Annotated in this window: 55 protein-coding genes (1 of these 55 running past the window's edge); 29 read left to right on the forward strand and 26 right to left on the reverse strand. The window is 64.6% G+C overall.

Going from position 1 to position 55,781, the window contains the following annotated elements; translation table 11 throughout:
- Positions 1-205: 205 nt before the first annotated feature.
- Positions 206-1,036, reverse strand: coding sequence for an inositol oxygenase family protein (locus AC1D1Y_RS18950; protein WP_477683690.1), 831 nt, complete (start codon positions 1,034-1,036; stop codon positions 206-208).
- Between the two features lie 114 nt (positions 1,037-1,150).
- Between AC1D1Y_RS18950 and AC1D1Y_RS18955 the strand changes: the two genes are divergently transcribed.
- Entirely contained in the window at positions 1,151-1,969 is an 819-nt protein-coding gene (locus AC1D1Y_RS18955) for an alpha/beta hydrolase (RefSeq protein ID WP_477683691.1), read from the forward strand.
- A 22-nt stretch (positions 1,970-1,991) separates the two neighbouring features.
- Here the strand turns inward: AC1D1Y_RS18955 and AC1D1Y_RS18960 are convergent, their stop codons facing one another.
- The 10 genes from AC1D1Y_RS18960 to dnaA all read right to left on the reverse strand — a co-directional run bounded on the left by AC1D1Y_RS18960 (position 1,992) and on the right by dnaA (position 11,672).
- Positions 1,992-2,216: a hypothetical protein gene (locus tag AC1D1Y_RS18960; protein ID WP_477655980.1), complete on the reverse strand. Its 225-nt coding sequence runs from the start codon at positions 2,214-2,216 to the stop codon at positions 1,992-1,994.
- Between the two features lie 138 nt (positions 2,217-2,354).
- The gene (locus tag AC1D1Y_RS18965; RefSeq protein WP_477655979.1) at positions 2,355-3,125 is read right to left on the reverse strand and encodes an alpha/beta fold hydrolase; all 771 of its coding nucleotides are present in this window, start codon (positions 3,123-3,125) and stop codon (positions 2,355-2,357) included.
- 55 nt (positions 3,126-3,180) lie between these two features.
- The gene (locus AC1D1Y_RS18970; RefSeq protein WP_477655984.1) at positions 3,181-3,468 is read right to left on the reverse strand and encodes a hypothetical protein; all 288 of its coding nucleotides are present in this window, start codon (positions 3,466-3,468) and stop codon (positions 3,181-3,183) included.
- 40 nt (positions 3,469-3,508) lie between these two features.
- Entirely contained in the window at positions 3,509-4,309 is an 801-nt protein-coding gene (locus tag AC1D1Y_RS18975) for an SDR family NAD(P)-dependent oxidoreductase (protein ID WP_477655978.1), read from the reverse strand.
- Between the two features lie 160 nt (positions 4,310-4,469).
- Positions 4,470-4,886, reverse strand: a complete 417-nt coding sequence (locus AC1D1Y_RS18980) for a VOC family protein (protein ID WP_477655977.1) — start codon at positions 4,884-4,886, stop codon at positions 4,470-4,472.
- A gap of 107 nt (positions 4,887-4,993) precedes the next feature.
- Positions 4,994-5,620 (reverse strand): 3'-5' exonuclease, encoded by a 627-nt coding sequence (locus AC1D1Y_RS18985; RefSeq protein ID WP_477683692.1) that lies wholly within the window; start codon positions 5,618-5,620, stop codon positions 4,994-4,996.
- Between the two features lie 135 nt (positions 5,621-5,755).
- Positions 5,756-6,034: a DUF3297 family protein gene (locus tag AC1D1Y_RS18990; protein ID WP_477683693.1), complete on the reverse strand. Its 279-nt coding sequence runs from the start codon at positions 6,032-6,034 to the stop codon at positions 5,756-5,758.
- Positions 6,035-6,066: 32 nt separating this feature from the next.
- Positions 6,067-8,694 (reverse strand): DNA topoisomerase (ATP-hydrolyzing) subunit B, encoded by a 2,628-nt coding sequence (gyrB, locus tag AC1D1Y_RS18995; protein WP_477683694.1) that lies wholly within the window; start codon positions 8,692-8,694, stop codon positions 6,067-6,069.
- Between the two features lie 148 nt (positions 8,695-8,842).
- Positions 8,843-9,949, reverse strand: a complete 1,107-nt coding sequence (gene dnaN, locus AC1D1Y_RS19000; RefSeq protein ID WP_477655973.1) for a DNA polymerase III subunit beta — start codon at positions 9,947-9,949, stop codon at positions 8,843-8,845.
- 328 nt (positions 9,950-10,277) lie between these two features.
- Positions 10,278-11,672, reverse strand: coding sequence for a chromosomal replication initiator protein DnaA (gene dnaA, locus AC1D1Y_RS19005; RefSeq protein ID WP_477683695.1), 1,395 nt, complete (start codon positions 11,670-11,672; stop codon positions 10,278-10,280).
- Between the two features lie 446 nt (positions 11,673-12,118).
- Between dnaA and rpmH the strand changes: the two genes are divergently transcribed.
- The 7 genes from rpmH (at position 12,119) to AC1D1Y_RS19040 (ending at position 18,011) form a co-directional block, all read left to right on the forward strand.
- Positions 12,119-12,253 (forward strand): 50S ribosomal protein L34, encoded by a 135-nt coding sequence (gene rpmH / locus AC1D1Y_RS19010; protein ID WP_007862708.1) that lies wholly within the window; start codon positions 12,119-12,121, stop codon positions 12,251-12,253.
- A gap of 53 nt (positions 12,254-12,306) precedes the next feature.
- Positions 12,307-12,726 (forward strand): ribonuclease P protein component, encoded by a 420-nt coding sequence (locus tag AC1D1Y_RS19015; protein WP_477683696.1) that lies wholly within the window; start codon positions 12,307-12,309, stop codon positions 12,724-12,726.
- Positions 12,727-12,752: 26 nt separating this feature from the next.
- A complete protein-coding gene (gene yidD, locus AC1D1Y_RS19020) occupies positions 12,753-13,061 on the forward strand; it encodes a membrane protein insertion efficiency factor YidD (RefSeq protein ID WP_477683749.1) in 309 nt (102 codons plus the stop codon).
- A complete protein-coding gene (gene yidC / locus AC1D1Y_RS19025; protein WP_477683697.1) occupies positions 13,058-14,773 on the forward strand; it encodes a membrane protein insertase YidC in 1,716 nt (571 codons plus the stop codon). Before yidD ends, yidC begins: the two co-directional genes overlap by 4 nt.
- A gap of 128 nt (positions 14,774-14,901) precedes the next feature.
- Entirely contained in the window at positions 14,902-16,314 is a 1,413-nt protein-coding gene (mnmE, locus tag AC1D1Y_RS19030; protein WP_477683698.1) for a tRNA uridine-5-carboxymethylaminomethyl(34) synthesis GTPase MnmE, read from the forward strand.
- Between the two features lie 176 nt (positions 16,315-16,490).
- Entirely contained in the window at positions 16,491-16,982 is a 492-nt protein-coding gene (locus AC1D1Y_RS19035) for a Crp/Fnr family transcriptional regulator (RefSeq protein ID WP_007862691.1), read from the forward strand.
- A 264-nt stretch (positions 16,983-17,246) separates the two neighbouring features.
- Positions 17,247-18,011, forward strand: coding sequence for a hypothetical protein (locus AC1D1Y_RS19040; protein WP_477683699.1), 765 nt, complete (start codon positions 17,247-17,249; stop codon positions 18,009-18,011).
- A 35-nt stretch (positions 18,012-18,046) separates the two neighbouring features.
- Here AC1D1Y_RS19040 and AC1D1Y_RS19045 read toward each other — a convergent pair whose 3' ends face one another.
- The gene (locus AC1D1Y_RS19045) at positions 18,047-18,619 is read right to left on the reverse strand and encodes an adenine phosphoribosyltransferase (protein WP_477655966.1); all 573 of its coding nucleotides are present in this window, start codon (positions 18,617-18,619) and stop codon (positions 18,047-18,049) included.
- A 57-nt stretch (positions 18,620-18,676) separates the two neighbouring features.
- The gene (locus AC1D1Y_RS19050; protein ID WP_477683700.1) at positions 18,677-20,698 is read right to left on the reverse strand and encodes a monovalent cation:proton antiporter family protein; all 2,022 of its coding nucleotides are present in this window, start codon (positions 20,696-20,698) and stop codon (positions 18,677-18,679) included.
- 65 nt (positions 20,699-20,763) lie between these two features.
- Here AC1D1Y_RS19050 and AC1D1Y_RS19055 point away from each other — a divergent pair, with 65 nt between their 5' ends.
- From AC1D1Y_RS19055 to AC1D1Y_RS19070, 4 genes are all read left to right on the forward strand, one after another.
- Positions 20,764-21,756 (forward strand): KpsF/GutQ family sugar-phosphate isomerase, encoded by a 993-nt coding sequence (locus AC1D1Y_RS19055; protein WP_477683701.1) that lies wholly within the window; start codon positions 20,764-20,766, stop codon positions 21,754-21,756.
- Positions 21,757-21,789: 33 nt separating this feature from the next.
- On the forward strand, positions 21,790-22,392 hold the full coding sequence (locus AC1D1Y_RS19060; RefSeq protein WP_477683702.1) for a KdsC family phosphatase: 603 nt from the start codon (positions 21,790-21,792) through the stop codon (positions 22,390-22,392).
- 89 nt (positions 22,393-22,481) lie between these two features.
- Complete coding sequence (lptC, locus tag AC1D1Y_RS19065) at positions 22,482-23,144, forward strand: LPS export ABC transporter periplasmic protein LptC (protein ID WP_477683750.1); 663 nt, start codon at positions 22,482-22,484, stop codon at positions 23,142-23,144.
- A gap of 25 nt (positions 23,145-23,169) precedes the next feature.
- Positions 23,170-23,946, forward strand: a complete 777-nt coding sequence (locus AC1D1Y_RS19070; protein WP_477683703.1) for an SDR family oxidoreductase — start codon at positions 23,170-23,172, stop codon at positions 23,944-23,946.
- 102 nt (positions 23,947-24,048) lie between these two features.
- Here AC1D1Y_RS19070 and AC1D1Y_RS19075 read toward each other — a convergent pair whose 3' ends face one another.
- The 4 genes from AC1D1Y_RS19075 to AC1D1Y_RS19090 all read right to left on the reverse strand — a co-directional run bounded on the left by AC1D1Y_RS19075 (position 24,049) and on the right by AC1D1Y_RS19090 (position 27,225).
- Positions 24,049-24,504: an RNA recognition motif domain-containing protein gene (locus AC1D1Y_RS19075; protein WP_477683704.1), complete on the reverse strand. Its 456-nt coding sequence runs from the start codon at positions 24,502-24,504 to the stop codon at positions 24,049-24,051.
- 662 nt (positions 24,505-25,166) lie between these two features.
- Positions 25,167-25,403 (reverse strand): zf-HC2 domain-containing protein, encoded by a 237-nt coding sequence (locus AC1D1Y_RS19080; protein ID WP_477683705.1) that lies wholly within the window; start codon positions 25,401-25,403, stop codon positions 25,167-25,169.
- A 19-nt stretch (positions 25,404-25,422) separates the two neighbouring features.
- Positions 25,423-25,989 carry a sigma-70 family RNA polymerase sigma factor gene (locus AC1D1Y_RS19085; protein ID WP_477683706.1) on the reverse strand — a complete coding sequence of 189 codons (567 nt, stop codon included), beginning with the start codon at positions 25,987-25,989 and terminating at the stop codon, positions 25,423-25,425.
- A 33-nt stretch (positions 25,990-26,022) separates the two neighbouring features.
- Entirely contained in the window at positions 26,023-27,225 is a 1,203-nt protein-coding gene (locus tag AC1D1Y_RS19090; RefSeq protein WP_477683707.1) for an ammonium transporter, read from the reverse strand.
- A 614-nt stretch (positions 27,226-27,839) separates the two neighbouring features.
- Between AC1D1Y_RS19090 and AC1D1Y_RS19095 the strand changes: the two genes are divergently transcribed.
- From AC1D1Y_RS19095 to otnI, 10 genes are all read left to right on the forward strand, one after another.
- Entirely contained in the window at positions 27,840-28,397 is a 558-nt protein-coding gene (locus AC1D1Y_RS19095) for a TMEM165/GDT1 family protein (protein ID WP_477683708.1), read from the forward strand.
- A gap of 136 nt (positions 28,398-28,533) precedes the next feature.
- Entirely contained in the window at positions 28,534-29,694 is a 1,161-nt protein-coding gene (gene metX / locus AC1D1Y_RS19100; protein ID WP_477683709.1) for a homoserine O-succinyltransferase MetX, read from the forward strand.
- Positions 29,691-30,299: a methionine biosynthesis protein MetW gene (metW, locus tag AC1D1Y_RS19105; protein WP_477683710.1), complete on the forward strand. Its 609-nt coding sequence runs from the start codon at positions 29,691-29,693 to the stop codon at positions 30,297-30,299. The genes metX and metW overlap by 4 nt, the downstream gene beginning before the upstream one ends.
- 231 nt (positions 30,300-30,530) lie before the next feature.
- The gene (locus tag AC1D1Y_RS19110) at positions 30,531-31,475 is read left to right on the forward strand and encodes a chromate resistance protein ChrB domain-containing protein (protein ID WP_477683711.1); all 945 of its coding nucleotides are present in this window, start codon (positions 30,531-30,533) and stop codon (positions 31,473-31,475) included.
- Positions 31,472-32,821: a chromate efflux transporter gene (gene chrA, locus AC1D1Y_RS19115; RefSeq protein WP_477683712.1), complete on the forward strand. Its 1,350-nt coding sequence runs from the start codon at positions 31,472-31,474 to the stop codon at positions 32,819-32,821. The genes AC1D1Y_RS19110 and chrA overlap by 4 nt, the downstream gene beginning before the upstream one ends.
- A gap of 10 nt (positions 32,822-32,831) precedes the next feature.
- Entirely contained in the window at positions 32,832-33,740 is a 909-nt protein-coding gene (locus tag AC1D1Y_RS19120) for a Fe-Mn family superoxide dismutase (RefSeq protein WP_477683713.1), read from the forward strand.
- Positions 33,741-33,750: 10 nt separating this feature from the next.
- Complete coding sequence (locus AC1D1Y_RS19125) at positions 33,751-34,677, forward strand: amidohydrolase family protein (RefSeq protein WP_477683714.1); 927 nt, start codon at positions 33,751-33,753, stop codon at positions 34,675-34,677.
- 18 nt (positions 34,678-34,695) lie between these two features.
- Positions 34,696-35,733 (forward strand): Cj0069 family protein, encoded by a 1,038-nt coding sequence (locus tag AC1D1Y_RS19130; RefSeq protein WP_477683715.1) that lies wholly within the window; start codon positions 34,696-34,698, stop codon positions 35,731-35,733.
- Between the two features lie 55 nt (positions 35,734-35,788).
- Positions 35,789-37,666, forward strand: a complete 1,878-nt coding sequence (locus tag AC1D1Y_RS19135) for a SulP family inorganic anion transporter (RefSeq protein ID WP_477683716.1) — start codon at positions 35,789-35,791, stop codon at positions 37,664-37,666.
- 6 nt (positions 37,667-37,672) lie between these two features.
- Positions 37,673-38,506 (forward strand): 2-oxo-tetronate isomerase, encoded by an 834-nt coding sequence (otnI, locus tag AC1D1Y_RS19140; protein ID WP_477683717.1) that lies wholly within the window; start codon positions 37,673-37,675, stop codon positions 38,504-38,506.
- A 15-nt stretch (positions 38,507-38,521) separates the two neighbouring features.
- On the opposite strand, the gene alkB is transcribed toward otnI, so the two are convergent.
- The 4 genes from alkB to AC1D1Y_RS19160 all read right to left on the reverse strand — a co-directional run bounded on the left by alkB (position 38,522) and on the right by AC1D1Y_RS19160 (position 42,886).
- Positions 38,522-39,175, reverse strand: a complete 654-nt coding sequence (gene alkB, locus AC1D1Y_RS19145; protein WP_477683718.1) for a DNA oxidative demethylase AlkB — start codon at positions 39,173-39,175, stop codon at positions 38,522-38,524.
- Between the two features lie 30 nt (positions 39,176-39,205).
- On the reverse strand, positions 39,206-39,931 hold the full coding sequence (locus AC1D1Y_RS19150) for a 2OG-Fe(II) oxygenase (RefSeq protein ID WP_477683719.1): 726 nt from the start codon (positions 39,929-39,931) through the stop codon (positions 39,206-39,208).
- 89 nt (positions 39,932-40,020) lie between these two features.
- Positions 40,021-40,452 (reverse strand): Cu(I)-responsive transcriptional regulator, encoded by a 432-nt coding sequence (gene cueR / locus AC1D1Y_RS19155; protein ID WP_477683720.1) that lies wholly within the window; start codon positions 40,450-40,452, stop codon positions 40,021-40,023.
- Entirely contained in the window at positions 40,445-42,886 is a 2,442-nt protein-coding gene (locus AC1D1Y_RS19160) for a heavy metal translocating P-type ATPase (RefSeq protein ID WP_477683721.1), read from the reverse strand. Before AC1D1Y_RS19160 ends, cueR begins: the two co-directional genes overlap by 8 nt.
- Before the next feature lie 157 nt (positions 42,887-43,043).
- Here AC1D1Y_RS19160 and AC1D1Y_RS19165 point away from each other — a divergent pair, with 157 nt between their 5' ends.
- Both AC1D1Y_RS19165 and asd read left to right on the forward strand, forming a co-directional pair.
- Entirely contained in the window at positions 43,044-43,232 is a 189-nt protein-coding gene (locus tag AC1D1Y_RS19165) for a heavy-metal-associated domain-containing protein (RefSeq protein ID WP_477665218.1), read from the forward strand.
- 74 nt (positions 43,233-43,306) lie between these two features.
- Complete coding sequence (asd, locus tag AC1D1Y_RS19170; RefSeq protein WP_477683722.1) at positions 43,307-44,071, forward strand: archaetidylserine decarboxylase; 765 nt, start codon at positions 43,307-43,309, stop codon at positions 44,069-44,071.
- Here asd and AC1D1Y_RS19175 read toward each other — a convergent pair.
- Positions 44,068-44,919 carry a DUF72 domain-containing protein gene (locus AC1D1Y_RS19175; RefSeq protein ID WP_477683723.1) on the reverse strand — a complete coding sequence of 284 codons (852 nt, stop codon included), beginning with the start codon at positions 44,917-44,919 and terminating at the stop codon, positions 44,068-44,070. The genes asd and AC1D1Y_RS19175 overlap by 4 nt on opposite strands.
- A 236-nt stretch (positions 44,920-45,155) precedes the next feature.
- Here AC1D1Y_RS19175 and AC1D1Y_RS19180 point away from each other — a divergent pair, with 236 nt between their 5' ends.
- A complete protein-coding gene (locus tag AC1D1Y_RS19180) occupies positions 45,156-46,631 on the forward strand; it encodes a M20 family metallopeptidase (protein WP_477683724.1) in 1,476 nt (491 codons plus the stop codon).
- 76 nt (positions 46,632-46,707) lie between these two features.
- Positions 46,708-47,622, forward strand: coding sequence for a lysophospholipase (locus AC1D1Y_RS19185; RefSeq protein ID WP_477683725.1), 915 nt, complete (start codon positions 46,708-46,710; stop codon positions 47,620-47,622).
- Between the two features lie 35 nt (positions 47,623-47,657).
- Here the strand turns inward: AC1D1Y_RS19185 and AC1D1Y_RS19190 are convergent, their stop codons facing one another.
- From AC1D1Y_RS19190 to AC1D1Y_RS19205, 4 genes are read right to left on the reverse strand one after another with little or no spacing between them, the layout of a single operon-like run.
- Positions 47,658-48,134, reverse strand: coding sequence for a YidB family protein (locus AC1D1Y_RS19190; protein WP_477683726.1), 477 nt, complete (start codon positions 48,132-48,134; stop codon positions 47,658-47,660).
- 42 nt (positions 48,135-48,176) lie between these two features.
- Positions 48,177-49,346 (reverse strand): MFS transporter, encoded by a 1,170-nt coding sequence (locus AC1D1Y_RS19195; RefSeq protein WP_477683727.1) that lies wholly within the window; start codon positions 49,344-49,346, stop codon positions 48,177-48,179.
- The gene (locus AC1D1Y_RS19200) at positions 49,343-50,098 is read right to left on the reverse strand and encodes a 16S rRNA (uracil(1498)-N(3))-methyltransferase (protein WP_477683728.1); all 756 of its coding nucleotides are present in this window, start codon (positions 50,096-50,098) and stop codon (positions 49,343-49,345) included. The genes AC1D1Y_RS19195 and AC1D1Y_RS19200 overlap by 4 nt, the downstream gene beginning before the upstream one ends.
- A gap of 48 nt (positions 50,099-50,146) precedes the next feature.
- Positions 50,147-51,253 (reverse strand): aminoglycoside phosphotransferase family protein, encoded by a 1,107-nt coding sequence (locus tag AC1D1Y_RS19205; RefSeq protein WP_477683729.1) that lies wholly within the window; start codon positions 51,251-51,253, stop codon positions 50,147-50,149.
- A 105-nt stretch (positions 51,254-51,358) separates the two neighbouring features.
- Here AC1D1Y_RS19205 and AC1D1Y_RS19210 point away from each other — a divergent pair, with 105 nt between their 5' ends.
- From AC1D1Y_RS19210 to rsmA, 3 genes are all read left to right on the forward strand, one after another.
- Complete coding sequence (locus AC1D1Y_RS19210) at positions 51,359-53,821, forward strand: LPS-assembly protein LptD (RefSeq protein ID WP_477683730.1); 2,463 nt, start codon at positions 51,359-51,361, stop codon at positions 53,819-53,821.
- Entirely contained in the window at positions 53,814-55,226 is a 1,413-nt protein-coding gene (locus tag AC1D1Y_RS19215; RefSeq protein ID WP_477683731.1) for a peptidylprolyl isomerase, read from the forward strand. The genes AC1D1Y_RS19210 and AC1D1Y_RS19215 overlap by 8 nt, the downstream gene beginning before the upstream one ends.
- A 194-nt stretch (positions 55,227-55,420) precedes the next feature.
- A protein-coding gene (rsmA, locus tag AC1D1Y_RS19220; RefSeq protein ID WP_477683732.1) for a 16S rRNA (adenine(1518)-N(6)/adenine(1519)-N(6))-dimethyltransferase RsmA crosses the window boundary here: on the forward strand, positions 55,421-55,781 show its beginning. 404 nt of this gene lie beyond the right edge of the window; only the first 361 of its 765 coding nucleotides appear in the window; it begins with the start codon at positions 55,421-55,423; its stop codon lies beyond the right edge, outside the window.

The raw sequence follows: 55,781 nt of genomic DNA on the forward strand, positions 1-55,781 counted from the left end.
GTCTGAGCGAAGCGCAGCGTAGCGAGTTTAGCGAGACCCCGCCGTAGTCGAGCACCGCAGGTTGCCCGTAGCGAAGCGTAGGGACCCAGACTGCGGGTCGCCTTTCTTTTGCTTACTTTTCTTTGGCGAAGCAAAGAAAAGTGAGTCGCCGCCGGGCGAYCCCGGCCAGCAAWACTCAGCAGAGGGCACCCCCGCTGGAAGCAAACTACAACTTCAGCTGAGCAGGCAAATATTTAGCCATGAGCTCGTCGTAATAAGGCTTCAACTCCGCCAGAACCGGCGGCCGCTCATTCTTCGAATAAAGGTCATAAGGATTGAATCTCTGCACCCACGGCAGGTGCGCCACATCCTGGGCATCGGCCAAATGCCCATACCCCCCTTCCCTATGCCACGCATAAAACGAGTGATACCGGATCATGTACAGCGCAGGCAGCGGCAAATAAGGTTTCATCAGCTGGTACAAGTACTCGTCATGCCCCCATGACATGTGCACAGCATCCAGCCCGCAGCCGGGCGTGTAGATACCGTTCTCGCTGTTGTAGCGCGCATCCGCGCTGTCGGGATTCAGCGCGAAGTACTCCGGGTAGACGACGCGCTCCGAGAAGCGGCACCCCACCGGAAAGGTATCCCCCACCACCGCCCACTGCGGTTCGCCGAACAGGCACAACACCTTGCCCAGGTCGTGGATAAAGCCCGTCAGCACAAACCAGTCCGGATGGCCGTCGGCGCGTATCGCTTCGGCCGTTTGCAGCAGGTGGCTGATCTGCGGCAGCTCGATGTCGGGGTCCGACTCGTCGACCAGGGTGTTGAGGAATTCCAGCGCGGCCCAGGGTGTCATCTCGCGCTGCGTGAAGCCCAGCCACTGCGCCTTTTTGGCCAGTACAAAGTCCAGCGTCTGGTGCTGGTGGTTGTTGCGATAGAAAGTGCGCACCCYGTCGAGGCCGGGCTGGGCGTAGTCGCGGTAGGCGGCCCGTTCGGGCTCGCCGGCCAGCAGGGCGGCTTGTACGGAAGGGCTGGCGGCGCTGGGTTGGGGCATGGCGGCGTTCATATATGAGTCATTGTAGGAAGCGCCGCCACTGCGTGCAAACCCGGCTCACGGGCCGGGCCGCCGCGGCTATATTGGCGGCAACCCCTGCCCCGGAAAGCGCCCATGCCACGCAGACACCTCTTACGCGCCCTCGCCGCCGGCCTGCTGCTGACCCTGGCTGGCCAGTCCGCTTTTGCGCAAAGCGCGGCAGCGCCCCGCGTCGTCGACATTCCCACGCGTCCCGGCGTCACCCAGCGGTTTGTCTACATCGCCCCCTCGGGCCCGCCCAAGGCCTCTGTCATCCTGATGGCCGGCGGCCATGGCGGCCTGCAGATTACCGACGGCGGCGGCTTCGCCGGGGGCGGCGGCAACTTCCTGGTGCGCACGCGCCAGCAGTTCGCCGATGCCGGCCTGGCCGTCGCCGTCATCGACGCGCCCTCCGACAAACAGTCGCCGCCCTACCTGAGCGGCAACCGGCAAAAGCCGGAACACAGTGCCGACGTGCTGGCCCTCATTGCCTGGCTGAAACAGCAATCACCCGTGCCTGTATGGCTGGTCGGCACCAGCCGCGGCACCCAGTCGGCCGCCTACATCGCCACCGAGGCCGCACCGGCCCAGGGCGGCCCCGACGGCTTGGTGCTGACCTCCACCATCCTGGTCGACCCCAAGGGCCGCGCCGTGCCCCAAATGCCGCTCGAAAAACTCGCCATCCCCGTGCTCGTGGTCCACCATGAAAGCGACGGCTGCAAGGTCTGCCTTTTCAGCGACATGCCGATGTTGATGGAGAAGCTCGCCAAAACCCCGAAGGCCGAACTCATCCGCGTAAGCGGCGGCCAGAGCCGCGGTGACCCCTGCGAGGCCATGGCCTACCACGGCTTTAACGGACTGGAGGCCGACGTGGTCGGCAAGATCAGCCGCTGGGTGATTGCGGCCAAGCCTTGAACCTTTGAGGCGGTGAGGCCGCTCAGGCCTGTTCGGGCTTGTCCAGCGCCGTGTCCTTGGGGCTGCTGCCCATGGCCGCATGGTTCAGCGACAGGCTCACACCCGCCCGCTTTTCGGCCTTCTGCGCCGTGTCCATCGCATCCGGGTCCGGCGCCACACCCCAGGCCATGGCCGTGGTCAGCACCACCAGCGAGGGGATGGCGCGCAGGTAGCGCGGTCGGAACAGAAAGTCGGCAATCTTCTTCATGGCAGGCACTCCATCATCAGCAACAACAAATCAACAAGGGTTTGATGCTGCGCCGCCCGGCTTAGGGCTGTGCGTCCGCCGTGTTGCGGTTTGTAAGGAATTGCCTCAGCGCCAGGTAAAGATGCGCCCCGGAAGCCCTCATTCCAGGAAGCGGTTCACGCTCGCCATCACCAGCTCCGCCTGGTCCTTGTGCGCCTCATGGCCCGCGAAGGGGATGTTCAGCAGCTTCGCACCCCGCACCTGCTCCACCAGCTCGAACACGCTGGCGCGCGAGACCAGGGGGTCTTCATCGCCGCGAACCGCCAGCAAGGGGCAGCGTATCCGCCTGACGCTGTCGCCGGGGTAGCCGTTGCCGCTGTCGTCCAGCCACATCGGCACGACGGCATTGACCAGCGCCTTGAAGTCGGGCTGCGGGTTGAGCGCCTGGTACAGCGCCACCGTCTCGGGGAATTTTTTCGTCCAGCTTTCCGCCGTGACGCCGGCCAGCAGCTTGCGCACCGGGTCGTCGGGCTTGAGCATCTTGTCGGTGCCTATGGCCACCAGCCGGTCGATACGCGCATCCGCCTGCGCGGCCATGCGCAAGGCCGTGATGCCGCCGTCGCTGAAACCCAGCACGCTGTAGCGCTCAACGCCCAGGTGCCGCAGCACGCCGGCGGCGTCAAGCGCCAGCCGCTGGTAGCTCATCGCCGCCGTCCCCAATGTCGATTTGCCGTGGCCGCGGCTGTCCAGGCCTATCACCCTGAAGCGCTTTGCCAGCCGCGGCAGCACGTCGTTGAAATCCCGCAGCGTGCCCAGCCCTCCGTGCAGGAACAGCAGCGGCGGGTCCGCGCTGTCGCCATGGACCTCAAAGTAGATCTTCGCGCTGTCCAGCGCCAGGTGGTCGCCGCTGTGGTGATTGAAATTTTCCACGGTCACTTCTGTTCAGGGCTGTTCAGGATGGCTGTCCCAAACGTGTCCCCACCCCTCAGCGCCCCGTCGTACCCCGGCGCGACTGCAGCTGGTTGCTGCCGCCCACATGCGACTCCCGGTCGCTGCGGCTGTTGGCCGTGCGCTGGCCCTCGTTCTTCTGTGTGGGTTTTTGTTCGCCCATCTGGTTGAAGTCGTTTTCCACCTTGCCGCCGTGGCCTGATGAGGCCTTGGGGTCCGTGCCGGTGCCGGTGTTGGTGTCTTCCTGCTCAATGGTCGGGTCGGCAGCGGTGCCGGTGATGCCCACGCTGCGCTGGATGTTCGGTTTGCCGGGTTTGTTCGCCATGGTGTGTGTCTCCTTGTGAAGGGGTTTAAAAAAAAGGGGTTCAGGCGTGTTCAACCGGTGTCGCCGTGCCCGGCTCGGCGATCTTGCGGTGCTGCTCGGCTGAGACTTGCGAGGGCGTGACCTTGGCCATCGCCACCTCCAGCTTGTTCTTCAGGCCCGCCACCACGTCGGCCTCGCCGTCCATCATCGCCTTGAAGCCGATCTTCGCGACCTCGGCCGGGTCCATCTTGCTGTCCGTCGCGACCTTGGTGTCCAGCATGCCGGCGCGGGCAAAGAACGCCGTGTCCGTCGGGCCCGGCATCAAACAGCTCACCGTGATGCCGGTGTCCTTGAGCTCATTGCGCAGCGCCGCCGCGAACGAATCGATAAAGGCCTTGCTGCCGTTGTAGACCGCCTGGAAGCTGCCCGGCGTGAAGCCCGCGATCGAACCCGTCAGCAGGATGCGGCCCCGGCGCTGCAGGCGCATGGCCTGCCCCACCTTTTGCACCAAATAAATCGTGCCTGAGATATTGGTGTTGACCACATGCAGCACCTCGGCAAAATCCTGGTCCAGGAAGCCGTGGCCCAGGCCGTGCCCGGCATTGGCCAGCAGCGCATCCACCGTGCGGCCCCGCACGGCCGCCAGCAAGGCCTCCAGGCCCTCGCGCGTGGCCAGGTCAACCTGCACCGCGTCCACCTGCGCGCCCAGTGCACGAAAGTCCAGCACGGCGGCATCCAGCGGCTGGTCCGCCGCGATCACCAGGTCAAAGCCCTCCTGGGCCGCGCGCTGGGCCAGGTGGTAGCCAATGCCCGAAGAAGCGCCCGTGACAATCGCCAGCGGGCGAAGCGAAGAAGATTCCATGATGGAGGCCTCCAGAAGAAAAAGAAAAGGGTTGAACACACGCCGGCGATGCAAAGCCGGCCCATATCAACCCATTCTGGAAACCCCTAAAACCCGCCGGTGTCAGACAGCGCCCCGTACCCCCGCGCGACAAGGCGAGGCCTGGCGCTTAATCGGTCTGTCAGCCCGCAGCGGACATGTCCGAGAACTGCGCCTCGATCTTGTGCCCATCCAGGTCACGCACAAAACAGCCGTAATACTGCGGCCCATACATCGGCCGCGGCCCCGGCGCGCCATCCCCCTGCCCGCCCAGTTCCAGCGCCTTGGCATAAAAGGCATCGACCTGGGCCCTGGACACGGCCAGGAAGCCAAAGTGCGAGCCATTGCCCACATGCGCCTTGCCCCCGTCATGCGGCACACCCACCCAGAACTCCGGATAAGCGCGCCCGAACGCCACGGCTCCAGGGTGCTCCATGATCACCTTGATCCCCAGCGCGCCCAGCACGGCCGTGTAGAAGGCCTTGGCGCGCTCGTAATCGTTGGTGCCTATGGAGACGTGGGAGATGATGCTTTCGGGGAGGGTGGGGGTGTTGGGCATGGGCTTTGTCCTTGTTGGTTGGGAGGGAAAAGCTTAGCTTCGCAACCTGGGCATTGCAATTCAAAGACCCTCAAGCTCACAAGCCATCGCAAGCGCGGACAGCCTTCTCACGCGTCCGCATACTTAGACATCAACGCCGGCACAGCCGGCTTGGCACACCGCTGCAACGCCAGCAACAAACCATGATCAGGTTTGGCCACCCGGTGCCGGCTGCGCAAGTCATCCTGAATCTTCCCCAACAAGGAAGCTGCCATCTCCGCATCGGCCATGGCCCTGTGGGCGCGGCCGGCTTTGGGCAGGTGGTGGTAGTCGATCAGCACGCCGAGCTTATGGCTGGGCGCCTGGGGGTACAGCCTTCGGGCGACCAGCATGGTGCAGGCAAAGGGCTGGTTTGCGGTCTTCTCGCCTGCCAAGCCCAGCTCGGCTTCCCAGAAGCGGCGGTCAAAGGAGGCGTTGTGGGCCACCATGGGGGCGTTAGCGACAAAGCGGCTGGCTTCCCTCATCACGGTATCGGCCGAGGGTGCGGCGACGACCATGGCGTTGCTGATGCCGGTCAGGCTTTCGATAAAGGACGGGATGTAGCGCCCCGCGTTCATGAGGCTCTGGAAGCTGTCGACCACCTTGCCGCTGGCCTGGTCCACCAGCACGATGGCGACTTCGGTGGCGCGGTCACCCATGGCGGGCGAGAGGCCTGTGGTTTCGAAGTCGATGACGGCGATGCAGTTGCTGCTCACGGCTTTTTGTTGTTTTTGTTGCTCATGCAAAGAAAAACACCATGAAATGGACTCTTGTGGGAGTTCTGCTTCATGGTGTTCATCAAGGTCCGATCAGCGAATGCACCGAGCGGGCCAAGCCTGTTGTTCGCTTACTTATTTGTAAAACGACTCGACCTTGCCTTTGAGCTTGATCATGAACGGGTTGCCCTTGCGGTCGACCTTGTTGCCGACAGGGACCTTGATCCAGCCTTCGCTGATGCAGTATTCGGCGACGTCGAAGCGTTCTTTGTCGTTAAAGCGTATGCCGACGTCGTGCTCGAAGATGGCCTTGACGAAATGCGGGCTGCGCTCGTCGGTGGAGAGGTGGTCGGGCAGCGCCGGGCGTTCGGTGGATGCTGCTGTTGCCGTGGTTGCTGTGGTTTCTTCGGTCATGGGTATCAAAAGACTGGTTGGCGTTCGTTGGCTTAAACGTCGATATTGGCGGCGCGCAGAGCGTTCTGTTCAATGAACTCGCGGCGGGGCTCGACCTCGTCGCCCATCAGCATGGTGAAGACGCGGTCGGCTTCGATGGCGTCGTCGATCTGCACGCGCAGCAGGCGGCGCACGGTCGGGTCCATCGTCGTCTCCCATAGCTGGGCGGGGTTCATCTCGCCCAGGCCTTTGTAGCGCTGCCGTGCCGTGGCGTTTTCGGCCTGGCCGATGAGCCATGCCATGGCCTGGCGGAAATCGCTGATCTTTTCTTCCTTCTGGCGTTCGCCTTCGCCGCGCATGACTTTCGCGCCTTCGCTGCTGATCAGGCCGCGGAAGGTGGCGGCGGCTTCGGCCAGGGTGGCGTAGTCGGCGCCGTGCACAAAGTCTTGTGTCAGCACGCTGCTCTTCACGTTGCCGTGGTGGCGGCGGCTGATGCGCAGGATGGGCTTGTCGTTGCGGGTGTCGAACTCGCCGGCCACTTCGGCGGGGGTGCCGGTGGTGTTGAGTTCGCGCAGCTTGGCCTGCAGGGCGACGGCCGACACTTCAGCGTCGGCCACGGTGTCGAGGTTGAGGCTCACGCCGTCGGCGATCGCGCGCAAGGCTTCCGCATCCATAAAGCCGCGCAGGCGGGCAATCACGGATTCAGCCAGCTGGTGTTTGCGGGCCAGTTCGGCCAGGGTGTCGCCGGTGAGCGTGGATTTTTCGTCGGGGCCGGTCTGCACGCTGGCGTCCTTGAGGGCGATGCGCAGCAGGAAGCCGTCGAGGGCGGCCGTGTCCTTGAGGTACTGCTCTTCCTTGCCGGCCTTGACCTTGTACAGGGGCGGCTGGGCGATGTAGATGTGGCCGCGCTCGACGAGCTCGGGCATCTGGCGGTAGAAGAAGGTCAGCAGCAGGGTGCGGATGTGGGCGCCGTCAACGTCGGCGTCGGTCATGATGATGATGCGGTGGTAGCGCAGCTTGGCGACGTTGAAGTCGTCGGTGCCGGCCGTACCGCCGACGCCGCCGGCCTTGCCGATGCCGGTGCCCAGGGCGGTGATCAGCGTCAGGATTTCATTGCTGGTCAGCAGCTTTTCATAGCGGGCTTTTTCGACGTTGAGGATCTTGCCGCGCAGGGGCAGGATGGCCTGGAACTTCCGGTCGCGGCCCTGCTTGGCGGAGCCGCCGGCGGAGTCACCCTCGACCAGGTAGATCTCGCACATGGCGGGGTCTTTTTCCTGGCAGTCGGCGAGCTTGCCGGGCAGGCCCATGCCGTCGAGCACGCCTTTGCGGCGCGTCATGTCGCGGGCCTTGCGGGCGGCTTCGCGGGCACGGGCGGCTTCGATGATCTTGCCGACGATGATCTTGGCGTCGTTGGGGCGTTCCTGCAGGTAGTCGTGCAGCAGGCGGCTGACGATGTCTTCGACCGGGCCGCGCACCTCGCTGGAGACCAGCTTGTCTTTGGTCTGGCTGCTGAACTTGGGCTCGGGCACCTTGACGCTGAGCACGCAGCACAGGCCTTCGCGCATGTCGTCGCCGGTGACTTCAACCTTGGCTTTTTTGGCCAGCTCGCTGTCGTCGATGTATTTGTTGATGACGCGGGTCATGGCCGCGCGCAGGCCGGTCAGGTGGGTGCCGCCGTCGCGCTGGGGAATGTTGTTGGTGAAGCAGAGGACCTGTTCGCTATAGCCGCTGTTCCACTGCATGGCGACTTCGACGCCGATGTTGGTGCCCTGGTCGCTCTGGCGGTCGCCCATGGCCGCGAAGACGTTGGGGTTCAGGACGGTCTTGCCTTTGTTGATGAAATCCACAAAACCGCGCACGCCGCCGGCGCCGGAGAAGTCGTCTTCCTTGCCGGTGCGCTCGTCTTTCAGGCGAATGCGCACGCCGTTGTTCAGGAAGCTCAGCTCGCGCAGGCGCTTGCTCAAGATTTCGTAGTGGAAATCGTTGTTCTCTTTGAAGATTTCGGTGTCGGGCAGGAAGTGGACTTCGGTGCCGCGCTTGTCGGTGGCGTCCATGACCTTCATGGGCGACACATCGACGCCGTCGACCTGTTCAATGATGCGGTTCTGCACGAAGCCGCGCGAAAACTCCATCACGTGGACCTTGCCGTCGCGGCGGATCGTCAGGCGCAGCATCTTGCTGAGCGCGTTGACGCAGCTCACGCCCACGCCGTGCAGGCCGCCGGAGACCTTGTAGCTGTTCTGGTTGAACTTGCCGCCGGCGTGCAGCTCGGTCAGGGCGATTTCAGCGGCCGAGCGTTTGGGCTCGTGCTTGTCGTCCATCTTGATGCCGGTGGGGATGCCGCGGCCGTTGTCGGTGACGCTGACGGAGTTGTCGGTGTGGATGGTGACGACGATGTCGTCGCAGTGGCCGGCCAGGGCTTCATCGATGGAGTTGTCGACCACCTCGAACACCAGGTGGTGCAGGCCGGTACCGTCGGAGGTGTCGCCGATGTACATGCCGGGGCGCTTGCGCACGGCTTCCAGGCCTTCGAGGATCTGGATCGAGCCTTCACCATAGGCTTCGGACGCGCCGGCCTGGTTGGTGTCGATCTTGGGCTGGAAATTGGAGCTTTCCTCGGTGGCTGCGCCTTCGGACACATGCACCTGTTCGGCTTCGTTCACTTTGTTTTCTTCAGTCATATCCGGCTTCTTTTCCGATCTTTTCGCGAGCAATTTCGGGATTTATTTCGCGATGTCTTTTCGAATTGCTTCGATTTCTTCAATCTCTTGAATGACCAAACCCGCGTAGGGTCGCGGGTCTGATGGGTGTCGGCGTGTGTTCAGCGCGCTAGATGCGCATCGGCATCACCACGTATTTGAAGGCCGCATCGTCAGGGATGGTCAGCAGCGCGGAGCTGTTGGAGTCGGCCAGTTCGATCTTGACCATGTCCTGGTCCATATTGGCCAGGGCGTCGATCAGGTAGGTGACGTTGAAGCCGATTTCGATGGCGTCGCCGCCGTAGTCGATGTCGAGCTCGTCGACGGCTTCTTCCTGCTCGGCATTGTTGGAGGCCACGCGCAGGGTGCCGGGTTCGATGTTCAGGCGCACGCCCTTGAACTTCTCGCTGGTCAGGATGGCGGTGCGCTGCAGGCTGGCCAGCAGGGGCACGCGGCCCAGGGTGATGATGTTTTTGTGGTTCTTGGGGATCACGCGGTTGTAGTCGGGGAACTTGCCTTCGACCAGCTTGGTAACGAACTCCATGCCTTCAAAGCTGAACTTGGCCTGGTTGCCGGCGAACTGCATCTCGATGGCGCCCTCTTTGTCGCTGAGCAGGCGCTGCATTTCGAGCACGGTCTTGCGCGGCAGGATGACTTCCTGCTTGGGCACTTCGACGTCGAGCATGGCCGAGGAGAAGGCCAGGCGGTGGCCGTCGGTGGCGACCAGGCTCAGCTGCTTGCCTTCGGCGACGAAGAGGATGCCGTTGAGGTAGTAGCGGATGTCATGCACCGCCATGGCGAAGGAGACCTGGTTGAGCAGCTCCTTGAGCACCTTTTGCGGGACCGAGAAACCGGGGCCGAAGTTGGCGGCTTCCTGGACCAGGGGAAAGTCTTCGGCGGGCAGGGTCTGCAGCGTGAAGCGGCTTTTGCCGCCCTTGAGGATCAGCTTGTTCTGCGAGGACTCGAGCGAGACGGTCTGGTCGCTGGGCATGGAACGCAGGATGTCGATGAGCTTGCGGGCACCCACGGTGGTGGTGAAGTTGCCGGCGTCGCCGTCGAGTTCGGCCGTGGTGCGGATCTGGATTTCGAGGTCGCTGGTGGTGAGCTGCACTTGCGCGCCGGTTTTGCGGATCAGGACGTTGGCCAGAATCGGCAAGGTGTGCCTGCGCTCAACGATGCCGGCGACCGATTGCAGTACCGACAAAACTTTATCCTGGGTTGCTTTCAGAACGATCATGACTTCCTCTGTATATATCTTTAATTCTTTAATTCAAATTAGTAGTAGTAGATAAGGGCAGCGCCAATCTGTGGATAGCGCCATTTTCCCCTTTTTGATCAACCACTTGGCGTTTGTTTAACCATGTGTCCAGATACCGTGGAAGCCTGCTGCCGGATATGAACAACTTTCGATTGTCATCTGCTTCTGTGGATAAACCATGGGTTGTTCAAAAGTTGTCCCCAAACTTGTTGTGAAGGCATTTAAGCCGGGGATTGGGCCTGAAAAACTGAGCGCTAAAGGATTCATTTGCCATATTTGCGATGGGTGCCATATATAGGGAGCGCTTTCAGCCCTTCAGGGTCTGCTCCAGCACGTGCAGCTGCTGGTTGAGCTCGGTCATCTGCTGGCGCTCTGCGGACATCTTGCGGACGGCGTGCAGCACCGTGGTGTGGTCGCGSCCGCCAAAGAGCTCKCCGATCTCGGGCAGGCTCTTCTGGGTCAGTTCCTTGGCCAGATACATGGCGATCTGGCGCGGCCGGGCGATGCTGGCGGGCCGTTTCTTGGAATACATGTCGGCGACCTTGATCTTGTAATAGTCGGCGACGGTCTTCTGGATGTTCTCGACGCTGATCTGCCGGTTCTGGATGGACAGCAGGTCGCGCAGGGCCTCCCGGGCCAGCTGGATGGAGATTTCCTTGAGGTTGAAGCGGGAGTAGGCCAGGATCTTGCGCAGCGCGCCTTCGAGCTCGCGCACGTTGGAGCGCACGTTCTTGGCGACGAAGAAGGCGACCTCCTCGGGCATGGAGGCGCCTTCGGCCTCGGCCTTGCGGATCAGGATGGCGACGCGCATTTCGAGCTCGGGCGGCTCGATGGCGACCGTCAGGCCGGAATCGAAGCGTGACACCAGGCGCTCGTGGATATCCGTGAGGCCCTTGGGATAAGTGTCGCTGGTCATCACGATGTGCGACTTTTTGGTCAGCAAGGCCTCGAAAGCGTTAAAAAACTCTTCCTGGGTGCGGTCCTTGTTGGCGAAGAACTGGACGTCGTCGATCAGCAGCAAATCCAGGGAGTGGTAACGCTCCTTGAATTCATCAAAAGTCTTGCGTTGGTAAGCTTTAACCACATCTGAAACAAACTGTTCAGCGTGGATGTAGAGAACTTTGGCGTTGGGGTTGTCGGSCAGCAGTTTATTGCCGATGGCGTGCATCAGATGGGTCTTGCCCAAACCGACGCCGCCGTAGATAAAAAGCGGGTTGTAAAGCTGGCCCAGGCTGCTGGAAACATGCAGCGCCGCAGCCCGGCCCATGCGGTTGGCCGTGCCTTCAATCAGGGTGTCGAAGGTCAGTGCGCTGTTGAGGCGATTCTTGAAAGGCGCGCCGGCGGCTTCTTCGGGCACGCCCAGGCCGACGGGCTCGGGAATATTCGAGCCTTCGAAGCTACGAATCAAAGAAGCTGATTTAACGGGGGCTTCACGAGGAGCAAGCGCTAACTCAAGGGGTATGCTCTGGCCGGAAATCTTCTCGAGCAGGGCTGAAATACGGCCGGCGTACTGTGCGCGCACCCAGTCGAGTTTGAAGCGATTGCCCACCAGGACGGTGACTTTGGAGAGGTCGGCCGCGACGTTGACCACCAGCGGACGGATCCAGGTGTTGAACTGCTGCTCGGGTAATTCCTGCGCCAGATGGTCGACGCAGCTTTGCCACAAGTCCTGGCTCAGGTTTTGGACGGATGCCTCACTCATGCTGGTTTTTGCCGGGTTGCCGGCCTGGCAGAAGAGGCCGGGCGGCGTGTCGCTGCTTGTGGATATTGTTAATTTTGAGCACCGGCAATTGTAGTCCGGACGGGGAGTTATCCACAAAATAATTGCTTCGGGTTTCAACCTATTTCTGGCGCCTCCGGCGGGGATTCCGGCAGGTTCTGGCGGCCCTGCGGCGCGGCTCGGCGGGCCGGCCGGGTGCTTCTCAGCCTTTACCGCCAATGAGTGGGCTAACTTGTTGCCAGCGTTGGGAAATCTGCGATAATCATGGGTTTCCCTGATTCGCAGCGGGTTTGATACCTGTTTGCAGACTTGCAGAGTTGGTTGTGTTGTACGGCCACCAAGATCATTCGAATCGCCGAGGGGGAAGCTTTGTAGCTGAACGGCTAACAAGCTAATAGGCTAACWAGCAAACAGGACCAGGACTCATCATGAAACGCACATACCAACCCTCCAAAGTCAAACGCGCCCGTACGCACGGCTTCCTGACGCGCATGAAAACGCGCGGCGGCCGCGCAGTGATCGCTGCACGCCGCGCCAAAGGCCGCAAACGCCTGGCTGTCTAAGCCTGTCGTTTTTGCTGGCCATCCGCAGTTTTTCGAACTGACGCCTGGCGCTCGTGCAGCGGCTTCAAACCCGTTCCCAGTTCCAGGCAGTCCTTGCCGGCGCCATTGTTGCAAAAACAATGCACTTCGCATTGCACCGCAATGCGCTCGATGCCCAGCCCGTGCAAGCCGAATCCGGCAGCCTTGTTGATGTCCCCGCGGCAAGGTCGCTGTTCCCCGTCCAGGACGTCTGGCTCGGGGCGATGGTTCCCAAACGCTGGGCCAAACGGGCTGTCACGCGCAACGCCATCAAACGCCAGATCTACACCGTGAGCGCTGATTTTTCGCATCAGTACCCCCAGGCCGCGTATGTGGTCCGCTTGCGGCGTGATTTTTCGCGCAAAGAATTCATCAGCGCCACTTCCGAGCTGCTCAAGCAGGCGGTGCGCGCCGAAGTCCAGGCCTTGATGCAGGCAGGGGCCAAAGCACCATGAACTCCGTGCTGGCCGCTGTCGTCCGCCTGCCGCAAACGCTGTTGATAGGCCTGGTCAAAGGCTATCGCCTGTTGCTCAGCCCCTGGCTGGGGTCGGCCTGCCGCTTCGAGCCCACCTGCTCCGCCTATTCCCTTGAGGCGCTGCAGCAGCATGGCGCTGCCGTCGGCAGCTACCTCACCTTGCATCGCCTGGCCCGTTGCCACCCCTGGTGTGAAGGCGGGCACGATCCGGTGCCGCCGGCCGCTTCCGCAGCGGGCCCTTTCGCCCGCTCCTCCCTCTTTTCCCGCCTGGTCACACCCGTGGCCCCTACCCCTTCTAAAAAGACGCCGTCATGAACGACATCCGCCGCACCATCTTGTGGGTGATATTTGGTTTCTCCATGGTCCTTCTGTGGGACCAGTGGCAGGTCTATAACGGCCACAAGGCGACCTTCTTCCCCTCGAGCACGCAGTCCGCCAAGGCGCCTGCGTCGACCGCCTCCGCGCCGGTTGCTGGCGCCGCGGCATCTTCGGTGCCCGCGCCCCAGGCTTCTTCGAATGCGGCTCCGGCCACGCCCGGTGCCGTGCCCACAGGCGCCCCGAGCACCGCGCCCGCGGCGACCAAAGAGCGCGTGGTGGTGAGCACCGACGTGCTCGCGCTGACCTTTGACAGCGAAGGCGGCACCCTGGTGCACTCGGCCTTTGCCAAATACATGGACCAGACGCACATGGACCAGGGTTTTGTGCTGCTCGACGAAAGCGCCAGCCGCGTTTATGTGGCGCAGACCGGACTGATCGGCAGCGGCAGCTTCCCCACGCACAAGACCCTGATGAAGGTCGTGCCCGGCGAGCGTTCGCTCAAGGAAGGTGTGAACGAGCTCGAAGTCAAATTCGAGTCGGCTGAAGTCGGCGGCGTCAAGCTGGTCAAGACCTATACGCTCAAACGCGGCGCCTACGACATCGCGGTGCGCCACGACATCGTCAATACCGGCACGGCCGCGGTTTCGCCGCAGCTGTACCTGCAGCTCGTGCGCGACGGCAACAAGCCGCCCGGAGAGTCCTCCTTCTATTCCACCTTCACCGGCCCGGCGATTTACACCGACGCCAAGAAGTACCAGAAGGTCGAGTTCAAGGAAATCGAAAACAACAAGGTCGATGTCGAGAAGCAGTCCAACGACGGCTATGCGGCCATGGTGCAGCATTACTTCGCCTCGGCCTGGATTCTGGGCGACGGCATCAAGCGCGACCTGTTCTTCCGCAAGGTCGACACCAACCTCTATGCCGTCGGCATGATCACGACGCTGGATAACATCGCCCCCGGCGCGACCAAGACCCTGGACTCGAAGTTCTTTGTCGGCCCGCAGGAGGAAAAAACCCTGGAGGCCATTGCACCGGGGCTGGAGCTGGTCAAAGACTATGGCTACCTGAAAATATTGGCCAAGCCCTTGTACTGGCTGCTCGACAAGCTGCACGGCTTCATCCAGAACTGGGGCTGGTCCATCGTGGCGCTGGTGCTGCTGCTGAAGATCGCCTTCTACTGGCTCAATGCCAAGGCCTACGCCAGCATGGCCAAGATGAAGGCCATCAATCCCAAGATCATGGAAATGCGCGARCGCCTGAAAGACAAGCCGCAGGAAATGCAGCAGGCGATGATGAAAATTTATCGCGAGGAAAAGGTCAACCCCATGGGCGGCTGCTTCCCGATCATGATCCAGATCCCGGTGTTCATCGCGCTGTACTGGGTGCTGCTGTCCAGCGTCGAGATGCGCAACGCGCCCTGGATCCTGTGGATCCACGACCTTTCGGCGCCCGATCCTTTCTTCATCCTGCCCGTTGTGATGACGCTGACGACCATGCTGCAGACCGCGCTCAACCCCGCGCCGCCGGACCCTATGCAGGCCAAGCTGATGTGGTTCATGCCCCTGATCTTCAGCGTGATGTTCTTCTTCTTCCCGGCTGGCCTGGTGCTGTACTGGATCACCAACAACATCCTGTCGATCGCGCAGCAGTGGGTCATCAACACCCGCATGGGCGTGCCGCCACAGTTCAACCTGCCTAAATTCAGGTAAGGCGGACAGGGAATAAAAAATCGGGCCGCTTCGCGGCCCTTTTTCTTGGGAAATTGACTGGAGGGCGGGCCCTGCCTTCTGGCGGCCCCGGCCGGGCGCCTATCCCCTTACCTTTAATATCTACCACCATGCTGGCCCGACACCACGATCCCATTGTTGCCATTGCCACCGCGCCGGGCCGCGGGGCCGTGGGCATCGTGCGTGTGTCGGGCAAACACATCGCGCCGGTCATTGAAGCGATTTGCGGCCGCGCGCTGCAGCCGCGCCAGGCAAGCTACCTGCCCTTCCGGGACGCGCACGGTGCGGCCATAGACCAGGGGCTGGCCCTGCATTTCCCGGCGCCGCATTCCTATACCGGCGAAGACGTACTGGAGTTGCAGGCGCACGGCGGCCCTGTCGTGCTGCAGCTGCTGCTGGCGCGCTGCCTGGAGGCCGGCGCGGTGCCGGACCCGTCGACAGGCCAGGCGATGGTGCCGCGGCTGCGCGTGGCGCAACCCGGCGAATTCACCGAACGCGCCTTCCTCAACGACAAGATAGACCTGGCGCAGGCCGAGGCGATCGCCGACTTGATAGACGCGAGCACCGAAACCGCAGCGCGCTCGGCGGCGCGGTCGATGTCGGGCGAGTTTTCGCTGGCGGTCAACACGTTGCTCGAGCAGCTGATCCATTTGCGCATGCTGGTCGAAGCCACGCTGGATTTTCCCGAGGAAGACATCGACTTCCTGCAGAAGGCCGACGCGCAGGGTCAGCTCGAGCGCCTGCAAACGACGCTGGCCGGCGTGATGCAGCGTGCCGTGCAGGGCGCGCTGCTGCGCGAGGGCATCAAGGTCGTGATCGCGGGCCAGCCCAATGCGGGGAAGAGCTCGCTGCTCAACGCACTGGCCGGCGCCGAGCTCGCCATCGTCACGCCGATTGCCGGCACCACGCGCGACAAGGTGTCGCAGCTGATCCAGATCGAAGGCGTGCCGCTGCATGTGGTGGACACCGCCGGCCTGCGCGAGGCGCTCGATGAGGTGGAAAAAATCGGCGTGGAACGCGCGTGGGCTGAAATCGCCAGCGCTGACGCCGTGCTCTTCCTGCATGACCTGACCCGGCACACCGCTGATTACCTGGCCGCCGATGCGCACATCGCGCAGGTGCTGGCTCGCGAATTGCCGCGCAACACGCCCATTATCGATGTCTGGAACAAGTCCGATGCGGCTGGCGCGGAACTGCTGGGCACGATCAGCGGCGGCGTGTTGATCTCGGCCAAAACCGGCGCGGGCCTGCAGGATCTGCGCCGCCAGTTGCTGGAGGTCGCGGGCTGGCAGGCGGTGCCTGAAGGCGTGTTCATGGCGCGTGAACGCCATGTGCGTGCTTTGAACCAGGTACAAGAGCAACTCGTGAAAGCCGGCGCACAACTCCATGCCGTGCAACCGGCGCTGGATTTGCTCGCCGAGGACCTGCGGCAGGCCCAACTGCACCTGGGTGAAATCACCGGCACGTTCACGCCGGACGACCTTTTGGGCGAAATTTTCTCGAGATTCTGCATCGGAAAGTAATGAACCGGCGACAGGCGGGTGCCGTGCACGGACCAGCGGTCACAGACCCTCGGTAATGGTCAAAAATGGCCTTCTCTCGAGGGGAAATTACAAAATCAGACCCTCCTGTATCAGGTGTAAGCGGGCGTTAGTGGCCCTTGCTGCGCGTGTAATGCGAAGGTATCTTCCGTTGCACTATGAACGCTCCACTCCCCGCCGCCATCCGTTTTGACATCCAGGGCCTGGCCCAGGCCATCCTGCACTGCCACGCCAGCGATGCCTTGCGGTGCCAATTCAACCAGCCGCACTGGGACATCCTGGCCAGCTACCTGCAGCCCTTTGCGCTGAACAGCGGCCAGGTGTTGATGGAGCAAGGCGCGCTGGACCGCACGCTGTACTTTGTCGAAAGCGGCACCTTGAGTGTTCATTACGAGGATGAAAAAGCGCGTGTGCGCATGGCGCTGGTCGGCGCCGGCACGGTGCTCGGCGAAGGCGCGTTTTTCTCGCACATGCCGCGTAGCGCCACGGTGCATGCTTCCACCCCCTGCAAGCTCTGGTGCCTGACTCCTATGCGCTTCCTGGAATTGGCCAACCGCCACAGCCCCATCGCACTGGAGCTGACCATGGCCATGGGTTCGGTGATGGCCAAGCGCCTGTACAACCGTCCCAAGCGCGTCGCGGTGACCTGAGCCGGCACCGCTGCACGCTGGTGCGCATTCACGGCGCGCGCAGCAGTTATCAGACAACGGCCTCTTGCAAACAAAAGGTTTCGGCGACCTGGCGGCAAACCGGCAACGCGCGTGATTTTTTACCGTGCGGTGCTGCGGGCGATTCGATAAAGTCTTCCTTAATCAACCGCCAAACAACAGCGTTCCGGATTTGTGGGGATTGCTTACAGACTTAACACCCCGCATTGACGGAAAATTGCCCTATCCATTACAAGAACGCCGCACATGTCTTTTCTACACTGGTTTTCCAGCAAGCCACAGGTCAAACCTTCCGCCTCTGCGGAAGAACACAAGCGCGCCGCCGCAGCGCGCGAGAAATCGCCTCCTTCCATTCCGGGCCGCCTGCCTGTTGAACCCGCCGCGCCCGGCGACGGCTCCAAGCTCAAGCGCCACGCGCGCCGCGAACAGCTGTACACCGCGATCCGCGAGTCCATGACGCGTTCGGGCGTTCTGTCGGCCAGCTATAAGTTCAAAGTTCTTTCGCTGGACCAGCGCGGCAATGAATTCCTCGTCATGATGGACCTCGCCAAGGCCTTCGGTCGCTCTTCGGAACAACTCGGCGAAATCGAGACCCTGATCATCCAGAATGCCAGGGCGCGTTTCGAAATCACGGTGCCGGCGGTGTACTGGCGCATCGATGAAACAGCAGTGGTGGTCAAACCCAAGCCCCTTGCCCAGGACGCGCCGCCACAAAGCGCGGCAGTCCCCGCGGCCGCCGCGGCCGATACGGCGGTCAAGCCCGCCAGGCCGGGCGCTCCGCGCTACGAGCCCATCCAGGCCGACGAAGTGGCCGCGTTCAAGCAGGCCCTGCAGGCCGCGTCCGCCCAGGGGCCGGCCGCCGCTGCGCCCGAGAACAACGCCAAGGACGGGGTCAAGGTCAAAAGCGGACCGCGATCCTATGCATTGCTGACCGGCTTCGAAGACACGGAGATGCCGGAATCGTCGTCTGCGCCGGCGCTCAGCAGCACGCAGTACGGCGACCTGATCTAGGCGCTCTCACCGCGCCGGCCGCACGCCGGCGGCGTTCAGTGCCCGGCGAAATCCACCAGCGTGAACAAGGGCAGGCCCGCAGCCTGCAGCTTCGCCGACCCGCCCAGTTCGGGCAAATCCACAATCGCCGCGCCTTCGGTCACGGTGGCGCCCAGCTTCTCAAGCAGCTTTTTGCCGGCCATCATGGTGCCGCCTGTGGCGATCAGGTCGTCGATCAACAGGACCTTGTCACCGGCCTTCACAGCGTCGGTGTGCAGCTCCACCGTGGCGCTGCCGTATTCCAGCTCGTAGGTTTCCTGCACCGTGGTGAAGGGCAGCTTGCCTTTCTTGCGGACAGGAACAAAACCGACATTAAGCTCATAGGCCACCACAGCGCCCAGGATGAAGCCGCGAGCGTCCAGCCCGGCCACCACGTCGGGACGCAGCGCCGGGTCCATGTAGCGGTGCACAAAAGCATCTATCAGGACGCGGAATACTTTGGGGTTTTGCAGCAGCGGCGTGATGTCGCGAAACTGCACCCCCGGCGCGGGCCAGTCCGGCACGGTGCGGATGTGGTTGCGCAAATACTGGCTGACGGACTGGTGCTGAAGGCTGTGGAGGTCGGGCATGGTTCATCGTGCGGGTTGAGTGCGCGTATTTTGCGCTTCGCGGGGACGCAGGTCGCGTTAGCCCGGGGCGCCGGCGGGGCTTGCCTTGGCCGGCCGGCCGCGCAGCAGTTTTTCCTCGGCCATGGCCAGCGCCTCCGGCTTGCCTGACAGCACCAGCGTGTCGCCGCCTTCCAGCAGGGTTTCGGCTTGCGCCGCCACGGCCTTGCCGTTGCCGCGGCGCAGGCTCACGACGCGCACGCCCGCGGCCTCCAGCGCCATGGCGCCCAGGGGCTTGCCAAGTGATTTGATGCCCAGCGGCAAGGTGACATTGGACAGCCGCTCCTGCTCCAGCTCATTGACCGTGTCGTCGTCGGCGCCGCGGAAGTAACCGCGCAGCAGGTTGTAGCGCGCGTCGCGCTGGTCCTGCACCACGCGGATCACGCGGCGCATGGGCACGCCCACCAGCGCGAGCGCGTGGCTGGCGAGCATCAGGCTGCCTTCGATGGCTTCAGGCACCACCTCGGTGGCGCCGGCCGCCTGCAGTTTTTCCAGGTCATGGTCGTCCACGGTGCGCACGATCACCGGCACCGTGGGCGCATGGGCGCGCGTGTTGGCCAGCACTTTGAGGGCGCTGGCCGTGTCCAGGTAAGTGACGACCACCGCACTGGCGCGCGCCAGGCCGGCGGCCATCAGGGCCTGCAGGCGCACGGCGTCGCCGAACACCACGGAGTCGCCGGCGGCGGCGGCCTGCCGCACGCGGTCGGGGTCCAGGTCCAGCGCCATGTACTGGATGCCTTCGCGTTCCAGCATGTGGCCCAGGTTCTGGCCGCAGCGGCCGTAGCCGCAGATGATCACGTGCTTGTTGGCGTTGATGGACTTGCGCGCGATGGTGGTCATCTGCAGCGACTGCTGCAGCCATTCGCTGGAGACCAGCTTCATCACGATGCGGTTGCTGTACATGATGATGAAAGGCGTGGCTAGCATGGACAGCACCATGCTGGCCAGGATGGGGTTCAGCAGGGCCGGCGGCACCAGGCGATTCTGCTGGGCCAGCGTGAGCAGCACGAAGCCGAACTCACCGGCCTGGGCCAGGTACAGGCCGGTGCGCAGCGACACACCGGCGGTGGCGCCCAGCGCGCGGGCCAGCGCGGTGACAAGCACCAGCTTGAAGACAACGGGCAGCGTCATCAGCAGCAGCACCAGCGGCCAGCGCTCCAGCACCAGTCGCCAGTCGAGCAGCATGCCTATGCTGATGAAGAACAGGCCCAGCAGAACGTCGTGGAAAGGCCGGATGTCGGTCTCGACCTGGTGCTTGTATTCGGTTTCCGAAATCAGCATGCCGGCGATGAAAGCGCCCAACGCCAGGCTCAGGCCCGCGCGTTCGGTCAGCCAGGCCAGCGCCAGGGTGACCAGCAGCAGGTTGAGCACGAAGAGTTCTTCGCTCTTGCGCCGCGCCACGATGGTGAGCCACCAGCGCATGACGCGTTGCCCGCCTGTCAGCAGCAGCCCCACCAGGACGGCGGCCTTGAGCCCGGCGATGGCCAGCGCCATGAGAAGCGCGTCGGCCGGCGCACCCAAGGCGGGGATCAGCACCAGCAGCGGCACCACGGCCAGATCCTGGAACAGCAGCACGCCCATGATGCGCTTGCCGTGCTCGGACTCCAGCTCGAGCCGTTCCGACAGCAGCTTGACGACGATGGCGGTGCTGCTCATGGCGATTGCGCCGGACAGCGCCAGCGCGGTCTGCCAGCCCATGGTCCAGAGGCTGGGCGCCATGCTGGCGAGGAACAGGGAGCCCACCGTGGCCAGCACGATGGTGAGCGCCACCTGCAGCAGCCCCAGGCCGAACACGTGGCGCCGCATGGAGCGCAGCTTGGGCAGGTTGAATTCGAGCCCGATCACGAACATCAGGAACACCACACCGAACTCGCCGAGGTGCCGGATGCCGTCGGAATTTTGCGCCAGCGCCAACGCGTTGGGGCCTATGACTACGCCGACGGCCAGGTAGCCCAGCATGGGCGGCAGCTTGAGCGAACGGCACGCGACCACGCCCAGCACGGCGGCCAGCAGGTACAGCAGGGTCAGTTCAAGCGCGCTCATGCGCCGATGGTAGCCGAGGAAGTCCGGGCGGCATGGGCCTTTGTGCGCCTCTATAGAATGCAGCCATGAACCCGGACCCCGTGAAAATTGACGCCGAGCAGGTGCTGGACCTGGCCCGCAAGACCTTTGAGATAGAAGCCGCTGCCGTGCTGGGTCTGGCGCAGCGCCTGGGCGGTGAATTTGCCCAGGCGGTTGAATTGGTACTGGCCTGCCCGGGCCGCGTGGTGGTCATGGGCATGGGCAAAAGCGGCCACATAGGCCGCAAGATCGCGGCCACGCTGGCCTCCACCGGCACCCCCGCTATGTTTGTGCACCCGGCCGAAGCCAGCCATGGCGACCTGGGCATGATCACCGCCCAGGACGTGGTGCTGGCGATCTCCAACAGCGGCGAAAGCGAGGAGCTCACGGTGATCCTGCCGGTGCTGAGCCGCCAGGGCGTGCCCATGATCGCCATCACCGGCGGCGCCCAGTCCGCGCTGGCGCGCTACGCGCGCGTCACGCTCGACAGCAGTGTTGCGCTGGAAGCTTGCCCGCTGAACCTGGCGCCGACGGCCAGCACCACCGCCCAGCTCGCCATGGGCGATGCGCTGGCCGTGGCGCTGCTCGACGTGCGCGGCTTCAAGGAAGAGGACTTTGCCCGCTCGCACCCGGGCGGCGCGCTGGGCCGCAAGCTGCTGACGCACGTCAGCGACGTGATGCGCAGCGGCGACGACGTGCCGCAGGTGCGGCTTGAGACCAGCTTTACCGACCTCATGCGCGAAATGAGCGTCAAGGGCCTTGGGGCCTCCGCCGTGGTCGACGGCGCGCGGCGCGTGCTCGGCATTTTCACCGACGGCGACTTGCGCCGCCTGATCGAAAAAGGCGTGGACCTGCGCAGCAGCAAGGCTGGCGACGTGATGCATGCCGACCCGCGCACCGTGCGGGCGGATTCGCTGGCGGTTGAAGCGGTCGCATTGATGGAGCAGCATCGCATCACCAGCGTGCTGGTGGTCGACGAGGCCGGCGTGCTGTGCGGCGCGCTCAACACCAACGACCTGATGCGCGCGAAAGTTATTTGATCTTCCCCCTGTATGTCCCTATTGATGCCCACCATGCCCCAAGCCGTCCCCGCCCTGAACTTCGCCCCCGAACTGCTGCTGCGCGCACAGGGGGTCAAGGTGGCTTTTTTTGATGTGGACGGCGTGCTGACCGACGGCGGCCTGTATTTCTCGGAATACCCGCAAGGCCACGAACTGGCACTGCCCACAGGCGGCTACCGTGCGGCCGGTGAAATCATCAAGCGCTTCAACACGCTGGACGGCCACGGCCTGAAGCTGTTGCAACGCGCCGGCATCACGCCCGTGATCATCACCGGGCGCGAAAGCCATGTGTTGCGCGCCCGCCTGCAGGCGCTGGGTGTCACGCACGCGTATTTCGACACCGAAGACAAACGCCCCGCTGCTGAACTCGCCCTCCAGGCGCTGGGCTTGGACTGGAGCGCCGCCGCCGCCATGGGCGACGACTGGCCCGACTTGCCGGTGATGTCCCGCGTAGCACTGAGTTGCGCGCCGTCCAATGCGCACGCCGAAATCCTTGCGCAGGCTCACCATGTCACGCGGGTGCCGGGAGGCCATGGCGCGGCGCGCGAGTTCTGCGACCTGCTGCTCATTGCCAGCGGGCGCTACGGCGAATTTCTTCAGGAGTATCGCCGGTGACGACGGCGGTGCACCGGGGCGCTGGCCGCGGCGGCGTGTTCCGCGCGCTCAGGAGGGCCTGGCGCAGCTTGCTGCGGGTATGGGACAGCATGGCCATCTACATGCCGCTGCTGATGATGGGCGCGCTGGCGCTGGGGACCTACTGGCTGGTGCGCAACACGCCCATTTTCAGCACGCCGGAAGCCGTGCGCGAAGCCAGCCACGACATCGACTATTTCATGCGCAAGTTCACCGTCAAGACTTTTGATGAGGGCGGGCAGCTCAAGAGCGAGATCTACGGCATCGAGGCCCGGCATTTCCCGGACACCGACATTCTTGAGATCGACCAGGCGAGGATCCGCAGCATCAGCCCCGACGGCCGCATCACCGTCGCCACGGCCAACCGCGCTTATTCCAACGGCGACGGCTCGGAAGTGCAACTGACCGGCAATGCGCGGGTCGTCAGGGAAGCCAGCACGGATGCCAGCGGCAAGGAAACGCCGCGCATGGAGTTTCGCGGTGAGTTCCTGCATGCGTTCCTGAACGACGAGCGCGTGAAATCCCACAAGCCGGTGCTGCTGATCCGCGGCACCGACCAGTTTGTCGGCGACACCTTCGCGTATGACAACCTGGACCAGGTGGCCGACCTCAAGGGCCGCGTCCATGGCATCCTGGTGCCCCGCTCCGCGGCGAGCGCCGCGGGCCTTCCCTCCTTGACCTTGCCGACGGCACCATCGGCGCCGGCAAGTCCCGCCAGACCGGCCACGCCTTAGCGGCCGGCTTTTTTAACGGCCGCCTATGTCCAGACTCGTATTCATCACCGGAGCGTCCAGCGGTATAGGCCAGGCGCTGGCCATGCGGTTCTATTCAGCAGGCTACCGGCTGGCGCTGGCCGCGCGCCGCACGGCGGAGGTCCAGGCCTGGGCCGAGGCCAACGCCCTTGGCGCGGGCCGCTACCAGGTCTACAGTGCCGATGTGGCCGACACCGACAGCATCGTCGCGGCCGGCCTGGCCTGCGTGGCTGCGCAGGGCCTGCCCGACGTTGTGATCGCCAACGCCGGCATCAGCGTTGGCATGGACACCGCCGTGCGAGCTGACCTGGACGTGATGGCGCAGACCTTTGCGACCAACAACATCGGCGTGGCGGCCACTTTTCACCCCTTTATGGCCGGCATGGCGGCGCGCGGAAGCGGCACGCTGGTGGGCATCGGCAGTGTGGCCGGCATACGCGGCCTGCCAGGCCACGGCGCGTATTGCGCCAGCAAGGCGGCGGTCATCGCGTATTGCGAGAGCCTGCGCGGTGAGCTGCGCCCCAGCGGCGTGAAAGTGGTGACGATCTGCCCCGGTTATATCGATACGCCGCTGACCCGCGAAAATCGCTACCCCATGCCCTTCCTGATGAAGGCCGACACCTTCGCCGACAAGGCGTTCGCGACCATTCATGCGGGACACAGTTATCGGGTGATTCCCTGGCAGATGAGCATCGTGGCCAAGCTGATGCGCCTGCTGCCCAACGCGCTGTTTGACAAGGCCCTGGCCGGGCGCGCGCGCAAGCATCGCCAGGATGAGCGCTGACCGCGCTTTTCTCAGGCCGGAAAGCAAAAAGGCTTCAAAACCGAAGTCTTGAAGCCTTTTTAGCGCTCTTCAGCCGGGGCTGAAGAGCGGGTTCAGCAGGGCTTAGTAGCCGCCGCGTCCACCACCGCCGCCGCCGGAACGGCCACCGCCGCTACCGCCGCCGCCGTAAGGGCTGCGGAAACCGCCGTCGCTGCCGCCGCCTGAGCGACCACCACCACCGCCGCCATAGCCGCCACCGCCGGAGCGATCGCCGCCACCGCCGTAGCCGCCACCACCGCCGCCGAAGCCGCCGGTACGGGGAGGACGTGCCTCCATCGGACGGGCTTCGTTCACGACGACGCTACGGCCGCCCAGAGGCTGGCCGTTCATGCCGTTGATGGCTGCCTGGGCTTCTGCATCGCTGCCCATTTCGACAAAGCCAAAGCCCTTGGAGCGACCCGTGTCGCGTTCCATCATGACTTTAGCGCTGGTGACAGAGCCGAATTGGCCAAAAGATTGTTGCAGGTCTTCGTCGCGAACCGAGTAAGGCAGGTTGCCGACGTAAAGTTTGTTGCCCATGAAGGGACTCCTCTAAAACACAAAAACAAAAGCGATGGGGTCCCGAAAGCACAACAAATCTTGATACGTACCGCTGTAGCGCGCGAAACTGACCGATCACCTAACGTGTGCGAATGCAGGCATTCGCACCGGCATATTATGCTCGACGAAAATAAAACACAATCCTCTAGCGTTACTACCTAGACTGCGCCAGCCCGCATGAACAGGGGCTCTCAGCCTCATCGGCCATCGCCTGGAGGCCGGTTTCCACGGCCGGGGCAAGCTCGCGGCGGGTGTCAAAGACAAACTCAGCGCCACGAAAATGAAGCATAAAGACTGCCCTGCTTTCGCCGCCTCCAAATGTCTTGATTTCCAAGAGCTTTTTCTGAAAAACAAGCCGTAATTGATTTGTACGATAAGTTAGTGCCTACATTGAAAAAACGGACGCATTAAAAACCCGCGGCGGCCTGATTTTTCGAGTTTGCGAAGCCCGGCCGGTTTAAACCGCGCGACTGCAATGAGTGGACGCCGCCCAGGAGCCGGGAGCGCGCGCGCGGGGCACGCGCCTTGTTCCAATTCCAAGGAAATAGTTACACAAATTTGCATCCGCGAAGAATGCTGCAGGGGGCCTGTGTGGGCTTCTATGCGGGCCATGGCAACGCCGCTGTGTGTGAAGCAAAGTCCTATTTCGCTGAATCGTTCGCAGCCTGTTCGGCGGCATCCGAATAGTGGCGCCAGCGCTTCATCGCCGCCCGCAAAGTCAGGATCTGGTTCTCGAATTTAGGGCAGGCCCCGCAAGCCATCAAGTGCAGCTTGAGCGCGACGTGGTCCGGCAAGCTGAGGGCGCGGTCTTCGCGTGCGATCAGCAGGGCCGCGGCCTCGCGGCAGGTGCGTCGTAACAGGATGATCTTGGGTTTCACGTCGGGGAGCGGAAAAGCGTCAGGTGCCGGGTTGGCCGAACCAGTGGATATTCAGGCACTCCTGCAGGCGCAGGCGGGCCCGGTGCAACTGGACATAAAGGTTGGTCGGTGTCAGCGAGAGTTCCTTACAGACTTCCTGTGAGGAAAGCTCCAGCCATTCGCGCATCAGGAACAGCCGGCCCAGCGCCGGCGGCAGGCGCTCCATGCAGGCGTCCAGCACCTGGAAGAACTGCACCTGCTGCAGGGTCTGGTCGGGGTTGCCCCAGTCGTTGGGGGTTTCGGCGAAGTGGCCGTCGGCCTTGAAGGACAGCCGGTCCAGTTCGTCGCCTTCCTCGTCGCCCTGCGCATCGGGCACGGCCACCAGGCGGGCATTGCTCCGGATCAGGTCTATGACCTTGTGTTTGAGGATGCCGACCAGCCAGGTCTTGAGCTGCGAGCGGTTGCCAAAGGATTGGGGCTTGGACAGCGCCGCGAGCAGGGTCTCCGACACCGCGTCTTCCGCCCATTCGTCGTTGCGCAGCTGCAGGCGCGCAAAGCGAAGGAGGTAGAGCCGGTGTTCGACCAGCTGCTCTTCAAAAGTAGGCATGGCCGGAAGTCTAGCGGCAGGCGGCCCCGGCCGCTACCAATTGACTTCGCGATCCGGCGTCGCGCCAATGCGGTGGACCGAAAGGTCGGCGCCTTCAAACTCTTCCTCCTGGCTCAGGCGCAGGCCCATCGTGGCCTTGAGCGCGCCATAGACGGCAAAACCCGCCAGCAATGCCCAGCCCACGCCCATCGCGCTGCCGATCAGTTGCGCCCCAAGGCTCACGCCGCCCAAACCACCTAATGCCTGGCTGCCGAAAATACCGGCCGCGATGCCACCCCACAAGCCGCACAGGCCGTGCAAGGGCCAGACGCCCAGCACGTCGTCGATCTTCCATTTGTTCTGCGTCAGCGTGAACATCACGACGAACACGCCGCCGGCCACGCCGCCCGTCACCAGCGCGCCCAGCGGGTGCATCAGGTCAGAACCGGCGCACACCGCCACCAGCCCGGCCAGCGGACCGTTGTGCACAAAGCCCGGGTCGTTCTTGCCGAAAGCCAGCGCCGCCAGCGTGCCGCCCACCATGGCCATCAGCGAGTTGACGGCAACCAGGCCGGAGATCTTGTCGATGGTCTGCGCGCTCATCACGTTGAAGCCGAACCAGCCCACGGTCAGGATCCAGGCGCCCAGCGCCAGAAAAGGGATGTTCGACGGCGGATGGGCCGACACCGCCCCGTCCTTGCGGTAGCGGTTGCTGCGCGCACCCAGCAAAATCACCGCCGGCAATGCCAGCCAGCCGCCCACGGCGTGGACCACGATGGATCCTGCGAAGTCATGGAACTCCGCGCCGGTGAGCGACTTGATCCAGGCCTGCACGCCGAAGTGCTGGTTCCAGACGATGCCCTCGAAAAAAGGATAGACCAGGCCGACGATGACGGCCGTGGCGATGAGTTGTGGGTAAAAGCGCGCGCGCTCGGCAATGCCGCCCGAAATAATCGCCGGAATCGCCGCGGCAAAGGTCAGCAGGAAGAAGAACTTGACCAGCTCATAGCCGTTTTTAGCGGCCAGCTGCTCCGCGCCAACGAAGAAATGGGTGCCGTAGGCGACGCCATAGCCCACTACGAAATACACCACGGTGGACACCGAGAAGTCCACCAGGATTTTGACCAGCGCATTGACCTGGTTCTTTTTGCGAACTGTGCCCAGTTCCAGAAAGGCAAAACCGGCATGCATGGCCAGCACCATGATGCCGCCCAGCAGGATGAACAAGGCGTCCGAGCCCTGTTTTAGTGCTTCCATATGTCCCTCTTCAGATGAAATGTGATTTATTGGTGCGCAATTCCGTGAATTTCAGGAATTGCACCAAATACAAGCAAGAAATGCGCCGGAAGTGTGCGAAAGGGCTGCCGAATCGGGTTGAGTGGGCGCTCCCCGCGAAGCTTTGGAGACCAAGGATAGAATGAAGGCTGTCATTGGGGAGTAGCCAGCCTTTCAATCCTGAAAGGGGCTTGCGTCAACAGACTTGTTCTAGAACCTGTTTTCAATCTATACGAGGCCGCGCAAGCGCCTTCTCGGGATGGGATGCAAGGCGCGGCGCGCCAGCCCATAGCACCGCTATGGGCCAGCGCCGCAACGCCGCAGACCGCCCGAGAAGGCACTTGCCCTCCGGGTTGGGGTGAAATCGGGCGATTGAGCCACCCGGGCCCTTGCATGGGCATTAGCCCATGCGGCGTTCCCGGTCGGCCCACTCATCCCGATTGCACCCCAACGCGGCCCCGTATAGATTGAAAACAGGTTCTTTGGGCATGGCGCAAGCGGTCTTCGGATCACGCGAGACCTTTGACTGCACAGCCTCCGCTTCAGGCCGGGGATGCCGTGCAGTCATGGGTTTTGTCCGGCCGGAGTCTTTTTGAATGGAAGCTTTCCTCGTCTCCACGGGCATCGTCGCCCTCGCCGAAATGGGCGACAAGACGCAACTCCTCGCACTCATCCTCGCAGCCCGCTTCAAAAAGCCCTGGCCCATCGTTGCCGGCATCCTGGTCGCCACCCTGGTCAACCATGCCCTTGCTGGGGCCGCCGGCGCCTGGGTCACCACGCTGATCAGTCCCCAAATGCTGCGCTGGATTCTGGGCGCCTCGTTTCTGGCCATGGCCGCCTGGATGCTGGTGCCCGACAAGCTCGATGCGGACGAGGACGAAAAACCGCCGCGCTACGGCGTCTTCTTCACCACTGTGCTGGTGTTCTTCCTGGCAGAGATGGGCGACAAGACGCAGATCGCCACCGTGATGCTGGCCGCGCGCTATGACGCCATCGCGAGCGTGGTGGCAGGCACAACGCTGGGCATGATGCTGGCCAACGCGCCGGTCGTCTGGCTGGGGGAGCGCGTCACGCGCCTGGTGCCGCTGCGCGCCGTGCACATTGTGTCGGCGCTGATTTTTGCCGGCTTGGGCCTGGCCGCTCTCTTGGTGTGACCCCGGCTTGCTATACTGGCCCTCAGCGCCGATTTGCTCAGCTTGCGGGCGCTTAAAAAGTACAGCTAAAGACGACATCCAAAAACCCGGACTCGCTTTAGCGACGCCGGGTTTTTTTGTTTCTGCAGGTGATTTTTTGACACTTATTGCCACCCCGCTCAGCATGCATTTTGTCGAGGCGCTGCCACTGCAGAGCGGCGCGTCGATACGCGCCTACGACCTGAGTTATGAAACCTACGGCGAGCTCAACGCCGACAAATCCAATGCGGTGCTGATCTGCCACGCGCTCAATGCCTCTCACCATGTGGCGGGCGTTTACCTCGATGCGCAGGGCCAGCCGATCGACAAATCCGAAGGCTGGTGGGACAMCATGATCGGCCCCGGCAAGYCGGTSGACACCGACCGCTTCTTYGTGATYGGCGTCAACAACCTGGGCTCCTGCTTCGGCACCACCGGCCCCATGCAGCCCAACCCCGACACGCAGGAACTCTACGGCGCCGACTTCCCTGTCGTCACGGTGCAGGACTGGGTCAGCGCGCAAGCCCGCCTGCTGGACCGCCTGGGCATACAGACCCTGGCCGCCGTGATGGGCGGCAGCCTGGGCGGCATGCAGGCCCTGGCCTGGACGCTGCAGTACCCGGACCGGGTGCGCCACGCCGTGGTGGTGGCCAGCGCGCCCAACCTGACGGCCGAGAACATCGCTTTCAATGAAGTGGCCCGGCGCGCCATCGTGACCGACCCCGACTTCCACGGCGGCCATTTCTATCGCCACGGCGTGCTGCCCAAACGCGGCCTGCGCATCGCCCGCATGATCGGCCACATCACCTATTTGAGCGACGACGTGATGAACGAAAAATTCGGCCGCCAGCTGCGCCAGGCGGTAGCGGAAACCGTGAATGCCGACACACCCTACAAATACACCACGCAGGACATCGAATTTGAAATCGAAAGTTATCTGCGCTACCAGGGCGACAAATTCAGCGAGTACTTTGATGCCAATACCTATCTGCTGATCACGCGCGCGCTCGACTACTTCGATCCAGCCCGTAGCTACGGCGGAAGCCTGACCCAGGCGCTGGCCCATGTGCAGGCCAAATTTCTGCTCGTGAGCTTCACCACCGACTGGCGCTTTTCCCCCGCGCGCAGCCGCGAAATCGTCAAGGCGCTGCTCGACAACCAGCGCGACGTGAGCTACGCCGAAATCGACGCACCGCACGGCCATGATGCGTTTTTGCTGGAGGACGACCGCTATCTCGGTGTGGTGCGTTCCTACTTCCAGAGCAAGGTGGCCGCATGAACCCGACTGTCGACCTCAATGTGCAGCCTTCGGCCGACCTGCTGTCCATCGCCCGCCTGGTGCCGCCCGGCTCCCGCGTGCTCGACCTGGGCTGCGGCACTGGCGAAATGCTCGACTACCTGATCCGCGAGCGCGGATGCTCGGGCTACGGCGTCGAGATCAACGACGCCAACGTCCAGGCCTGCGTGGCGCGCGGCGTCAACGTGATCCAGCTCAATCTTGAGGAAGGCCTGGCGCTGTTCGGCGACAGCTCGTTCGACGTGGTGCTGCAGATCGACACCCTGCAACACCTGCGCAACGCCGAAACCATGCTGCGCGAAACCGCGCGCGTGGGCCGCGCCGGCATCGTCGTGTTCCCGAACTTCGGCCACTGGCCGAATCGCCTCGCTGTTGCGCGCGGCCGCATGCCGGTGACCAAGGTGCTGCCTTACCAGTGGTACGACACGCCCAACATCCGTGTCGGCACGCTCCAGGATTTCGAAGCGCTGGCACTGCAGAACCAGCTGGAGATCCTCGAGGCCTTCGGCCTGCAGGACGGCCGCGAAGTGCGCTTCTGGCCGAATGCCCGCGCCAGCCGCGCGGTGTTCAAGTTCCGGCGTGAGTAGCGCTGGCGCTGTCTGACCTCTAACCTCTAACCTCTAACGACGGTTTCGGCCAAAAGCAGACATAACCCGCAATTCCGAATGGGCCGGCCGGAATTCTGACCTAGCACCCCCGCGCCTCCAAGTCGTGCTGAGGCATGTTGCGCCGCGTTCGAAAGCTGTCAACAGTACGTTTTCAGCACAAATCTGACAAATCCTCTTGTAACGTTCATCACTTTATGAGATATTTGCTTCATGAACGACTGGATAGTCCTTACCGCAACACTGCCGACCACCCCGAGTGGCCTGCGGGTCCGGGTGTGGCGCGCACTCAAGGCTACAGGTGCGGGAACGCTTCGGGAGGGGGTCTATGTCCTTCCAGCCACCGCGCCCTCCGCCCCTGCTCTCCGGGAGCTCGCCAAGACGATTGCCGACGCCGGCGCTGACGCATACTTGCTCGAATTGCGCGCGCGCGATGACGCCCAGGAACAAGCGTTCCGCGCCCTGTTCGACCGCTCCGAACACTATGCAGAGCTCGTGCAGGCCGTGAAGGATGCCCGCAAGGGCATAGTGGCGGCCAGCGAAGCGGAACTCCATAAGACACTGCGCAGCCTTGAGCAGCAATTGCAGCAGGTCCAGGCAAGCGATTTCTTCCCGGGCAAGGAGAGCGCAGGGTGTGTTGAGGCCGTCTCGGCTCTGCGGCGTGAGATTGAACTGCACCTCTCACCGGACGAGCCGTCGCCTACAAAGGCTGTTGTCCCCGCGCTTTCCATCCAGGACTACCAGGGCCGCACCTGGGCCACCCGCAAGCGCCCCTGGGTGGACCGCCTCGCCACAGCCTGGCTGGTCAGTCGCTTCATCGACAAGTCCCCGAACTTCATCTGGCTGGCGGATCCGAAGAAGTGCCCCAAACAGGCTCTCGGCTACGACTTCGACGGAGCGGCTTTCACGCACGTGGGTGAGCTGGTGACCTTCGAGGTCGTCGCCAGGAGCTTCGGCCTTGACGAGAAGCCCGCCCTCGCGCGGCTCGGGCAACTCGTGCATTACATCGACGTCGGGGGCGTTCCGCCCGACGAAGCGCCGGGCATCGAAATGATCGTCCGGGGTTTGCAAGCGCAGCACGCGGACGACGACCAGTTGCTTGAAGCGGCGTTCGCTTTTTTTGACACCCTGCATGCTGCTCTGAAGGCCGCCAAATGACCACTCATATCGCCGACCAGACAGCGCCCGAACCCATCACCCGCGGGGAAGCGTTTTCCTTCTGGCTGAAGCTTGGCTTCATCAGCTTCGGCGGGCCCGCAGGGCAGATTGCCATCATGCACGAGGAACTCGTGGAGCGCCGGCGCTGGATTTCCGAGAACCGCTTCCTGCACGCCCTGAATTACTGCATGTTGCTGCCCGGCCCGGAGGCGCAGCAGCTGGCGACCTACATCGGATGGTTGATGCACCGAACCTGGGGCGGCATTGTCGCCGGCGGGCTGTTCGTCCTGCCGTCGCTGTTCATCCTGATGGCACTGTCCTGGATCTACATGGCTTTCGGCCACGTCCCGGCCATCGCGGGCCTGTTCTACGGCATCAAGCCCGCGGTCACCGCACTGGTCGTGCATGCTGCGTACCGGGTGGGCTCCCGTGCCCTGAAAAACAGTTGGTTATGGGGCATCGCGGCCGCGGCCTTCATCTCCATCTTCGCATTCAACGTCCCGTTCCCGCTGATCGTGCTCGCGGCCGGCACCATCGGCTACTTCGGCGGGAAGTACGCACCCGACAAGTTCAAGACCGGCGGCCACGGCGCTTCCGCCAAGCAGTTCGGCCCGGCCCTCATCGACGACCATACGCCCACGCCCGCCCATGCGCTCTTCAACTGGAAGCGCGTCAGGCAAGTGCTGGTCGTCTGCCTAAGTTTGTGGGTAGCCGCCATCGGCACTCTCACGGCTGCATACGGGTGGGACGCGGTGCTCACACAGATGGCATGGTTCTTCACCAAGGCCGCGCTGCTGACATTTGGCGGCGCCTATGCGGTGCTGCCCTACGTCTACCAGGGCGCCGTGGACAACTACCAATGGCTTACCGGCCCCCAGATGATTGACGGCCTGGCGCTCGGCGAGACCACGCCCGGCCCGTTGATCATGGTCGTCGCGTTTGTAGGCTTCGTCGGTGGCTGGACCAAGGCCATCTTCGGCCCTGAGGCGCTGTTCCTGGCCGGTGCCGCCGCGGCGACAGTGGTCACCTTCTTCACTTTTCTGCCGTCGTTCTTCTTCATCCTGCTCGGCGGGCCTTTCATCGAGTCCACGCACGGCAACCTGAAGTTCACGGCCCCGCTGACCGGCATCACAGCCGCCGTGGTGGGCGTGATCCTGAATCTCGCGGTGTTCTTTGCCTACCACGTGCTCTGGCCGCATGGCCTCGCGGGCCGGTTCGAGTGGGCTTCAGCCGTCATCGGAATAGCGGCCGCCGTGGCGCTGTTCCGCTTCAAGGTTGGCGTCATTCCCGTCGTGCTGGTCTCCGGCATCGTCGGCCTGGCGCTGCGGCTCAGCAACATTATTTAAAGGTGCACCCATGGACGCTCGAATTCACGACCTCTCCTTCGATCCTGCCGGCATGAACGGCCTTTCCGAGAAGCTGCTGCGCAGCCATCACCAGAACAACTACAGCGGCGCCGTCAAACGGCTGAATGCCATCCGCGGCCGGTTGCGGGAGATGCCTTTCGCGACTGCGGCCGGCTTCGACCTGAATGGGCTCAAGCGGGAAGAACTCATCGCCACCAACTCGATGCTGTTGCACGAGCTGTACTTCGACTGCCTGGGTGCCACCGGCGAGCCGTTGACACCCGCGGCGGTGCTTGCGCTGCAATCGAATTTCGGCAGCGTTGAACGATGGCGTGAGGAGTTCGTCGCCATGGGCAAGGCCCTGGCCGGCGGCTCCGGCTGGGTGCTGCTGGTATTCCAGCCGCGCGATGGAACCCTTGTGAACCAGTGGGCCGCGGACCACACGCACGCGGTGGCGGGTGGCATCCCCATCCTGGCGCTCGACATGTACGAGCACGCCTACCACCTGGATTTCGGCGCAGCCGCCGGCCAGTATGTCGACGCCTTCATGGAGAACATCAACTGGACGCGCGTGTACGAGCGCTACCAGGCCGCGGTGGAGGCTTCAAGCGAGCTGTTCGCCGCCACTGCGGACGACCTCGCCGGCGCCCATGTTCTGGATGTCCGGCGGGCAGGGGTCTTCGACCAGGCGGACTCGCTCATCCCCGGCGCGCAGTGGCGAGACCCTGCCCAGGTGAACGACTGGTCGGCGCAGTTGCCCAAGGACAAGCCCGTGATGGTCTATTGCGTTTACGGGCACGAGGTCGGGCGATCCACCACCATGCGCCTGCGTGCGGCAGGGGTCGATGCAAAGTTCCTGAGCGGCGGCATTGACGGCTGGAAAGCGGCAGGCCGGCCGCTCGCGGCAAAGCAAACCTGAGGCGTGCTTCATGGACGTGATCGACTTTCACTGCCACTTCGCCGGAAAGGGCATTCCGGTCGACGCGTCCAGAGGCAACCCACCAGCCCAGAAGGAATTCTGGGACGGCGTCAGCCGGCGGCTGACGCAAGAGGCGGCATTGCTGGCGTCGCTGCAGACGGCAGGCGTGACGAGCCGCGTCATCAACACCTCCCTTGAGTTCGTCTTGGCCCCAGGTGAGGAAGCGGACCTCGACACCATCCGCAGAATCAATGATTCGATGGCAGAAGTCACACACCGCCACAGTGGTGTGTTGCACGGGCTTGCCACCGTGGACGCCTACCGTGGCGAAGCGTCAGGCCGCGAATTGACGCGAGCAGTCAAGGAGCTGGGCCTGAAAGGTGTGTTTATCGAGAGTGCAAAGGGGGATCTGCTGCCCGATGCACCAGAAGCCAGGGCGACCTTTCTTGCCGCATCGGAGCTGAACGTCCCTGTGTTCCTGCATCCGGTGCCGGACGTGGCTCTGCGCCAGAAGTTCAGGCGCACAGGAAAGTTCAGCGAGCGTCTTTCGCGTAGCGCGATCAACAGCGCCGCCCTGCTGGCCATGGTGCACGCCGGCATGTTCGAGGAGATGCCCCATCTGAACGTGGTCGTCACCGCGCTTGCGCTGGGTGGCTTGATGGTCGGGGAATGCCTGGCGGATGGCGCGCGGATCGGCAAACACGCGTCGCCGCGGCGCAATGTCTACATCGACACGACAGGCACGCACCCGGTCATGCTGCGTGCGGCCATCGACCTCGTAGGGGCGGACCATGTCGTCACCGGCACGGATTGGCCCGTGGTCACTGAAACGGATCTGCCGGCCCGGCTCACCAGCCTGTTCGACCAGTGCGGCCTGGGCGAAACCGACCGGGAGCTGATCGCCAGTGGAAATGCGCGGCGCCTGCTGCACGCCTAAGCCTTTAAGGAGCTGATCATGCCCAGACCTTCCGTCGCATTGCTCTACCCAGGCGATCGCGCCATGCGGAATCGCGCGGATCCGGCGGAAAGCCGTTTTGCCGCCTTGTTCGACGCGTTTGCAAGCGCTGGCGTAACCGCCGTCCCGGCTGTGTACAACGATGCTTTTGCCGAGGAAGTGGAGGCGCAGTTGCGCGACTGCCGCCTTGTGCTGACCTGGTGCAACCCCATCGAAGGCGGACGAAGACGGGACGTCCTGGACGCCATGCTGCGGCGGATTGCCGACGCGGGGGTTGTGGTCAGCGCGCACCCGGAGAGCATCCTGAAGCTGGGAACCAAGGACGTTTTGTTCCACACGCGCGACCTCCCGTTCGGCAGCGACGTTTGCCGAATCGAAAGCCTCAAACAGCTCGAGGAGGAATTACCGGAACGACTCCGCCAGGGCCCACGGGTGCTCAAGCAATACCGGGGGCATAGCGGGATCGGTATCTGGCGAGTGGAACTGGCGGGCCCCATTGGCACGCCCGCGTGCCTGCGTGTGCGCCACGCCCAGCGTGGCAGCGACGAAGAGCTGATGGAGCTTCCGGCGCTCCTGGCAAGGCTGGCTCCGTACTTCGAGCCGGCGAATGGCGGGCACATGATCGACCAGGCATGGCAAGCGCGCTTGGTGGAAGGCATGGTGCGCGCCTACCTGGTGGAGGATCGCGTCGAGGGCTTCGGGCACCAGTCGGTGAACGCGCTCTACCCCGCCAAACCTGGGAAGCCGGCACCGCCATCCGGCCCGAGGCTGTACCACGCCGCCGATCTGCCGCAGTTCCAGTTCTTGAAGGAACGGCTTGAGACCGAGTGGGTCGACTTGCTTCGCGCAAGAGTCGGCCTTTCGCGCGAGCAGCTTCCCTTCCTTTGGGATTGCGACTTCATGTTCGGTGAGCCCCTGGTCGATGGCTCTGAGCGCTATGTGCTTTGCGAGATTAACGTCAGCAGCGTAGCGCCGTTCCCGGACTCCGCAATTCAGCCACTGGTGTTGGCTGTGCAACGTCGTCTGGAGCAGATTTGATCGCTTCGCCGGTGGATGACCGGGGCGCTGAGCGCGGTATGCTCAAGCCCTCGTGATGGAACCCTCAGCCGCCTACGCACCCCGGTCATCGATTCCGCTCCTGGAGCGCCTGTTCGGCGACTGGGTGCGCGAAGTGTCGCCCGCCACCGTGCGGGCCGACGCGATGGCCGGCCTGCTGGGCGCGGTGCTGGTGCTGCCGCAAGGCATCGCCTTCGCGACGCTGGCCGGCCTGCCGCCGGCCTACGGCCTTTACACCGCCGTGATTCCCTGCATCATCGCCGCGCTGTTCGGCTCCAGCCGGCACGTCATGTCGGGCCCCACCAACGCCAACTCGCTGGCCCTGTTCGCCATGCTCTCGCCGCTGGCCATGGCCTTCAGCCCGCTCTACATCCAGCTCGCGCTGGCCGTCACCGTGATGGTCGGCGTCATGCAGTGGCTGATAGGCGCGCTGCGCCTGGGCGTGCTGGCCAACTTCATTTCTCCGGCCGTGCTTTTCGGCTTTACTTCAGGTGCCGCGCTGCTGATCGCCGTGCATGCGCTGCCCGACCTGCTGGGCCTTGCGCCCGCGCCCGAACACAGCGCCGCGGCCGTGCTGGGGCATGTGCTCACGCATCTCGGCGCCGCCCAGCCGCTGGCGCTGGGCGTTGCCGCCATCACGCTGGCCGTGGCACTGTTGCTGCGCCGCCTGCGCCGCAACTGGCCTTACATGCTGATCGGCCTGGTGGTGGCCACCGCGCTGGCCTGGGTTTGGAGCCGCTGGCTGCACCCGGAGGCCACGCCGTCGGCTTCGCTGCGCACCGTGGGGCAAATCCCCGTGCCCTGGCCGCGCTTTGAAGTGCCGCGCATCAGCTGGGCGCAGGCGACCGACCTTGTCGGCCTGGCCTTCGCGCTGACCATCGTGGCGCTGGGCCAGGCGATTTCGATCGCCAAGACCGTGGCGCTGCGTTCAGGCCAGCGCATAGACGCCAACCGCGAATTCCGCGGCCAGGGACTGTCCAACATCGTCGGCGGTTTCTTCTCGAGCTATGTCTCCTGCGGCTCCATGAACCGCTCCATGCCCAACCTGGAAGCCGGCGCGCGCACGCCGCTGGCTTCGGTGTTTTCGGCCCTGCTGCTGCTGGCGCTGGTGGCGGTCAGCGCGCCTCTGCTGGCGCAGATTCCCATGGCCGCTTTGGCGGCGCTGCTGGTACTGGTGGCCTTCGCGCTGCTCGACGCCGCGCGCTGGCGCCAGCTGTTCACCTTGAGCCGCAGCGACTTCGGTGTGGCGCTGGCCACCGTGGCGGCCACGGTCACCATACGGCTGGAAATCGCGATCCTGCTGGGCATGATTTTGTCGCTGATGTCTTTCCTCTATCGCACATCCAGGCCCGCGATGCGCAGCATGGGCTTTGACAGCCGGGGGCTGGATCGCCAGTTCGTGGTGATAGACAACTCGCCCGACGCGGGGCTGGAAGCCAAAAAAAATACGGGCCCTGACGGGCCCGAAGAAGCGCCACGCCAGGTGCTGCCGGAATGCCCACAACTGAAGCTCTTGCGCATGGAAGGCGAGGTTTACTTCGGCGCAACGCAGCACGTGGCCGACATCCTGCACGCGCTGCGCACCCAGCTGCAGCCGCAAAAACACCTGTTGGTCATGGGCAAGAGCATGAACTTCATCGACCTGGCCGGCGCCGAGCTGTGGGAGGCCGAACTCGCCGCGCGCCGCGCGATGGGCGGCGACCTGTACTTTCACCGGCCGCGGCCCGAAGTCATCCGCATGTGGCGCAAAACCGGCTTCACCAGCGTGCTCGGGCCTGAACACCAGTTCCCCGACAAGTTCACCGCCATCTCGACCATCTTCAACAACCTGGACCCGGAAATTTGCCGGCGCTGCACGGCGCGGATATTCTGGGAATGCAAAACCGCACCCGGCCCCGACACACCCGCCGCCTGAAATCCCATGCCCCAATTCGCCGCCAACCTCAGCTGGATGTACACCGAGCTTCCCATGGAGCAGCGTTTTGCCGCGGCCGCGCGCGACGGCTTCACGGCCGTGGAAATCCTCTCACCCTACGTCTGGGCGCCGCAGGAACTCAAGGCCATCCTGCAGCGGCACGGCCAGCAGCTGGTGCTGTTCAACGCGCCGCCGGGCGGCGTGGATGTGGCGAGCATCGAGAAGGCCTGGGCCTCCGCGCAAAAAGGCACGGCCTGCCTGCCCGGCCATGAGGCCGAGTTCCGCGCCGGCATCGCGATTGCGCTGGAGTACGCACAGGCCCTCGGTTGCCCGCGCATCCACGTGATGGCCGGTGTGTTGCCCACGGGAATGGAGCGCGAGGCGGTGCAGTCCACCTATGTGAACAACCTGCGCGAGGCGGCCGTGCTGGCCGCCAGGGTGGGTGTGGATCTGCTGATAGAACCCATCAACACACGCGACATCCCGCGCTTCTTTTTGAACCGGCAAGACCACGCGCATGAAATCATCCGCGAAGTGGGCGCGGCCAACGTCAAGGTGCAGATGGACCTTTACCACTGCCAGGTGGTGGAGGGCGACCTGGCCATGAAGCTTCGCAAATACCTGCCCACGGGCCATGTCGGCCATTTGCAGATCGCGGGCGCGCCCGGCCGCAACGAGCCGGACGTCGGCGAGATCAACTACCCCTATCTGCTGGCGCTGCTCGACGAGCTGGGCTACAGCGGCTGGGTCGGCTGCGAATACCGGCCGCTGCGCGGCGCCGAAGCCGGCGCCACGCCGGACGGGCTGGGCTGGCTGAAAAAATTTCGCGAACGCGCTTGAGCGCGTTCGGCAGATTCAGCGCGCGCAGCGAAACGTCAGATTGATGCGCTGCCGGCCCAGGCGCGCATGCTCGCCGTCGGCCAGCGGCGCCACGCCGTGGTAGGCCAGCCGCGACGGGCCGCCCCACACCGCCACGTCGCCATGCTGCAGGCGGTAGCGCGCGGGCCTGTCGCCCCGGTTCAAGCCGCCGAACAGAAACACGGCCGGCAGGCCCAGTGACACGGAAACGATGGGCGCGTCCATCGTGCCCTCGTCCTTGTCCTGGTGCAGCGAAAGCCGCGCACCGGGTTCATAGCGGTTGATCAGGCAGGCGTCGGGATGAAAGCCGTCAAAACCCGCCTCCGCCGCGGCGCGCAACGCCAGTTCGGCAAAGCAAGTGGGCATGGCTGGCCAAGGCTTCCCGGAAAGAGGGTCCTTCGCGTCATAACGGTAGCCGCTACGGTCGGATACCCAGCCCAGCGCGCCGCAATTGCTCATCGCGACTGACATGGTGTAGCCGCCGGGAGTAACCAGGTGGCGCAGCGGCGCGGCTGCGGTGACGCTCTCCACGGCCTGCAGCAAGGCTTCATCCGCCTCAAGCGCAAAGCCGCGCAGCAGCGCCGCGCCCGGTGCGATCACTTCGGGCGCGGCATAGGGCGGCAGCACGTCATCAAAAAGCCCCAGGGTCAAACCATCTCCTTTGCGGCGCGCGCGGCAAGCTCACTGCGCGTCATGAAAAATAATCCCCAGCGTGTGCCGATGCCCGCTGCGCACGGTGCTCACACCATGCCGCATGTTGACCCGGTAAAAACCCCGGCTGCCCTGCACCGGCCGATGGTGTACGGCAAACACCACGGCATCGCCCTGCTTCAAGGGCACCACCTCGGGCCGCGACTGCATGCGCGGGCGCTGCTCGGTCAGCACAAACTCGCCGCCGCTGAAGTCTTCGCCCGGGCGCGACAGCAGCACCGCGATCTGGAGGGGAAACACATGCTCGCCGTACAGGTCCTGATGCAGGCAGTTGTAGTCGCCGGGCCCGTATTGCAAGAGCAGCGGCGTGGGCCGCTGCTGGCCGGCTTCATGGCAGCGTGCCAGGAAATCGGCATGGTCGGCCGGATAGCGCACATCTATTCCCATGGCTTCGTTCCACGTGTTGGCTATACCGACCAGGCGTGGGTAAAGCGTGGCGCGCAGCCGCGCGACGATGTCCGGCAACGGGTAGCTGAAGTACTGGTATTCGCCCTGGCCGAAGCCGTGGCGCTGCATCACCACGCGGCTGCGGAAATGGCGCGCATCGGCATACAGCCCCGCCACGGTTTTGCATTCCCACGCACTCAACAGTTGCGGGAGCACGGCGTTGCCGCGGAGGTCCAGTGCGGCGGTGGCGGCCGCCCAGTCGTCCGTGTCGGCTGGCAAGAGAGAAAGTGTTCTGGAAAGGGGTGGCATGCAGCAGTCCGTGGGGCGATGGGGTGCCATCAACACCCTCAGGATAAATTCGGCGGCTCGCTTGCGCTCGCCGGAATCGGACATTTCATTCAGGCCGCCAACTCAGTCAAGATCGGGCAGTCGGGCCGGCTGTTGCCCTGGCAGCAGTGGGCCAGATGGCCCAGGGTCTGCTTCATGGCCTGCATCTCGGTGATGCGGCGCTCCAGGTCGGCCACATGGGCCAAGGCGATGCGCTTGACGTCCGCGCTGGCGCGGCGCTTGTTCTGCCACAGCTTGAGCAGTTCGGTGATCTCGGCCATGCTGAAGCCCAGCGCGCGGGCGCGGCGTATGAAGCGCAGCGTGTGCACCTCTTTCTCGCCGTACTGGCGGTAGCCCGCCTCGGTGCGGTGCACCGTGGGCAACAGCCCCAGCGACTCGTAGTGGCGGACCATCTTGGCCGACACGCCCGACCGCGCGGCGGCCTGGCCGATGTTGAGCGGGCCGATGTTAATGGCGTCAAGGGTGTCGGTGGCTTCAGTCATGGGTGTTTCCTTTCCAGCGGCGGAGCAGCAAGGCGTTCATCACCACGCTGGCGCTACTCAGCGCCATGGCGGCGCCGGCGATCACGGGGCTCAAAAACCCCAGCGCGGCCAGCGGGATGCCGACCACGTTGTAAACAAAAGCCCAGAACAGGTTCTGGCGAATCTTGGCGTAAGTGCGGCGTGAAATATCAATGGCGTCGGCCACCAGGGAAGGGTCGCCGCGCATCAACGTGATGCCGGCCGCGTGCATGGCCACGTCGGTGCCGGTGGACATCGCGATGCCGACGTCGGCAGCCGCCAGCGCCGGCGCGTCGTTGATGCCGTCGCCGACCATGGCCACGCGCCCACCCTTTGACTGGATGCCGGCCTTGAGCTGCCCGATGATGGCGGCCTTGTCTTCCGGCAACACCTGGCTGTGCACGATGTCAATGCCGAGTTGCCGCGCCACCGCTTCAGCGCTGCCGCGGTTGTCGCCGGTCACCAGGGCGGTCTGTATGCCCAGCGCGTGCAGGCGCGCAATGGCGGCCCCCGCGCTGGTTTTGAGCGTGTCGCCGAAAGCCAGCAGCCCGAGCAAGCGGGGGGCGCCGGAGACATCGGCGAGCCAGGACACAGTCCGGCCCTGGGTTTCAAGTTCCGCGGCACGGGTGTTCAGCGAGGTGAACGCGTCAAGGTCCAGGCCCAGCTCCTGCATGAAGCGCGGGCTGCCAAGCCGGAGTTCGCGGCCCGCCACCACGGCGGCCATGCCGCGTCCCGCGACCGCGCGCAATTGGGTTGCCGTGGGGACCTCGAGCGACTGCTCCGCCGCGCGCCGCATCACGGCCCTGGCCAGCGGGTGTTCGCTGCCCGACTGGATGGCCGCGGCCCAGGCCAGCAGTTCTTGGTCCGTGATGCCATGGGGCTCCAGCGCCACCAGTTCGGGCTTGCCTTCGGTCAGCGTGCCGGTCTTGTCAAAGGCCACAACCTTGACGCTGTGCGCCACCTCCAGCGCCTCGGCGTCCTTGATCAGGATGCCCTGGCGGGCGGCGGCGCCGGTGCCCACCATGATGGCGGTCGGTGTGGCCAGGCCCAGCGCGCAAGGGCAGGCAATCACCAGCACCGCGACGGCGTTCAGGATGGCGGCTTCCCAGTCCTGTGTCGCCAGGCCCCAGCCCAGCAGGGTCACCAGGGCAATGCCTATGACTACCGGCACGAAGACGGCACTGACCTGGTCGACCAGGCGCTGGATCGGCGCTTTTTTGGCTTGTGCCGACTCGACCATGCGCACGATGCGGGCCAGCGTGGATTCCGCGCCTATGGCGGTGGTGCGGACCACGATCAAACCTTCGGCATTGACCGCCCCGCCGGTCACGTGGTCGCCCGCGTGCTTGGCCACCGGCAGGCTTTCGCCGGTGATCAGCGATTCGTCGACCTGGGTGGCGCCTTCGACGATCTCGCCGTCCACCGCAATGCGTTCGCCGGGGCGCACCACGACCAGGTCGCCGAGTTGTATTTCTTGCAGGGCGACGTCTTCATCTTTCCCGTCACGGCGACGGCGCGCGGTGTCGGGTCGCAGCGCCTGCAGCGCGCGTATCGCGGCAGTGGTCTGGTGCTTTGCGCGTGTTTCCATCCACTTGCCCAGCAGCACCAGCGTGATGACGACGGCCGAGGCCTCGAAGTACAGGTGGGCCATGCCGTGGCCGCCGTGCCGCAGCAACTGGTAGACGCTCAGGCCGTAAGCCGCCGAGGTCCCCAGTGCCACCAGCAGGTCCATATTGCCGGTGCGGGCGCGCAAGGCCTTCCAGCCGGCGCGGTAAAAACGCGCCCCCAGCCAGAACTGCACCGGCGTGGCGAGTAGCCACTGCAGCCAGCCATCGAGCATCCAGTCCCTACCGAAGAGCGTGCCCACCATGGGCAAGGCCAGCGGAGCCGAGAGGACGGCCGCCAGGGCGATGGGCCACCAGGGCGCGGCAGCTTTGTCCACGGGGGCGCCGGAAGCGGGGATTTCACTCGCCTGGTAGCCGGCTTTGGCCACCGCCGCGACCAGCGCCGGCAGCATCGCGGCATTGCCCGCGACGCCGACTTCGGCGGTTTCAGTCGCCAGGTTGACGCTGGCCGAGAGCACGCCCGGCACCTGCCTGAGCGCTTTTTCCACGCGCGAGACGCAGGAAGCGCAGGTCATGCCGTCTATCCTGAGTTGCAGGGATTGCTCGGCCACGCTGTAGCCGGCTTTGGCGACGGCGGCCTTCAGCGTGTCCATGCCGACATCGGCGCGCGCCTTCACGCTGGCCTGTTCGGTCGCGAAATTGACGCTGACGTCCTGGACGCCGGGGACATCGGCCAGCGAGCGTTCCACACGCGCCACGCAGGAGGCGCAGCTCATGCCCTGGACGGGAAACTGCCACTCGGCCAGCGCGGCTGCGGCGGAAGGTGTTTTGAAGGAGGCGCTTGTGTTCATGGGGGCAGTCTGAACCTTACCACCATGGGAGGGTCAAGCCCGCAGGACAATAGCCACGGGCGCGGGGCGGATTTGGCCGGACTGGCTTGACCCTGCCCCCATGGGAAGGTTCAGACTGCTGTTCAAACCCTTTATTTCACAACCCAAGGAATCCTCGATGGAATTCACCATCCCCGCCATGAGCTGCGGCCACTGCGCCGGGGCCATCACCCAGGCCGTCAAGTCGCTGGACCCGGCCGCGCAGGTCCGCGTGGACCTGGCGGCCAAAAAAGTCGTGGTGCAGTCCTCGCAAGACCGGCCGGCCGTGGCGGCGGCGCTCGCCGAGGCGGGTTATCCCGCACAGTAAGTCACCTTGGGGACGACGGCGGTGGCGTTTGGGCCTCGATAGAATGGCCCTTCCTCCATCCTTCAAGCCGCCTAGTGTCCGACCGATTCGCCGTCCTTCCCCAATACCTGTTTCCCAAGCAGGCGCTGACTTCCTTCGCCGGTTTCGTGGCTTCGCGCGAGCGCGGCTGGGTCACCACGGAAATCATCCGCCGCTTTGTCGCCAAGTACCAGGTCAACATGGACGAGGCGCTCAATTCGGACATCGCCAGCTACCTCACCTTCAACGACTTCTTCACACGCGCGCTCAAGCCCGGCGCGAAGGGCCACAGCTACTCAACCACCGCGCTGGTGGGCGGTGACGCGGCGCTGGCTGCGCACTACCAGGACGGCCACTTCGCCACCTTGTACCTGAGCCCGCGCGACTACCACCGCATTCACATGCCTTGTGACGGCCGGCTGGCGCGCATGGTGTATGTGCCGGGCGAGCTGTTTTCCGTCAATCCGGTCACCGCGCGCGGCGTGCCCGGGCTGTTCGCGCGCAACGAGCGCGTGGTCTGCGTTTTCGAATCGGCGCGCGGACCTTTTGTGCTGGTGCTGGTCGGCGCGACGATTGTCGGCAGCATGGCCACGGTGTGGCACGGCGTGGTCAACCCGCCGCGCGGCAAGGTGGTGCGGCAATGGGACTACCCTGATGAGCCGACTTCCGCGATCCGCCTGAAGCAGGGCGAAGAGATGGGCCGCTTCCTGCTGGGCTCCACCGTCGTCATGCTGTTTCCCAAGGGGCCGCTGCGCTTCAACCCGGAATGGGCGCCCGGCCGCGAGGTGCGGCTCGGCGAGGCCATGGCTGTCTACAACTAGGCAGGGGGCGTAAAGCCCAGGCGGCTTAAAAACGCCATGGCCGCGGCCGGCGCCCTCTCCTTGGCGCCGTTGATGAAATACACAAACACGTCGCGCGGTTTGCCTTGCGATGGCGCGTCCTCCAGCATTGGCAGGTCGGCAGGCGCATCGCCTGTAGCCCATTGGCGCGCGCGCTCGGCCCAGGCATCCAGTGCACCTTCCTCATAGCCGGTCTCCAGCCCTGCTTCGCTCATCATCAGGCGGGCATAGGCGAAGTCGCCCGTGAGGTCGGCGAAGGACGGGAATTTGTCAGCGTCGGTAAATACCGTGGCGACCCTGTAACGGCGCGCCAGCGCCAGATAGTCGGGCGACATAAAGCTTTCGTGGCGCACGTCGACCACATGGCGCAGGGCCCGGCCGTCCACCTGCTTGGGCAGCAGCGCCAGGAAAGCCTCGAAATCCCCGGCCTCAAACACCTTGCCGGGCATGAATTGCCAGACGATGGGGCCCAGCTTGTCGCCCAGTTCGCTGATGCCGCTTTCGATGAACCGCTGGATGGACTCGCCGGCCTCGGCCAGCACGCGGCGGTTGGTCGCGTAGCGCGAGGCCTTGAGGGAGAACACGAAGCCGTCGGGGGTCTCGTCATGCCACTTTTTGAAACTGGCCGGCTTGAGCGTGCCGTAATAAGTGCCGTTGACCTCGATGGCGCTCAGCTGACGGCTCGCGTATTCGAGCTCGCGGCTGTGTGGCAGGCCTGGCGGGAAGAAGTTGCCGCGCCAGGGCTCAAAAGTCCAGCCGCCCACGCCAGCGCGGATGCGGGAATGGGCCGGCGCGGAAGGGTTGGCTGGGGTGCGGCTGGCTGGTGTCATGGCGGCTCCGTGGCTTGCTGGTCGCTGGTTTGTTCTGTCGTCCAAATCTCGTCCGGATAGGGGGAGAAATGGAGAAGTTATCTTTGCCCCCGCCGGCCGCGGGCGTTGTAGGTGGAATTCTCAAATTGCGGGTCTTCCCTTGGCCGGTGGCGCGGTCTGTGTCGGAAGCGTACAGTAGCAGCTGCCGCGGCCAAAAGCTGCCCTGAAAAGCCGACAATTTCCCTCGGAGCCCTTCCATGAACGCCCCCCTGCACCGCGAAATCCCCGCCAGCATCCTCAACGCCGCCCAGGCCCTCTCCCAGGTGACCGCCCAGTGGGACGGCGACATCGTCAAACAGATCACCGACTACATCTCCATCCCCGCCAAGTCCCCGACCTTCGACAGCGACTGGGCGCAGCACGGTTTCATCGACACCGTCATGCGCAATGCGGCGGCCTGGGTTGAGGCGCAGAAGGTCGAAGGCCTCACACTGGAAGTCGTGCGCCTCGAAGGCCGGACCCCGGTGCTGTTTTTTGAGATCCCGGCTACGCGCGCCGACTCGACGCAAACCGTGCTGATGTACGGCCACCTCGACAAGCAACCCGAATTCACCGGCTGGCGCAATGACCTGAGCCCCTGGACGGCCAAGTACGAGGACGGCAAGCTCTACGGCCGCGGCGCCGCAGACGACGGCTATGCCGTCTACGCCAGCATCGCCGCAGTGCAGGCGCTCAAAGCCCAGAACGTTCCCCACCCGCGCATCGTCGGCCTGATCGAGACCTGCGAGGAAAGCGGCTCCTACGATCTGCTGCCCTATGTCAACGCGCTGCGCGAGCGCCTCGGCGAGGTCGCCCTGGTGGTGTGCCTGGACTCCGGCGCCGGCAATTACGACCAGCTGTGGCTGACCACCAGCCTGCGCGGCAATGCGGCCGGCGTGCTCAAGGTCGAAATCCTCACCGAAGGCGTGCACTCCGGCGACGCCAGCGGCCTGGTGCCCTCGAGCTTTCGCATCATGCGCCAGGTGCTGGACCGCCTTGAGGACAGCAAGACCGGGCGCTTGCTGCCGCAGAGCTTCCATTGCGAAATCCCGGCCGACCGCCTGGCCCAGGCGCAAGCCACCGCCAAAATCCTCGGCGAAGAAATCTACAAGCGCTTTCCGTGGGCGCATTACGACTGCGAAGGCTCCAGCAGCTTCGCCTTGCCCACCACCACCGACCCGGTCGAAGCCCTGCTCAACCGCACCTGGCGCCCCACGCTGAGCGTGACCGGCGCCGAGGGCTTTCCGGCGCTCAAGGACGCCGGCAACGTGCTGCGGCCTTACACCGCCTTCAAGCTCTCGCTGCGTTTCCCGCCGCTGATCGACGCCGGTGCGGCGGTGCAGGARCTCAAGRCSCTGCTRGAAGACAACGCGCCCTACCAGGCCAAGGTGACTTTCGAAAGCAACGGCGGCGCCACCGGCTGGAACGCGCCCGGCACCGTGCCCTGGTTCGAGAACGCGCTCAACGACGCGTCGCAGAGCTTTTTCGGCGCGCCTTGCGGCACCATAGGCCAGGGCGGCACGATTCCGCTGATGAACATGCTGAGCAAGGGCTTTCCCAAGGCGCAGATGATGGTCTGCGGCGTGCTGGGCCCCAAGAGCAATGCCCACGGCCCCAACGAATTCCTGAACGTGCCCTATGCCAAGAAGCTGACCGCCGCGGTCGCGCATGTGATGGCCCGCGTTCCCGGTTGACTCGGGTGCGCCCCCCTTCTTCCCCGCATCGCGGCCTTCCGCGCGCGCTTGCCCCAGGCCAGGCTTACGCCGCCGCATGCATTCGACCATCCTAGCCCCCTTCACCGCCCGCGACGGCGAGAACCTGGCCCTGTACGAGTGGCCGCTAGACGCCTGGGCCGACGAGATGGGCCCGCACGCGCCGCCGCCGCGCGCCGTCGTGCTGCTGGTGCACGGACTGGGTGAACACGCCCTGCGCTACGACCATCTCGCGCGCCAATTGATGGAATGGGGTTTCGCCGTGCGCGCTTACGACCAGCGCGGCCACGGCGAGTCCGGCGGCGCGCGCGGCGTGCTGCCGCAAGACAGCACCTTGCTCGACGACCTGGCCGAAGTGGTCGATGACACGCGGCTACGCTGCATGCGCATGCTGCGGGAATCCGCGGCGCCGGAATCCGCCCAGCTGCCGATCGTGCTGCTGGGCCACAGCCTGGGCGGCCTGGTGGCCAGCCGCTTTGTCTCACTGGGCATACGCCCCGTCGACGGCCTGGTGATGTCCTCGCCGGCACTGGATGCCGGACTCGGCCCCCTGCAGAAACTGCTGCTGGCCTTCATGCCGAAACTGGCGCCCAACCTGTGCGTGGGCAACGGCCTGGATCCGCACTACCTCTCACACGACCCGGAGGTGGTCAGGAAATACCTGGCCGACCGGCAGGTGCACAATAGGATTTCGCCGAGGCTGGGCAAGTTCATCGCGACAGCCGGCCCGGCGACGATAGCCGCCGCCGCCCGCTGGCGCACGCCGACGCTGCTGATGTATGCGGGTGCGGACCGCCTCGTCGACCCGGCGGGCAGCCGTGCCTTTGCGGAAAGCGCCGCGAATTCGCGGGACGTCATGCCCGGCACGGTGACCACGCGCTGTTTTGAGGGCCTCTACCACGAGATCTTCAACGAAACCGACTCGGCGCCGGTGTTCGATAGGCTCAAATCCTGGCTGGACGCGCGCTTCTAGTCCTGAATATGAGGCCGGCTCCGGCCCCAAAAAAATCAGCGAGCCTGCTGCAGCAGGCCGCCCAGCATGCCCATCAGGTCTTCGCCATTGCCCAAGCCTTGCGCGGGTGCCTGGCCTTCGGGCGTCAGGTGGTTGATGAGGCCCGGCAGCATCTGGGAAAGCTGGTTGGCGGCGTCACCGGGATCCACGCCCAGCCTGGCGGCGATGTCGGACACGGTGCCGGCGCCCAGCGCGCTGGTGACCTGGTCGCCCGAAACGGGCTGGTTGGGCCCGCCGCCTATCCATGACTGGATGGCGTCGCCCAGGCCGGCCTCTTCAAACTTGCTGACCAGGCCGCCCAGCCCGCCTTGCCCGCCGTTGTTGGCCAGCATGCCCGTGACGATCTGGATCAGTTGGGGATTGCTGGCCAGCATGCCGATGAGGCCGCCCAGGCCGCCTGCCGCGCCCGCCTGGTCCGGCCGGCCGTTGCTGTTGTTGAGGACGCTGCCCAGGACGGAATCGAGTAAACCCATGACGAACTCCCCAAGTGATGAATGACGCGAGCCGAAAGGCTCTCAGGCATTCTGTGCCTTGCGACGGCCCAGTGCAAGCCAGGCCAGCGCCGCGCCGGTCAGGCTCAGCGGTAGCAGCGAACCGAGGTTCAGCAAGGCCCAGCCCTGCGTGGTGACAAGCACGCCCGACGCCAGCGAGGAAATCGCCAGCACGGCAAAAATGCAGAAATTGAGCGCGCCCTGCGCCTTGTCCTTTTCCTCGGGACGGTAGGCCGTCAAGGCCAGTGTGGTGGCACCTGTGAACAGAAAATTCCAGCCCAACCCCAGCAAAAAGAGCGCCGCCAGGAACTGTTTCAGGTCCACGCCCGAAAGCGCGATCAGCACGCACACAACGTTCAGCGCCACTCCCACCGCCATGATGGGCAGGGCGCCGAAGCGGCGGATCAGGTGGCCGGTGAAAAAACCGGGTGCGAACATGCCGATCACATGCCACTCCAGCACCAGCGCGACGCTGGAAAACGGCAGGCCGCAGATCTGCATGGCGATCGGCGTGGCGGCCATCAGGAGGTTCATCACGCCAAAGCCCAGGGCGCCGGCGGCCGCCGCCACGATGAAGACCGGCTGCCGCATGATTTCGCCGAGTGGCCTTCCGCCGCGCGCCGCGTGCGCCTCGGGCGGCGGCGGAAACTGGATGAAGGCCAGCAGCGCCATGGACAACAGCGCCACGCCGGCCAGCGCCAGGTAGGCGCCGGCAAAAGGCACGTCGGTCAGCTCCCGCGTGTGGGCCGCGAGATTCGGCCCTGCTACGGCACCCAGCAGTCCGCCGGCCATGACCAGCGAAATGGCTTTTTCGCGAAAAGCCGGCAGGGCCAGTTCGGCCGCGGCGAAGCGGTAGAGCTGCGCGTTGGCGTTGTAGTAGCCGGCCACCACCGTGGCCGCCACCAGCAGCCAGAAATTCTTGCCGTAGGCCGCGTAACAGCACAGCAGGGCCGAGGCCACGGCCACCAGCAGGCCGAGCTGGAAGGAGGCCTTGCGCCCGAAGCGTGCCTGCGTGCGCGCCACCACCGAGGTCGACAGCGCCCCGCCCACCACATAGCCCATGACGGGCAGGGTCGCCATCCAGCCCAGCGGCGCCAGGTTCAGCCCGACCAGGCCGTTGATGGCGATGAAGGTGACGTTGTTGGTCAGGAACAAGCCCTGGCAGACGGCCAGCAGCCAGAGGTTGCGGTTCATGCGGCACCGCCCAGCGTCAACAGCGACAGGCAGGCCAGCGGCGCGGTTTCGGCCCGCAGCACGCGCGGGCCCAGCGTGACGGGGCCAAAGCCGCGGGCAATGGCCGCGGCTTCCTCCGCGGGGCTGAGGCCGCCCTCGGGGCCGCTTAAAAATGTCAGCGCGCCGCTGCCTGGAATCGCCTGGGCCAGCGGCCGGCTGCCTTCACGCAGCGACAGCAGCAGCCGGCTTCCGTCGGCGGCCGCATCTTCCAGGCCTTTGAGCCAGTCGGCCAGGCTGGCGACGTCGTGGATCAGCGGCACGCGGCTGCGGCCGCACTGCTCACAGGCGGCGACGGCCACGCCGTGCCAGTGCGAGATCTTTTTGTCGGCGCGTTCGCCCTTGATGCGCAGCACGCTGCGCTCGCTCATCAGGGGCTGGATGCTGGCCGCGCCGAGTTCGGCGGCTTTTTCGACCAGCCAGTCCATGCGTTCGTTGGCGGGCATGCCGACCGCCAGGTGGATGGCGCGGCCGGCCTCGCGCGCCGTGGGGACGTAGGCGCCGACGATCACCTCGACCTCGCTACGGCCCATGCGCGCAACCGTGGCGTCGAACTCCCCTTCGCTGCCGGGCTGGCCGTCGCCCTTGCCGTTGAACAGCGAAAGCGCGTCCCCGGGCTGCAGCCGCAGGACCTGGACGTGGCGGGCGGCGGCCGGCGGCAACTGGACCGTTGTGCCCGGCACCAGCGCCATGTCGGCATAGAAACGCGCGCTCACGGCACGGCCTTGGCGGCGGTAGGGCGGTGGAGGGAGTGCTTCATGCGGTCAGAACGTGTAGCCTACGCGGGTTTCATTGCCTTCGATCTCGTCGAGCAAGACCATCAATGGGCCCAGCTGGCGGTAACGCGCGGCGGTGTTGCGGGCGTAGCGGATGAAGCGCGGCGTGTCGGCCAGGTATTTGGGCTTGCCGTCGCGCAGCGTGAGGCGCGCGAAGATGCCCAAAATCTTGAGGTGGCGCTGCAGGCCCATCCATTCGACGGCCCGGTAGAACTCGCCGAAATCATCGCCGACCGGCAGGCCCGCCTTGCGGGCCTTCTGCCAGTAGCGCACGGTGATGTCGAGCACAAAATCCTCTTCCCAGCTCAGAAACGCATCGCGCATCAGGCTGGCGATGTCATAGCTGATGGGGCCGTAGACCGCATCCTGGAAATCAAGAACCCCCAGTGGTGGCGCGTCTGTGAGGGCCGCTGGTGAGCCGCCTGGGATCATCAGATTGCGCGGCATGAAGTCGCGATGCACAAACACGCGTGCACCATCAAGCGAATTCAGGTTGCTGGCCTTGATCTGTTCGAACAGTCCGTCCAGCTTTTCCCGCAGGCCGGTGTCCAGCGGCAGCTTGCGGTGTCTGGCGACATACCAATCGGGGAACAGCGAGAGTTCGCGCGACAACAGCGCCTCGTCATAGGGGGGCAGCACGCCTGGTTTCGAGGCGAGCTGCCAACGTACCAGAGCGTCCACGGCATGGGCATACAGCTCGTAGTGGGCGGAGGTGGGGCTGGCAATCGCGTCAACCGCGGCGGGAGGGGCGATCACCTCCATCATGGTTTGCGCGCCCAGGTCGCTCAGCAGCATGAAACCCAGGGGCTCGTCCCATGCCAGCACGCGTGGCGCGTTGAGGCCCGCCTCCGCCATCAGGCCGGCGACCTTGGCGAAGGGTTTGCAGTCTTCCTGCGCGGGCGGCGCATCCATGATGATGCAGCTGCCCTCGCCCGATGCGGCGTCGACCCTGAAATAGCGGCGAAAGCTGGCGTCGGCCGATGCCGGCCTCAGCGTGCCGGCCTGCAAACGATGCTGGCGGGCCACGTCGGCCAGCCAGTTGTCGAAGGCGGCGGCGCGTGCCGGGTCGGCCCAGGCGATGGACGGCGCGGTCATGCTTGCGCGGCCTTCGCCGGGCTCGGCTTCTTTATTCTGGGGATGGGCTGGAGGGTCATGGATAATCGGGCCTGATTTTACAAACGGGTTTATCTCACATAAACGATGCGCCGCGCATCCCCCTCGCCTTTTATTCTCTCTCCGGTGGCTCTTGCTGTCTCCAGGCTGGTCGTGTTTTGCGCCACGCTGGGGATGACTGTTGCGGGGACGGCGCACGCCCAGGCGGTGCCCGCGGCGCCGGCAGCGTCGCGTGGCGCGTCAGCTCCCACACCGGCGGAGATGGCGGAGTCCGAGGGCGCCCTGAAGCTCAAGCCCACCCCCATGCTGGCCGAGGAAGTCTCCAGCGACCCGCAGGACCGGGGGCCGACGTTTGTCTTCGGCGACCGTGTGTCGGGACGCCCGGACCTGGAAACCGTGATCGACGGCAATGCGGAACTGCGCCGCGGGGCCACCTCCATACGCGCCGATCGCATCGAGTATTACCAGCCCGACGACCAGCTCAAAAGCCGCGGCAATGTTCGCATCAACCGCGCCGGCAACCGCTTTCAAGGCCCCGAGCTGGAGCTCAAGCTGGACCGGTTCGAGGGTTTTTTCACCACGCCCGATTACCGCTTCCTGAGCAACGGCGGCAACGGCCGTGCGCTGCGGGTCGATTTCCTCGACGAGAAACACCTGACGGCGGAGCGCGCCACCTACACCACCTGCGAGCGCGATGACGAGGCGAGCTGGCAGCCTGCCTGGGTGCTGCGCGCCAGCCGCTTCGAGTTCGACCTGGAGACCGAGGTCGGCGTGGCCCACAATGCCGTCGTTCGCTTCAAAGAGGTGCCCATCCTGGCTTTTCCCAGGGTGAGCTTTCCGCTGAGCGACAAGCGCAAGTCGGGCCTGTTGCCGCCTACCATCAGCATGGGCTCAACGAACGGGTTTGAGTTTCGCCAGCCTTATTACTTCGACATCGCACCCAATCGGGATGCCACCTTTTCACCGGCGATCCTGAGCAAGCGCGGCGTAGACCTCGCCGGCGAGTTCCGTTACCTGGAACCCAGTTATCGGGGCGAGCTGCGTGCCAATTACCTGCCCAGCGACAAGCTGCGAGACCGGGACCGCTGGTCCTACGGCTACCAGCACACCGGCACCATTGCCACCGGCCTGGCTTCGGTCGGCAACCTCGGCCTCAACCTCAACCTGAATCGTGTCAGCGACAACGATTACTGGAAGGATTTCCCGGCACGCTCCGGTTACACCACCCAGCGCCTGCTGTCCCAGGACGCCACCCTGACCTGGGGCCGGGGATTCTTTTCCAGCACCCTGCGCACCCTGAAGTGGCAGACCTTGCAGGACGTGACCTCGCCCATCGTCCCTCCCTATGACCGGCTTCCGCAGCTCACGGCCGCGTACACCCGGGTGGACGCCCCCCTGGGAGGGCTGGGCAACGGCTTCGACTGGTCGATCGAGGGTGATTACACCCGCTTCTCCGCGGACCGCACGCTGACGAACCAGCCCAACAGCAACCGGGCTTTCACCAAGTTGCAGATCAGCCGGCCCTGGCTGTCGTCGGCTGGTTTCATCACGCCCAAGGTGCAGCTGCATGCCACCAGCTACCAGTTCGACGCGCCGCTGGTGGGCGGGGCGAAGACGGCCTCGCGTGTGGTTCCGACCTTCAGCCTGGACAGCGGCCTGCAGTTCGAGCGTGAGGCCAGCTTCCTGGGCCGCAATTTCACCCAGACGCTGGAGCCGCGGGCTTTTTATGTCCGCACGCCCTACCGCGACCAGAGCCTGTTGCCCAACTACGACTCCGGCATCAACGACTTCAACTTCGCGACCGTCTTTACCGAGAACGCTTTTGTCGGCAATGACCGCATTTCCGACGCGAACCTGCTGACACTGGGCGTGACCTCCCGTCTGCTGGATCCCGCGACCGGCGCCGAAGCCGTGCGCGTCGGTATCGCACAGCGCCTGCGCTTTGAAGACCAGCGGGTGACCTTGCCCGGCGCACTGCCGGTTACCGACCGCATCAGCGACATACTGGTCGGCGCGTCCGTCAACTGGGTGCCGCAGTGGTCTTTCGACAGCACGGTGCAGTACAACCCCAAGACCCGGCAGTCCGAGCGCGCCTCGTTCGGCGTGCGTTACAACCCGGGCAATTACCGCGTCATCAGCGCCGCATTCCGGCGCCAGCGCAATGTCAGCGAGCAGATCGATGTGGGCTGGCAGTGGCCGATCAACGACTTGTGGGGCGACAAAGGCAAGGACCTGGGCGCCGGGCAGGGCCAGGGGCCGGGGCGTTATTACGCGGTCGGCCGGCTGAACTACAGCGTGCTGGACAAGCGGCTGGTCGACTCCATCATCGGCGTCGAATACGACGGCTGCTGCTGGATAAGCCGCGTCGTGCTGCAACGCTCGCAGACCAGTACGGGCACTTCCGACACCCGGATCATGTTCCAGCTGGAGCTGGTGGGCTTCTCCCGCATTGGCGGGAACCCCCTGGAAACCCTCAAGTCAAATGTCCCGCGCTACCAGTACCTGCGTGAGAAAATCGAGGCTCCAAGCCGCTTTACCACTTATGACTAATATCCGTTTTTTTCCTGAACTCTCCCCGAGCCTGCCGCGCGCCGCCGCCCTCACCCTGGCGCTTTCGGCCTTGCTGGCGGTTCAGGTGCAGGCTCAGGGGCTCAAGCCGTCCAATCCCCTGCGCCTGTCCGACCCGGCCGTTGTGCGAGCACCGGCCCAGGGTGGCGGGCAACGCCAGGCCGATTTCATCGTCGCGGTGGTGAATTCCGAGCCGATCACCAACAGCGAGGTTCGCCTCAAACTGATACGCACCGAGCAGCAGATCCTCCAGCAGGGTACGGCACTGCCGCCGCGCAGTGAACTGGTGCCGCAGATCCTGGAGCGCATGATCAGCGACAAGGCGCAGCTGCAGCTGGCACGCACCTCGGGTATCCGGATCGATGAAAACACCATCGAAAACGCGGTCCAGACCGTGGCCAGCCAGAACCAGATCTCGGTGGACCAGCTGCGCAGCCGTCTGAAGGGGGACGGCATCGACTACACCCAGTTCCGCTCCGAAGTGCGCGATGAGCTTCTGGTGGGCCGCTTGCGCCAACGCGAGCTGGAGTCGCGCGTCACCGTAAACGAGCAGGAGATAGACCAGTTCCTGCGCGACCAGGAAGGCGGCGGCGCCGAGCCTTCCGCCTTGGCCCTCAACCTGGGCGAGATTCTGGTGGCGGTGCCGGAGAACGCCACGCCCGACCAGGTCGCGGCGCTGCAGGCCAGGGCCCAGCAGGTGGTGGACCGTGCCAAGGCCGGCGGCGATTTCGCGGCGCTGGCCGCGGAGTTCTCCGCATCCGCCACACGCGCCACCGGCGGGCAGATGGGCATGCGCACGGCGGACCGCTACCCCCCCCTCTTTGTCGAAGCAACCAAAAACCTGCAGACCGGCGCACTGGCGGGCCCGGTGCGAAGCGGCGCGGGCTTTCACATCCTCAAGGTGATCGAGAAGCGCCAGGGCGGCATGCCCGGCGCCACCGTGACGCAGACCCACGCCCGGCACATCCTGCTGCGCTTGAACCCCAAACAGACGGAAGCCACCGCGACGGAAAAACTCGCCGAGCTCAAGAAACGTGTCCAGGCGGGGCAAGCCGATTTTGCCGCCCTCGCCCGCGAAAACAGCGAGGACGGTTCGGCCAAGGAAGGCGGCGACCTGGGTTGGGCCAGCCCCGGCATGTTTGTGCCTGAGTTTGAGAAGGTCATGAACAGCCTGGCACCCAACCAGGTCTCCGATCCGTTGGTGTCCCGATACGGCGTGCACATCATCCAGGTGCTGGAGCGCCGCGACACGCAGCTCTCGCAGCGTGACCAGCGCGAAATCGCGCGCAACGTGCTGCGCGAGAAGAAACAAAACGAAGCTTACGCACTCTGGGCCCAGGAGGTCCGTGGCCGCGCGTATGTGGAGTACCGTGATCCGCCGCAGTGATGTGGCCCCCACGCTCCCCCACTTCGTGTGGGTCGCTGCCCCCCGAGGGGGCCGCTGCGCCTGCGGTCTGGCGAAGCCAGTCCCGCGGGCCCCGTGCTTGTAAAGAACAATGCCCTCGGTCGTTCACTGCGACTGCGGCCCGGCTAAGCCGGTTCTGCGGCCCCTGCTGGTTTAAGGTGTGAGGCCGTGATCTCGTGAAACACATCCCGCGCAAGCGCTTCGGCCAGCACTTCCTGACTGACCAGGGCATCATCGAAGGCATCGTCCAGGCGATCGCGCCTCGGCCTGGCCAGGCTGTGGTGGAGATCGGCCCCGGGCTTGCGGCSTTGACGCARCCCCTGGTSGAGCGSCTGGGSCASCTSACSGTSATCGAGTTGGACCGCGACCTGGCCCGGCAGCTGCGGGCCCATCCTCAGCTCAGCGTGGTCGAATCCGACATCCTCAAGGTGGACATCCGTGAGCTGGCGCGCACCGCCTGCACGCAGGGGCAAAAGCTTCGGGTCGTCGGCAACCTTCCGTACAACATCTCCACGCCCATCCTGTTTCACCTGCTGG

The organism is Polaromonas sp. P1_G1 (assembly GCF_056405595.1).

Coding starts and splice junctions, on each gene's coding strand:
- AC1D1Y_RS19035 (WP_007862691.1), top strand. CDS start 16,491: ATGAACGCTCCACTCCCCGCCGCCATCCGTTTTGACATCCAGGGCCTG.
- AC1D1Y_RS19135 (WP_477683716.1), top strand. CDS start 35,789: ATGGAACCCTCAGCCGCCTACGCACCCCGGTCATCGATTCCGCTCCTG.
- AC1D1Y_RS18980 (WP_477655977.1), bottom strand. CDS start 4,886: ATGCCCAACACCCCCACCCTCCCCGAAAGCATCATCTCCCACGTCTCC.
- rpmH (WP_007862708.1), top strand. CDS start 12,119: ATGAAACGCACATACCAACCCTCCAAAGTCAAACGCGCCCGTACGCAC.
- AC1D1Y_RS19090 (WP_477683707.1), bottom strand. CDS start 27,225: ATGGAAGCACTAAAACAGGGCTCGGACGCCTTGTTCATCCTGCTGGGC.
- AC1D1Y_RS19075 (WP_477683704.1), bottom strand. CDS start 24,504: ATGGGCAACAAACTTTACGTCGGCAACCTGCCTTACTCGGTTCGCGAC.
- AC1D1Y_RS19215 (WP_477683731.1), top strand. CDS start 53,814: ATGACTAATATCCGTTTTTTTCCTGAACTCTCCCCGAGCCTGCCGCGC.
- AC1D1Y_RS18955 (WP_477683691.1), top strand. CDS start 1,151: ATGCCACGCAGACACCTCTTACGCGCCCTCGCCGCCGGCCTGCTGCTG.
- AC1D1Y_RS19055 (WP_477683701.1), top strand. CDS start 20,764: ATGAACCCGGACCCCGTGAAAATTGACGCCGAGCAGGTGCTGGACCTG.
- metW (WP_477683710.1), top strand. CDS start 29,691: ATGAACCCGACTGTCGACCTCAATGTGCAGCCTTCGGCCGACCTGCTG.
- AC1D1Y_RS19060 (WP_477683702.1), top strand. CDS start 21,790: ATGCCCCAAGCCGTCCCCGCCCTGAACTTCGCCCCCGAACTGCTGCTG.
- AC1D1Y_RS19085 (WP_477683706.1), bottom strand. CDS start 25,989: ATGCCTACTTTTGAAGAGCAGCTGGTCGAACACCGGCTCTACCTCCTT.
- AC1D1Y_RS19120 (WP_477683713.1), top strand. CDS start 32,832: ATGGACGCTCGAATTCACGACCTCTCCTTCGATCCTGCCGGCATGAAC.
- AC1D1Y_RS19045 (WP_477655966.1), bottom strand. CDS start 18,619: ATGCCCGACCTCCACAGCCTTCAGCACCAGTCCGTCAGCCAGTATTTG.
- AC1D1Y_RS19175 (WP_477683723.1), bottom strand. CDS start 44,919: ATGACACCAGCCAGCCGCACCCCAGCCAACCCTTCCGCGCCGGCCCAT.
- AC1D1Y_RS19130 (WP_477683715.1), top strand. CDS start 34,696: ATGCCCAGACCTTCCGTCGCATTGCTCTACCCAGGCGATCGCGCCATG.
- AC1D1Y_RS19185 (WP_477683725.1), top strand. CDS start 46,708: ATGCATTCGACCATCCTAGCCCCCTTCACCGCCCGCGACGGCGAGAAC.
- lptC (WP_477683750.1), top strand. CDS start 22,482: ATGGCCATCTACATGCCGCTGCTGATGATGGGCGCGCTGGCGCTGGGG.
- mnmE (WP_477683698.1), top strand. CDS start 14,902: ATGCTGGCCCGACACCACGATCCCATTGTTGCCATTGCCACCGCGCCG.
- otnI (WP_477683717.1), top strand. CDS start 37,673: ATGCCCCAATTCGCCGCCAACCTCAGCTGGATGTACACCGAGCTTCCC.
- AC1D1Y_RS18960 (WP_477655980.1), bottom strand. CDS start 2,216: ATGAAGAAGATTGCCGACTTTCTGTTCCGACCGCGCTACCTGCGCGCC.
- AC1D1Y_RS19125 (WP_477683714.1), top strand. CDS start 33,751: ATGGACGTGATCGACTTTCACTGCCACTTCGCCGGAAAGGGCATTCCG.
- cueR (WP_477683720.1), bottom strand. CDS start 40,452: ATGACTGAAGCCACCGACACCCTTGACGCCATTAACATCGGCCCGCTC.
- AC1D1Y_RS19150 (WP_477683719.1), bottom strand. CDS start 39,931: ATGCCACCCCTTTCCAGAACACTTTCTCTCTTGCCAGCCGACACGGAC.
- AC1D1Y_RS19190 (WP_477683726.1), bottom strand. CDS start 48,134: ATGGGTTTACTCGATTCCGTCCTGGGCAGCGTCCTCAACAACAGCAAC.
- AC1D1Y_RS19110 (WP_477683711.1), top strand. CDS start 30,531: ATGAACGACTGGATAGTCCTTACCGCAACACTGCCGACCACCCCGAGT.
- AC1D1Y_RS19165 (WP_477665218.1), top strand. CDS start 43,044: ATGGAATTCACCATCCCCGCCATGAGCTGCGGCCACTGCGCCGGGGCC.
- chrA (WP_477683712.1), top strand. CDS start 31,472: ATGACCACTCATATCGCCGACCAGACAGCGCCCGAACCCATCACCCGC.
- dnaN (WP_477655973.1), bottom strand. CDS start 9,949: ATGATCGTTCTGAAAGCAACCCAGGATAAAGTTTTGTCGGTACTGCAA.
- gyrB (WP_477683694.1), bottom strand. CDS start 8,694: ATGACTGAAGAAAACAAAGTGAACGAAGCCGAACAGGTGCATGTGTCC.
- AC1D1Y_RS18970 (WP_477655984.1), bottom strand. CDS start 3,468: ATGGCGAACAAACCCGGCAAACCGAACATCCAGCGCAGCGTGGGCATC.
- AC1D1Y_RS19040 (WP_477683699.1), top strand. CDS start 17,247: ATGTCTTTTCTACACTGGTTTTCCAGCAAGCCACAGGTCAAACCTTCC.
- AC1D1Y_RS19210 (WP_477683730.1), top strand. CDS start 51,359: ATGCGCCGCGCATCCCCCTCGCCTTTTATTCTCTCTCCGGTGGCTCTT.
- AC1D1Y_RS18990 (WP_477683693.1), bottom strand. CDS start 6,034: ATGACCGAAGAAACCACAGCAACCACGGCAACAGCAGCATCCACCGAA.
- AC1D1Y_RS18975 (WP_477655978.1), bottom strand. CDS start 4,309: ATGGAATCTTCTTCGCTTCGCCCGCTGGCGATTGTCACGGGCGCTTCT.
- AC1D1Y_RS19050 (WP_477683700.1), bottom strand. CDS start 20,698: ATGAGCGCGCTTGAACTGACCCTGCTGTACCTGCTGGCCGCCGTGCTG.
- AC1D1Y_RS19095 (WP_477683708.1), top strand. CDS start 27,840: ATGGAAGCTTTCCTCGTCTCCACGGGCATCGTCGCCCTCGCCGAAATG.
- AC1D1Y_RS19070 (WP_477683703.1), top strand. CDS start 23,170: ATGTCCAGACTCGTATTCATCACCGGAGCGTCCAGCGGTATAGGCCAG.
- AC1D1Y_RS19205 (WP_477683729.1), bottom strand. CDS start 51,253: ATGACCGCGCCGTCCATCGCCTGGGCCGACCCGGCACGCGCCGCCGCC.
- AC1D1Y_RS19195 (WP_477683727.1), bottom strand. CDS start 49,346: ATGAACCGCAACCTCTGGCTGCTGGCCGTCTGCCAGGGCTTGTTCCTG.
- AC1D1Y_RS19160 (WP_477683721.1), bottom strand. CDS start 42,886: ATGAACACAAGCGCCTCCTTCAAAACACCTTCCGCCGCAGCCGCGCTG.